The sequence below is a fragment of the Streptomyces sp. S07_1.15 genome (assembly GCF_020739505.1).
Lineage (GTDB): Bacteria > Actinomycetota > Actinomycetes > Streptomycetales > Streptomycetaceae > Streptomyces > Streptomyces xinghaiensis.
Window position 1 is genome coordinate 450263 of record NZ_JAJBZK010000001.1, and the last position, 56064, is coordinate 506326.

Annotated in this window: 53 protein-coding genes (2 of these 53 only partly in view); 25 read left to right on the forward strand and 28 right to left on the reverse strand. The window is 74.6% G+C overall.

Annotation, left to right across the window (positions count from 1 at the left end; genetic code table 11):
- Nucleotides 1-359 carry the 3' portion of an O-antigen ligase gene (locus LIX60_RS02015; RefSeq protein ID WP_227956918.1) on the forward strand. Its footprint begins 757 nt before the window's first position, so only the last 359 of its 1116 coding nucleotides appear in the window; its start codon lies off the left edge, out of view; its stop codon occupies nucleotides 357-359.
- Nucleotides 360-361: 2 nt separating this feature from the next.
- On the opposite strand, the gene LIX60_RS02020 is transcribed toward LIX60_RS02015, so the two are convergent.
- Nucleotides 362-1150 (reverse strand): glutamate racemase, encoded by a 789-nt coding sequence (locus LIX60_RS02020; protein WP_227956919.1) that lies wholly within the window; start codon nucleotides 1148-1150, stop codon nucleotides 362-364.
- A gap of 133 nt (nucleotides 1151-1283) precedes the next feature.
- On the opposite strand from LIX60_RS02020, the gene LIX60_RS02025 reads away from it, so the two are divergent.
- Nucleotides 1284-2492 (forward strand): glycosyltransferase, encoded by a 1209-nt coding sequence (locus LIX60_RS02025; protein ID WP_227956920.1) that lies wholly within the window; start codon nucleotides 1284-1286, stop codon nucleotides 2490-2492.
- Between the two features lie 43 nt (nucleotides 2493-2535).
- On the opposite strand, the gene LIX60_RS02030 is transcribed toward LIX60_RS02025, so the two are convergent.
- The gene (locus LIX60_RS02030; RefSeq protein WP_227962576.1) at nucleotides 2536-3840 is read right to left on the reverse strand and encodes a TerD family protein; all 1305 of its coding nucleotides are present in this window, start codon (nucleotides 3838-3840) and stop codon (nucleotides 2536-2538) included.
- Nucleotides 3841-4149: 309 nt separating this feature from the next.
- Here LIX60_RS02030 and LIX60_RS02035 point away from each other — a divergent pair, with 309 nt between their 5' ends.
- From LIX60_RS02035 to LIX60_RS02045, 3 genes are all read left to right on the forward strand, one after another.
- Nucleotides 4150-4632 (forward strand): DUF6643 family protein, encoded by a 483-nt coding sequence (locus LIX60_RS02035; protein ID WP_125623486.1) that lies wholly within the window; start codon nucleotides 4150-4152, stop codon nucleotides 4630-4632.
- Between the two features lie 67 nt (nucleotides 4633-4699).
- Nucleotides 4700-5536, forward strand: a complete 837-nt coding sequence (locus tag LIX60_RS02040) for an MOSC domain-containing protein (protein WP_227956921.1) — start codon at nucleotides 4700-4702, stop codon at nucleotides 5534-5536.
- 157 nt (nucleotides 5537-5693) lie between these two features.
- The gene (locus LIX60_RS02045) at nucleotides 5694-8141 is read left to right on the forward strand and encodes a right-handed parallel beta-helix repeat-containing protein (RefSeq protein ID WP_227956922.1); all 2448 of its coding nucleotides are present in this window, start codon (nucleotides 5694-5696) and stop codon (nucleotides 8139-8141) included.
- Between the two features lie 48 nt (nucleotides 8142-8189).
- On the opposite strand, the gene LIX60_RS02050 is transcribed toward LIX60_RS02045, so the two are convergent.
- Nucleotides 8190-10577, reverse strand: a complete 2388-nt coding sequence (locus LIX60_RS02050; RefSeq protein WP_227956923.1) for a hypothetical protein — start codon at nucleotides 10575-10577, stop codon at nucleotides 8190-8192.
- Between the two features lie 227 nt (nucleotides 10578-10804).
- On the opposite strand from LIX60_RS02050, the gene LIX60_RS02055 reads away from it, so the two are divergent.
- On the forward strand, nucleotides 10805-11659 hold the full coding sequence (locus LIX60_RS02055; protein ID WP_227956924.1) for a DeoR/GlpR family DNA-binding transcription regulator: 855 nt from the start codon (nucleotides 10805-10807) through the stop codon (nucleotides 11657-11659).
- A 79-nt stretch (nucleotides 11660-11738) separates the two neighbouring features.
- On the opposite strand, the gene LIX60_RS02060 is transcribed toward LIX60_RS02055, so the two are convergent.
- A complete protein-coding gene (locus tag LIX60_RS02060) occupies nucleotides 11739-12875 on the reverse strand; it encodes a PLP-dependent cysteine synthase family protein (protein ID WP_308101063.1) in 1137 nt (378 codons plus the stop codon).
- Between the two features lie 170 nt (nucleotides 12876-13045).
- On the opposite strand from LIX60_RS02060, the gene LIX60_RS02065 reads away from it, so the two are divergent.
- Nucleotides 13046-13375 carry a hypothetical protein gene (locus tag LIX60_RS02065; RefSeq protein ID WP_043466084.1) on the forward strand — a complete coding sequence of 110 codons (330 nt, stop codon included), beginning with the start codon at nucleotides 13046-13048 and terminating at the stop codon, nucleotides 13373-13375.
- Between the two features lie 183 nt (nucleotides 13376-13558).
- Complete coding sequence (locus LIX60_RS02070) at nucleotides 13559-14164, forward strand: ATP-binding protein (RefSeq protein WP_227956925.1); 606 nt, start codon at nucleotides 13559-13561, stop codon at nucleotides 14162-14164.
- A gap of 56 nt (nucleotides 14165-14220) precedes the next feature.
- Here the strand turns inward: LIX60_RS02070 and LIX60_RS02075 are convergent, their stop codons facing one another.
- Nucleotides 14221-15465 (reverse strand): ROK family protein, encoded by a 1245-nt coding sequence (locus LIX60_RS02075; RefSeq protein WP_227956926.1) that lies wholly within the window; start codon nucleotides 15463-15465, stop codon nucleotides 14221-14223.
- 17 nt (nucleotides 15466-15482) lie between these two features.
- Here LIX60_RS02075 and LIX60_RS02080 point away from each other — a divergent pair, with 17 nt between their 5' ends.
- Nucleotides 15483-16784 (forward strand): MFS transporter, encoded by a 1302-nt coding sequence (locus tag LIX60_RS02080; RefSeq protein WP_227956927.1) that lies wholly within the window; start codon nucleotides 15483-15485, stop codon nucleotides 16782-16784.
- Between the two features lie 35 nt (nucleotides 16785-16819).
- On the opposite strand, the gene LIX60_RS02085 is transcribed toward LIX60_RS02080, so the two are convergent.
- The 7 genes from LIX60_RS02085 to LIX60_RS02115 form a co-directional block, all read right to left on the reverse strand.
- On the reverse strand, nucleotides 16820-17440 hold the full coding sequence (locus tag LIX60_RS02085; protein WP_227956928.1) for a Pycsar system effector family protein: 621 nt from the start codon (nucleotides 17438-17440) through the stop codon (nucleotides 16820-16822).
- 3 nt (nucleotides 17441-17443) lie between these two features.
- Nucleotides 17444-18577, reverse strand: coding sequence for a hypothetical protein (locus LIX60_RS02090; protein WP_227956929.1), 1134 nt, complete (start codon nucleotides 18575-18577; stop codon nucleotides 17444-17446).
- On the reverse strand, nucleotides 18574-20901 hold the full coding sequence (locus tag LIX60_RS02095) for a hypothetical protein (RefSeq protein ID WP_227956930.1): 2328 nt from the start codon (nucleotides 20899-20901) through the stop codon (nucleotides 18574-18576). Before LIX60_RS02095 ends, LIX60_RS02090 begins: the two co-directional genes overlap by 4 nt.
- Nucleotides 20898-21749: a hypothetical protein gene (locus LIX60_RS02100; protein ID WP_227956931.1), complete on the reverse strand. Its 852-nt coding sequence runs from the start codon at nucleotides 21747-21749 to the stop codon at nucleotides 20898-20900. Before LIX60_RS02100 ends, LIX60_RS02095 begins: the two co-directional genes overlap by 4 nt.
- A 153-nt stretch (nucleotides 21750-21902) precedes the next feature.
- Complete coding sequence (locus LIX60_RS02105; RefSeq protein WP_227956932.1) at nucleotides 21903-22622, reverse strand: Crp/Fnr family transcriptional regulator; 720 nt, start codon at nucleotides 22620-22622, stop codon at nucleotides 21903-21905.
- 219 nt (nucleotides 22623-22841) lie between these two features.
- The gene (locus LIX60_RS02110; protein WP_227956933.1) at nucleotides 22842-24380 is read right to left on the reverse strand and encodes an MFS transporter; all 1539 of its coding nucleotides are present in this window, start codon (nucleotides 24378-24380) and stop codon (nucleotides 22842-22844) included.
- Nucleotides 24381-24688: 308 nt separating this feature from the next.
- Nucleotides 24689-24916, reverse strand: a complete 228-nt coding sequence (locus tag LIX60_RS02115) for a hypothetical protein (protein ID WP_227956934.1) — start codon at nucleotides 24914-24916, stop codon at nucleotides 24689-24691.
- A 289-nt stretch (nucleotides 24917-25205) separates the two neighbouring features.
- Here LIX60_RS02115 and LIX60_RS02120 point away from each other — a divergent pair, with 289 nt between their 5' ends.
- Complete coding sequence (locus tag LIX60_RS02120; protein WP_227956935.1) at nucleotides 25206-25706, forward strand: DinB family protein; 501 nt, start codon at nucleotides 25206-25208, stop codon at nucleotides 25704-25706.
- 113 nt (nucleotides 25707-25819) lie between these two features.
- On the opposite strand, the gene LIX60_RS02125 is transcribed toward LIX60_RS02120, so the two are convergent.
- A complete protein-coding gene (locus tag LIX60_RS02125) occupies nucleotides 25820-26977 on the reverse strand; it encodes a geranylgeranyl reductase family protein (protein ID WP_050364566.1) in 1158 nt (385 codons plus the stop codon).
- 317 nt (nucleotides 26978-27294) lie between these two features.
- On the opposite strand from LIX60_RS02125, the gene LIX60_RS02130 reads away from it, so the two are divergent.
- Nucleotides 27295-28674, forward strand: coding sequence for a dipeptidase (locus LIX60_RS02130; protein WP_227956936.1), 1380 nt, complete (start codon nucleotides 27295-27297; stop codon nucleotides 28672-28674).
- An 80-nt stretch (nucleotides 28675-28754) separates the two neighbouring features.
- Here the strand turns inward: LIX60_RS02130 and LIX60_RS02135 are convergent, their stop codons facing one another.
- On the reverse strand, nucleotides 28755-29039 hold the full coding sequence (locus LIX60_RS02135; RefSeq protein WP_227956937.1) for a hypothetical protein: 285 nt from the start codon (nucleotides 29037-29039) through the stop codon (nucleotides 28755-28757).
- 153 nt (nucleotides 29040-29192) lie between these two features.
- On the opposite strand from LIX60_RS02135, the gene LIX60_RS02140 reads away from it, so the two are divergent.
- Nucleotides 29193-29924, forward strand: a complete 732-nt coding sequence (locus tag LIX60_RS02140) for an MBL fold metallo-hydrolase (RefSeq protein WP_227956938.1) — start codon at nucleotides 29193-29195, stop codon at nucleotides 29922-29924.
- On the opposite strand, the gene LIX60_RS02145 is transcribed toward LIX60_RS02140, so the two are convergent.
- Both LIX60_RS02145 and LIX60_RS02150 read right to left on the reverse strand, forming a co-directional pair.
- Nucleotides 29865-30899: an NUDIX hydrolase gene (locus LIX60_RS02145; protein WP_227956939.1), complete on the reverse strand. Its 1035-nt coding sequence runs from the start codon at nucleotides 30897-30899 to the stop codon at nucleotides 29865-29867. The genes LIX60_RS02140 and LIX60_RS02145 overlap by 60 nt on opposite strands.
- Nucleotides 30900-31244: 345 nt before the next feature.
- The gene (locus LIX60_RS02150) at nucleotides 31245-32216 is read right to left on the reverse strand and encodes an ROK family protein (RefSeq protein ID WP_227962578.1); all 972 of its coding nucleotides are present in this window, start codon (nucleotides 32214-32216) and stop codon (nucleotides 31245-31247) included.
- Nucleotides 32217-32416: 200 nt separating this feature from the next.
- Here LIX60_RS02150 and LIX60_RS02155 point away from each other — a divergent pair, with 200 nt between their 5' ends.
- Together LIX60_RS02155 and LIX60_RS02160 are read left to right on the forward strand one after the other, a co-directional pair.
- Nucleotides 32417-33400, forward strand: coding sequence for a LacI family DNA-binding transcriptional regulator (locus tag LIX60_RS02155; RefSeq protein ID WP_265585041.1), 984 nt, complete (start codon nucleotides 32417-32419; stop codon nucleotides 33398-33400).
- 326 nt (nucleotides 33401-33726) lie between these two features.
- A complete protein-coding gene (locus tag LIX60_RS02160) occupies nucleotides 33727-35466 on the forward strand; it encodes a glycoside hydrolase family 9 protein (RefSeq protein WP_227956941.1) in 1740 nt (579 codons plus the stop codon).
- A gap of 79 nt (nucleotides 35467-35545) precedes the next feature.
- On the opposite strand, the gene LIX60_RS02165 is transcribed toward LIX60_RS02160, so the two are convergent.
- The 5 genes from LIX60_RS02165 to LIX60_RS02185 all read right to left on the reverse strand — a co-directional run bounded on the left by LIX60_RS02165 (nucleotide 35546) and on the right by LIX60_RS02185 (nucleotide 39799).
- Nucleotides 35546-36577 (reverse strand): LacI family DNA-binding transcriptional regulator, encoded by a 1032-nt coding sequence (locus LIX60_RS02165; protein ID WP_227956942.1) that lies wholly within the window; start codon nucleotides 36575-36577, stop codon nucleotides 35546-35548.
- 175 nt (nucleotides 36578-36752) lie between these two features.
- Nucleotides 36753-37715, reverse strand: coding sequence for an electron transfer flavoprotein subunit alpha/FixB family protein (locus LIX60_RS02170; protein ID WP_227956943.1), 963 nt, complete (start codon nucleotides 37713-37715; stop codon nucleotides 36753-36755).
- Nucleotides 37716-37770: 55 nt separating this feature from the next.
- Nucleotides 37771-38556 (reverse strand): electron transfer flavoprotein subunit beta/FixA family protein, encoded by a 786-nt coding sequence (locus LIX60_RS02175; RefSeq protein WP_039820823.1) that lies wholly within the window; start codon nucleotides 38554-38556, stop codon nucleotides 37771-37773.
- A 235-nt stretch (nucleotides 38557-38791) separates the two neighbouring features.
- Nucleotides 38792-39298, reverse strand: coding sequence for a flavin reductase family protein (locus tag LIX60_RS02180; RefSeq protein ID WP_019708127.1), 507 nt, complete (start codon nucleotides 39296-39298; stop codon nucleotides 38792-38794).
- 201 nt (nucleotides 39299-39499) lie between these two features.
- Entirely contained in the window at nucleotides 39500-39799 is a 300-nt protein-coding gene (locus LIX60_RS02185; protein ID WP_227962579.1) for a thioredoxin family protein, read from the reverse strand.
- Between the two features lie 415 nt (nucleotides 39800-40214).
- Here LIX60_RS02185 and LIX60_RS02190 point away from each other — a divergent pair, with 415 nt between their 5' ends.
- Complete coding sequence (locus LIX60_RS02190) at nucleotides 40215-40943, forward strand: 1-acyl-sn-glycerol-3-phosphate acyltransferase (RefSeq protein ID WP_227956944.1); 729 nt, start codon at nucleotides 40215-40217, stop codon at nucleotides 40941-40943.
- A gap of 45 nt (nucleotides 40944-40988) precedes the next feature.
- Here LIX60_RS02190 and LIX60_RS02195 read toward each other — a convergent pair whose 3' ends face one another.
- The 4 genes from LIX60_RS02195 to LIX60_RS02210 all read right to left on the reverse strand — a co-directional run bounded on the left by LIX60_RS02195 (nucleotide 40989) and on the right by LIX60_RS02210 (nucleotide 44993).
- Nucleotides 40989-41612 (reverse strand): transglutaminase family protein, encoded by a 624-nt coding sequence (locus LIX60_RS02195; protein ID WP_227956945.1) that lies wholly within the window; start codon nucleotides 41610-41612, stop codon nucleotides 40989-40991.
- Between the two features lie 86 nt (nucleotides 41613-41698).
- On the reverse strand, nucleotides 41699-42817 hold the full coding sequence (locus LIX60_RS02200) for a low specificity L-threonine aldolase (protein WP_374117780.1): 1119 nt from the start codon (nucleotides 42815-42817) through the stop codon (nucleotides 41699-41701).
- Nucleotides 42796-43566 (reverse strand): SDR family NAD(P)-dependent oxidoreductase, encoded by a 771-nt coding sequence (locus LIX60_RS02205; protein ID WP_227962581.1) that lies wholly within the window; start codon nucleotides 43564-43566, stop codon nucleotides 42796-42798. Before LIX60_RS02205 ends, LIX60_RS02200 begins: the two co-directional genes overlap by 22 nt.
- Nucleotides 43567-43592: 26 nt before the next feature.
- Nucleotides 43593-44993: a DUF6421 family protein gene (locus LIX60_RS02210; protein WP_227956946.1), complete on the reverse strand. Its 1401-nt coding sequence runs from the start codon at nucleotides 44991-44993 to the stop codon at nucleotides 43593-43595.
- A gap of 359 nt (nucleotides 44994-45352) precedes the next feature.
- Here LIX60_RS02210 and LIX60_RS02215 point away from each other — a divergent pair, with 359 nt between their 5' ends.
- A complete protein-coding gene (locus LIX60_RS02215) occupies nucleotides 45353-46036 on the forward strand; it encodes a glycerophosphodiester phosphodiesterase family protein (protein ID WP_227956947.1) in 684 nt (227 codons plus the stop codon).
- A gap of 41 nt (nucleotides 46037-46077) precedes the next feature.
- Here the strand turns inward: LIX60_RS02215 and LIX60_RS02220 are convergent, their stop codons facing one another.
- Nucleotides 46078-46641, reverse strand: coding sequence for a GNAT family N-acetyltransferase (locus LIX60_RS02220; protein WP_227956948.1), 564 nt, complete (start codon nucleotides 46639-46641; stop codon nucleotides 46078-46080).
- 110 nt (nucleotides 46642-46751) lie between these two features.
- Between LIX60_RS02220 and LIX60_RS02225 the strand changes: the two genes are divergently transcribed.
- From LIX60_RS02225 to LIX60_RS02250, 6 genes are all read left to right on the forward strand, one after another.
- On the forward strand, nucleotides 46752-47144 hold the full coding sequence (locus LIX60_RS02225) for a VOC family protein (protein ID WP_227956949.1): 393 nt from the start codon (nucleotides 46752-46754) through the stop codon (nucleotides 47142-47144).
- A 189-nt stretch (nucleotides 47145-47333) separates the two neighbouring features.
- The gene (locus tag LIX60_RS02230) at nucleotides 47334-48008 is read left to right on the forward strand and encodes a DUF5134 domain-containing protein (protein ID WP_227956950.1); all 675 of its coding nucleotides are present in this window, start codon (nucleotides 47334-47336) and stop codon (nucleotides 48006-48008) included.
- Nucleotides 48009-48127: 119 nt separating this feature from the next.
- A complete protein-coding gene (locus LIX60_RS02235) occupies nucleotides 48128-49093 on the forward strand; it encodes a M56 family metallopeptidase (protein WP_227956951.1) in 966 nt (321 codons plus the stop codon).
- Nucleotides 49094-49127: 34 nt separating this feature from the next.
- Nucleotides 49128-49859 carry a phosphatase PAP2 family protein gene (locus tag LIX60_RS02240; protein ID WP_227956952.1) on the forward strand — a complete coding sequence of 244 codons (732 nt, stop codon included), beginning with the start codon at nucleotides 49128-49130 and terminating at the stop codon, nucleotides 49857-49859.
- A gap of 7 nt (nucleotides 49860-49866) precedes the next feature.
- Complete coding sequence (locus tag LIX60_RS02245; RefSeq protein WP_227956953.1) at nucleotides 49867-50562, forward strand: HAD family hydrolase; 696 nt, start codon at nucleotides 49867-49869, stop codon at nucleotides 50560-50562.
- Nucleotides 50563-50715: 153 nt separating this feature from the next.
- Nucleotides 50716-51354, forward strand: coding sequence for a TetR/AcrR family transcriptional regulator (locus tag LIX60_RS02250; protein ID WP_125625784.1), 639 nt, complete (start codon nucleotides 50716-50718; stop codon nucleotides 51352-51354).
- On the opposite strand, the gene LIX60_RS02255 is transcribed toward LIX60_RS02250, so the two are convergent.
- The gene (locus LIX60_RS02255; RefSeq protein ID WP_227956954.1) at nucleotides 51345-52820 is read right to left on the reverse strand and encodes an LVIVD repeat-containing protein; all 1476 of its coding nucleotides are present in this window, start codon (nucleotides 52818-52820) and stop codon (nucleotides 51345-51347) included. The genes LIX60_RS02250 and LIX60_RS02255 overlap by 10 nt on opposite strands.
- A 154-nt stretch (nucleotides 52821-52974) precedes the next feature.
- Between LIX60_RS02255 and LIX60_RS02260 the strand changes: the two genes are divergently transcribed.
- Complete coding sequence (locus LIX60_RS02260; protein WP_227962582.1) at nucleotides 52975-53643, forward strand: DUF305 domain-containing protein; 669 nt, start codon at nucleotides 52975-52977, stop codon at nucleotides 53641-53643.
- A 105-nt stretch (nucleotides 53644-53748) separates the two neighbouring features.
- Here LIX60_RS02260 and LIX60_RS02265 read toward each other — a convergent pair whose 3' ends face one another.
- Nucleotides 53749-54114 (reverse strand): helix-turn-helix transcriptional regulator, encoded by a 366-nt coding sequence (locus tag LIX60_RS02265; protein WP_227956955.1) that lies wholly within the window; start codon nucleotides 54112-54114, stop codon nucleotides 53749-53751.
- Between the two features lie 120 nt (nucleotides 54115-54234).
- On the opposite strand from LIX60_RS02265, the gene LIX60_RS02270 reads away from it, so the two are divergent.
- Together LIX60_RS02270 and LIX60_RS02275 are read left to right on the forward strand one after the other, a co-directional pair.
- On the forward strand, nucleotides 54235-55332 hold the full coding sequence (locus tag LIX60_RS02270; protein WP_227956956.1) for an NADH:flavin oxidoreductase/NADH oxidase: 1098 nt from the start codon (nucleotides 54235-54237) through the stop codon (nucleotides 55330-55332).
- A 90-nt stretch (nucleotides 55333-55422) separates the two neighbouring features.
- Nucleotides 55423-56064: the 5' portion of a sialidase family protein gene (locus LIX60_RS02275; RefSeq protein ID WP_227956957.1), read on the forward strand. It continues 465 nt past the right edge of the window; the window shows 642 of its 1107 coding nt (coding positions 1-642); the start codon lies at nucleotides 55423-55425; the stop codon falls past the right edge of the window.

Sequence of the window (56064 nt, forward strand, 5' to 3'; positions counted from 1 at the left end):
AACCGCACTCGGCACCGCTGCAACTGGCCTCGGAACAGGGCCTCCCGGGGGTGGCGCTGCTGGGGGCCGCATTCTGCTGGACGCTGGTGGCCCTGGGACGCTCGCCGCGCTCCACCCCGGTCGTCCTGACCGCCGGCGCCTCGCTGACGGTCCTGGCCGCACTGGCGGGTGTCGGCAACGCGCTGAGCTTCCCGCAGGTGACGGTCGCGGCCGGGCTCCTCGCGGGCGTGGCCACCTCCCGCCCGCTGACGTACGGGACGGTCCCGGGGCCCGCCGCGGCGGCGGCCCCCGACGGTGCCCTGCCGGCGGTCCACCGGGAGGGCGACGGGAGGCCCGCGGAGGGTGCTCCCGGGAGCTGAGGTCAGCCGCGGGCGGGGCTCACCGCGCCCAGGAGCCGGCCCTCGGCGTAGGCCGGCGCGGCCACCGGCAGGCCGGTCTCCCGGCCGTTCTGCAGCACCACGAGCCCGTCCCCCGGAGTGGCTTCGAGCCGGGGCCCGGCGCCGATGCGGCGCAGCGCCTGCGCGGCCACGGCACCGGCCGAGCCGTACAGGGTGACCGGCGGCCCGCCCGGTCGCCGGACGGCGGCCAGGATGCGCTCGGCGACCAGTTCGTAATGGGTGCAGCCCAGTACGACGGCCCGGACATCGGGCGGGGTGAGCGCCGCGGCGGCGGCGAGGGCCGCGTCGATCTCCGTCTCGTCGGCGCGCTCCACGGCGTCCGCGAGCCCGGGGCAGGGCACCTCCGTGACGGGCACGCCGTCCGCGAAGTCCCGGATCAGGCGCCGCTGGTACGGGCTGCCGGTGGTGGCGGGGGTGGCCCAGATGGCCACCGGGCCGCCGGCCGCCGCGGCGGGCTTGATCGCCGGTACGGTGCCGACCACCGGCAGGGCGGGCTCCAGTTCGGCGCGGAGGGCGGGCAGCGCGTGCACGGAGGCGGTGTTGCAGGCGACGATCAGCGCGTCCGGCCGGTGCGCGGCCGCCGCTCTCGCGCAGGCCAGGGCGCGGTCGGTGACGTCCTCGGGGGTGCGCGGGCCCCACGGCATGCCGGCGGGGTCGGAGGAGAGCACCAGGGCCGCGTCGGGCCGCAGTGCGCGCACCGCGGCCGCGGCCGCCAGCAGGCCCAGGCCGGAGTCCAAGAGCGCGATCTTCACCGGGCAACCTTATGCGATGGGCGCCGCGCCCCCGCAAGGGAGGCCGGTGACCGCTCCGGGCACTCGGATGACCGGCACCGAAACGCGGAGCGGGTCACCGCCGCGACTCTCCGCGTCCGGCAGACTTCCCGGAGTGACCATCCTTACCTCGATCGCCGTTCTGTCCCTGGCCGCCTGGGGGTGGCTCCTGCTGGGCCGCGGGTTCTTCTGGCGGACCGACGTCCGGCTGCCGGAGCGCAGGGAGCCCGCCCGGTGGCCGCCGGTGGCCGTGGTCGTACCGGCCCGGAACGAGGCCGCCGTGCTGCGGGACAGCCTCACCTCCCTGCTCGCCCAGGACTACCCCGGGCACGCCGAGATCGTCCTGGTGGACGACGGCAGCACCGACGGCACCGGGGACGTCGCCCGGGCGCTGGCCGCCCGTCCGCCGCTCTCCGTGCGCCGGGGCGGGCTGCCGCTGACCGTCGTCTCCCCCGGTGAGCCGGAGCCGGGCTGGACGGGGAAGATGTGGGCGGTGCGGCACGGGGTGGCCACGGCCCGGTCCCTGATGCCGGACCTGGAGTACCTGCTGCTGACCGACGCGGACATCACCCACCACCGCGACAGCCTGCGCGACCTGGTGAGTGCCGCGAGCCACTCGGGGCTCGACCTGCTCTCCCTCATGGCGCGGCTGCGGACGGTGACCCCCTGGGAGCGGCTGACCGTCCCGGCCTTCGTCCTCTTCTTCGCGCAGCTCTACCCCTTCCGCCGGGTCAACCGGCCGGACTCCCGCACGGCCGCGGCCGCCGGCGGCTGCATGCTGCTCCGCGACGAGGCCGCCCAGCGGGCCGGCTATCCGGAGTCGGTGCACGACGCGGTCATCGACGACGTCGCCGTGGCGCGGGCCGTGCGGGACGGCGGCGGGCGCATCTGGCTGGGGCTGGCCGACCGGGTGCGCAGCGTGCGGGCGTACCCGCGGCTGCGGGACATCCGGGAGATGGTGGCCCGCTGCGCGTACACGCAGCTCCGGCACAGTCCGGTGCTGCTGATGCTGGCGGTGCTCGGTCTGCTGCTCGTCTACGCGGTGCCGCCGGCCGCTCTGCTGGCGGGCCTGGCGGCCGGGGCCCCGGGGGCGGCGGTGGCGGGCGGACTGGCGTGGGCGGTGATGGCGGGGACGTATCTGCCCGTGCTGCGCTACTACGGGCTGCCGCCGAAGATGTCGCTGCTGCTGCCGTTCACGGCGGTGCTCTATCTGGCGATGACGGTGGAGTCGGCGGTACGGCACGCGCGGGGCCGGGGGGCGGCGTGGAAGGGGCGGGTGTACACGGCGCGGCCCGGCACCGCCGAGGAGGGTGCCGGGCCGTGAGGAGCGGGGTGGCGGCCGGAGCCGGGCAGGGGCTGCCGGTCCGTCACTTCCGGCCGGGGGTCCAGTTCATGCCCCAGCCGTACGCGTAGTCGACGGTGCGCTGGGGGCTGACGCCGCGCTCCGGCACCAGATAGCGGGCCTCCCGCCGCACCGTCAGGTCGCCGCCCTCGTTGGTGAGCAGGGCGAGGGCGGCGACGGTGGAGGGCACGGTGCACTCGTCGAGGGAGAAGTCGACGGGGGCGCCGTGCTGCGGCTGGAGGGTGACGGTGGCGTGGAGATCGGCGAAGCTGCGGGCGCCCTCGTAGATGGTGACGAAGATCAGGATGCGGCGGAAGTCGTGCTTGTGGTCGAGGTTGATGGTGAGGTTCTCGCCGGTGGCGACCGCGCCGGTGCGGTCGTCGCCGTCCAGGTGGATGAACGGCGGCCGGTGCAGTGAGCCGTAGGCGTTGCCGAGGGCCTGGACGACGCCCTTGCTGCCGTCCCGGAGTTCGAAGAGCGCGCACAGGTCGAGGTCGAGGTCGGCGTGCATGGCCATCGCCCGGCCCAGCTTGCTGCCCCAGCCCTTGAACTGCTTGCGCGTCTCCCAGTTGAGGTTGACGCGCAGGGCGCCCGAGGTGCCGCCCTGCTTGCTGAGCGAGACGGTGGGCGACGCCTTGGTCAGCGTCACCTTGGAGAGGCTGACGGGCGCGGCCGGAGGAGCCGGGGGCGCGGGAGCCGGCGCGGGCGCCGGGGTGTGCACCGGCGCGCTCGGCGGGGCGGCGGGGGCGGGCGCGGGCGGCGCCGGGGGCGGCACGGGCGGCGCGGCGGGAGCCGCGGCGGCGGGCCCGGGCTCGTCGACGGTGATCCCGTAGTCGGTGGCCAGCCCCTCCAGTCCGGAGTCGTATCCCTGCCCGACGGCGCGGAACTTCCAGGCGCCCTGGCGGCGGTAGAGCTCTCCGAGCACGAAGGCGGTCTCGACGGTGGCGTCCTCGCTGTCGAAGCGGGCGATCTCCGCACCGCTCGCCGCGTCCAGGACCCGGATGTGGAGCCCCGGCACCTGCCCGAAGGCGCCGCCGTCCGCGGAGGCGGCGAGGACGATGGTCTCGACGGCCGGCTCGGTCCGGGCGAGATCGACCTCCAGGGTGTCGGTCACCAGGTCGCCGGAGGGGCGCTTGCCGGTGTGCCGGACGGCTCCGGAGGCGTGCGCCGGCTGGTTGTAGAAGACGAAGTCCGCGTCGGAGCGGACCTTCCCGGACCCCTGGAGCAGCAGGGCGGAGGCGTCCGCGTCCGGCACGCCGGGGCCCGTGCGCCAGCCCAGTTCCACCCGCACCGCCGGTGCCGGAACCGGGACATTCGTGCCCTTGCGCATCGCCATACCGCTCCCCCTCGATCTCTCGGATCTCTTCGTTCTCTTCCGCCGGACCGCGTCCGCGGCACGACTTCGTCCGGGAACAACCTATGACCGGCCGCGGTGATGCGGTACCGCGACTCCCCCGGGGAGTCTTCCCGTCGTTCCCCCGTCACCGGTGCGGAACCAGGTCTTCATCCCTCACGGGGCGCCCGGTGGAGGTTTTCGTCCGGTTCCGTCCCCTTGCTGCTCGGCAGCCGCTCCGAACTCGCGAAACAACCCCCTTACTGCTCTCCCCAATAGGCACATCATGGGCTTAACTTATGCAGCATGACCTCCCCCCGCTCCACCTATGGCGGCGGTTACTACTCCGCGTCCGCCTTCCCCGACACCCCGATCTACGACAGCCTCGTCGCCGAGCGGGGTACCCCGCAGATCGCGCCGATCCGTGTGCCCGCGGCATACGACACCGGCAGCAATCTGCCCGCGCTGCCGTCGGCGCTCCCCGCGCTGCCGGCCGCCCCCTCCCAGCCCTCGCAGGGATACGGCTACGGCTACCCGGGACCGCAGCAGCAGGCGCCGCTCCAGCAGGCGCCCGCGCCGTACATCCCGCAGCAGGCCGGCGCTCCCCGCGGCTATCCCGGACCGCAGCAGTACCAGGGCGGTCAGGGCGGCGGCACGGGCTACGACGCGATGCGCCCGGCGACGCCCCGTCCGGCCGCCCCGCGCCCGGCGGCCCCGCGTCCGGCGCCCGGCCCGTACGAGGATCCGTACGGCCAGCAGCGCCCGTACTACCAGGGCCGCGGCTACTGACGGCACCGGCCGGGGCGCCCGGTTGACGGTCCGGACGCGGCACGGACCGGGTGGCACACTGCTCCCCATGGCGACCCTCTCCCTCCGCGCGCTGCACGTCCATCCCGTCAAGTCGCTCGCGGGTCACGCCCCCGACGAGGCGGTGGTCGAGCCGTGGGGGCTTGCCGGGGACCGCAGATGGCTGCTGACCGACGCGGACGGCACCGTGCTCACCCAGCGGAGCGTTCCGGGGCTGGCACGCCTCCGGGCGGTGCCCCTGCGGGACGGCGGTATCGAGGTCACCGCGCCCGGCCGGGAGCCGCTCCGCGTCGCGGTGCCGGGCCCCGGCCCGACCGTGCCCGTGAAGATCTTCCGGGACAAGGTCGAGGCGGTACCCGCCGGCCCGGCGGCCGACGCCTGGTTCGGTGCCCGCCTGGGGGCCGGGACCCGGCTGCTGTACCTGGACGATCCGGCGCACCGCCGCCCGGTCGACCCGGCGTACGGACGGCCCGGGGAAACGGTCAGCTTCGCCGACGGCTTTCCGCTGCTGCTCACCACCACCGCGTCCCTGCGGGCCCTGAACGGCTGGATCGCGGAGGGCGACCACGCGCACGAGGGACCGCTGCCGATGAACCGTTTCCGGCCGAATGCCGTCATCGGCGGCACCGAGCCGTGGGAGGAGGACGACTGGGCCGCGGTGCGGATCGGCGAGGTCGTGTTCCGGGTCGTCAAGAACTGCGCCCGTTGCGTGATCACGACCACCGACCAGCGGACCGCCGAGCGCGGCAGGGAGCCCTTGCGTACCCTCGCGCGGAAGCGGAACGCCGGCGGCCGGCTGCTGTTCGGCCAGAATCTGATCCCGGAGGGCACCGGTACGCTCCGGCTGGGCGATCCGGTGCGGGTGGTCGCCCGGCGCTCCGGGTGACCGCGGAGGCCGCCGCGCGGCCGGGGGCCGGATCCGGTTCCGCGCGCACTCCGGACCGGTCAACTCCCGTTCCCCGCGCACGCTACGGTGGGTCGCCGGAACACACAGCCGGTTCCGGCGAACAGACGCACGCACGAGGTGGGGGCACGGCAGCAGCATGGCACCACAGGGCACGGTCCAGGTGACGTACACCGGCACGTCGCGGTGGCGGCGCCGGACGGGCGAGTACGCCTCCCTCGCCGCGGCCCTGGAGGCCGCCGGGGACGGCGACGTGCTCTCCATAGCCCCCGGCACCTACCGGGAGAACCTCGTCGTCGAGCACGCGGTCACGCTCCGCGGCGTGGACGGCGGCCGCGGCTCGGTGCGGATCGCCCCGATCGACGGAGTGGCGCTGACCGTACGCGCCTCCGCCGCCGTGCACGACCTGCACCTGGAGGGGCAGGACTCGTCCGCCCCGGCGCTGCTCGTGGAGGACGGCACCGCCGAGATCACCGGCATCCGGGTCGCCACCCGCTCCGCCGCCGGCATCGAGGTCCGCGGCGGCGCCCGGCCCACCGTGCGACGCTGCACCGTCGACAACCCCGGCGGCACCGGCTTCAGCGTCCTCGGCGGCGCGGGCGGCATCTTCGAGGACTGCGAGGTGCTCGCGGCCGGGCAGTCCGGCGTCTCCGTGCACGACGGGGCGCACCCCCGGCTGGAGCGCTGCCGCGTCCACCACGCCTCCGGCTCGGGCATCTCCCTCACCGGCGAGGGCAGTTCCCTGGAGGCGTTCGGCTGCGAGGTGTACGAGATCAAGGGCGCGGGCCTGCGCATCGCCTCCCGGGCCACCGGCCACCTCACCGACTGCACGGTCCACCGCACCTCCGGCGACGGGGTCACCCTCGACACCGACGCCTCCCTCACCCTCTCCGACTGCGACATCCACGACATCCCGGAGAACGCGGTCGACCTGCGCTCGCGCTCCGTCCTCACCCTCACCCGCACCAAGGTGCGCCGCTTCGGCCGCAACGGGCTGTCCGTCTGGGACCCCGGCACCCGGGTCGACGCCCACCAGTGCGAGATCCACGACAGCACCGGCGACTACCCGGCGGTGTGGGTCAGCGACGGCGCCGCCGTGGTCCTGGAGTCCTGCCGGCTGCACGACGTGCCCGACGCCCTCTTCGTCCTCGACCGCGGCTCCCGGGCCGACGTGGTGGACAGCGACCTCTCCCAGGTGCGCAACACGGCCGTCTCGGTGAGCGACGGGGCCACCGTGCAGCTCGACGACTGCCGCATCCGGGAGGCCGCCACCGGCGCCTGGTTCCGCGACCACGGCACCGGCGGGGTCCTCTCCGGCTGCACCGTCGACTCCACCGCCACCGGCGTCATCGTCACCAAGGGCGCCGACCCCACCGTCGAGCGCACCACGGTCAACTCCCCCACGGAGGCGGGCTTCTACGTCTCCGCGGAGGGCCGCGGCACCTTCACCTCCTGCCGGGTCACCGGCAGCGGCGGCTACGGCTTCCACATCATCGACGGCTGCCGGACGGCGCTCACCCGCTGCCGCACCGAGCGGTGCGCCCGGGGCGGCTACGAGTTCGCCGAGGCGGGCCCGGTCAGCGAGGACTGCACCAGCGACGAGAGCGCGGCCCCGCCCGCCGCACCGACGACGGCGGCGACCGGCAGCGCACCGGTGGCCGGAACGGCGGACGTGTCCGCGGGCCTGCTGGGCCCGGTGCCCGAGCGGCGCACGGCCACCGTCCCGGCGGTCCCGGCCGCCGAGCCGGCGGCAACGGCGGCGGCCGCCCCGGACGCCCGGCCGGCGGACGAGGTGCTCGGCGAACTCGACACCCTGGTCGGCCTGGAGAGCGTCAAGCGGGAGGTGCGCGCCCTCACGGACATGATCGAGGTCGGCCGGCGGCGGCAGGAGGCGGGGCTCAAGGCCGCTTCCGTCCGGCGCCATCTGGTCTTCACCGGCTCCCCCGGCACCGGCAAGACGACCGTCGCCCGCCTCTACGGAGAGATCCTGCACTCCCTCGGGGTGCTGGAGCGCGGTCACCTCGTCGAGGTGTCCCGGGTGGACCTGGTCGGCGAGCACATCGGCTCCACGGCCATCCGCACCCAGGAGGCCTTCGAACGGGCACGCGGCGGCGTGCTGTTCATCGACGAGGCGTACGCGCTGTCCCCGGAGGACTCGGGGCGCGACTTCGGCCGCGAGGCCATCGACACCCTGGTGAAGCTGATGGAGGACCACCGGGATTCCGTCGTGGTCATCGTCGCCGGGTACACCGCCGAGATGGAGCGCTTCCTCACCGTCAACCCGGGCGTCGCCTCCCGCTTCTCGCGGACGATCACCTTCGGCGACTACGCGCCCGAGGAGCTGCTGCGGATCGTGGAGCAGCAGGCGGAGGAGCACGAGTACCGGATCGGCGAGGGCGCGGCCGAGGCCCTGCTCAAGTACTTCACCGTGCTGCCCAAGGGCCCCGCGTTCGGCAACGGGCGCACGGCACGGCAGACGTTCGAGGCGATGGTGGAGCGGCACGCGGGCCGGGTCGCCCAGCTGTCCGAGCCGACCACCGACGAGCTGACGCTGCTGTACCCGGAGGACCTGCCGGACCCCGGCTGAGCGGCGCCGGGGCGCCGCCGCCGGGCCCCGCTCAGCCGCCCGGCCCGCTCAGCCGCCAGGTGCCGCTCCGGCGGCGCGGGGCCTCGGCACGTCCGGGAGCCGGTCCAGCAGCGCCGCCCGTTCCTCGGCGAAGACGGGGTCGGCCTGGTATTCGAAGTGCCCCAGGATCGGCGCGGGAAGCGGGTGTTCGGGCGTGCGGCCGTAGGCGAGCGGGTCCTTGAGCGGGCCGCGGTCCACGTCGGGCCCCGGGGGGTCGTCGGCACAGGCGGGGCCGGGGAGGTTGACGGGTCCGCCGATGGGGTCCGTCTCCCGCCACAGATTGCGCCAGCAGTCGATCTCGTGGTGCAGGGCGTGCAGGGGCCCGGGCCCGAAGTAGGCGGGGAACCAGCGCCCGTAGAGCCGCTCCAGCGGTGAACCGTAGGTGAGGAGCGCGACCCGGCGGCGGGTGTGCGGGCTGAGCTGCCAGACCGCGGCGGCCGCCAGAACGCTGCCCTGGGAGTGGCCGGAGAGGACGATCCGGCCGCCGGTGGAACGGGTCCAGGTCTCCATCCGCCAGGTCAGGTCGGGGACGGCGCGCTCGGCGTAGCAGGGGGGCGCGAAGGGGTGCGCGGCGCGCGGCCAGAAGGTGCCGACGTCCCAGAGGATGCCGATGGTGCGGCGGACCGCGGCGTCGCGGTAGGCGCGGCGGCCGCCGGCGAGGAAGAGGAGGAAGCCCAGGCCCATCAGCCAGGAGCCGAGCGCCTGCGAGGTCTCGGCGATCGCCTCGACCACGCCGGGCGCGCCGTCGGCGGCACGGCCGGGCACCTCGCCGGTGCTCCACGCCCCGGCGACCGCCACCCCGCCCAGCAGCAGGGTGACCACGGCGGTGGCGCCGAGGAACCAGGGGGCGCAGTCGGTGAGCCGCGCGGTGGCGGTGACGCCGGCGATCCTGCGGGTGCGCGCCGTGTCCTCCGGCTCCCCGGGGTGGCTCGCGCGGACCGCCTCGATCTGCTCGCGCCGCACCCGCCAGGTCTGGCCCGCGAAGTAGGCGGCGATCACGACGAGGACGGCCAGCAGCGGGGGGATCACCGCCGCGTGCCAGGACAGCACGGTCGGCGGCCCGCTGATGTAGCCGTCGTTCATGCCGGGGGTGCCGGGCCCGTCGAGCCAGTCGGCGACCCGCTGGGCGACACCCCCGGACATCACACCGCCCAGCGCGCAGGCGAACACGGCGACGGCGGCTCCGCGGACGCCGTGCAGCGCCGAACGGCTGTCCGGGTCGGTGCGATGGAGCCGGTGGCCCACCCAGGCCGCGGCGAGCACCAGCGCTCCCTGGCCGAGGGCGATGACGCCGAAGGTCTCGTCCCCCGGCAGCAGGCCGCCGGACCGCCAGCCGGGCCGCGACCAGGCCGCGTGCACCGCGGCCAGCACCAGCAGCCCCAGCGCGGTGCCGGGCAGGAAGCGCACGACGGCGCGGTCCAGCCGGTCGTCCGGTACGGACTCCGTGCGCCCCCGGGAGCTCACCACCCAGACGACGAAGAGACCGGCGAGCACCAGCGACACCTCCAGGCACCAGCCGAAGAGGTCGAGCCAGTAGCCGCCGCCGGGCTTGCGGTCGTACCGGGTGGCGGCCGCGGAGAGCGCGGCGGCCACGGTCAGGAAGCCCGCGGCGGTGTGCGCGGCGCGCAGCCGGGCCACCAGACGGCGGCCGTACCAGAAGCCGGGCAGCCGCAGGGCGGGCTGGTGGGCGGCGCCCGGGTCGCCCTCGCGCAGGGGCTCGTGCACCGGCGGGGGCGCCGACTCGTAGGCGCTCCAGGTGTGGTGGGAGAGCCACCACAGCAGCCCGGTCAGCGCGGCGGGGATGAGCGCGGCCAGCGCCAGGCGGCGGCCGGGCTGGCTCCACCAGCCGCCGTGTCCGGGCGAGAGGAAGCCCAGCCAGGTGCGGCTCCGCGCGCATTCCGTGGAGCCGGCGCACTGCCAGGCCACCAGGTCGAGGGCGACCTCGCAGGCCGCGGCCGTCAGCAGAACGGTCAGGCTGAGGGCGACCAGGCGGATCAGCAGTCCGTACAGCCGGATCAGCGTCCTGCTGCCCGTGGCGGAAGGGCGCATCCAGTGCGCCAGGTTGACGACCATGAAGGGCAGTAACAGCAGCCACAGCGCGCGGGCGCCGTTGCCCGAGGTGAGGCCGCCCCAGCAGTACGCCTCCGGGACCGGCTCGCCGCCGTGGCGCCCGGGCCGCCGCTCCGCCCCGGCGTCGTCGGCCCGGCGGTGTATGCCCGCGGTGTTGTCGCCCGTGACGCGTACGGTGCGCGGGTCGTCCAGCACCTCCTGCGGTGTGGCGCCGCCCACGCCGTGCACGAGGAGTTCCAGGGCGAGTCCCCCCGTCCCGCCCTCCGCGTCCGCCGGTGCGCCGTCCCGGTCGTCCGGTCCGGCCGTGTCCGGGTGTGTGACCGCCATGGTGATCTCATCTCCCGATCCGTCCGCTGCGCGCACCAGGATCCCGTCCGGCGGCGGGAGTTCGCGGGCGGCGCGGCGGAGGTGAGGCCGGATCGTGACCGGACGCACACGCTCCGGCCACAGGCCGCGGGCGGTGCTCGGCACGGCGCCGGGCCGCCTGCCGTGGGAGGATGGCCGGCGCGACGGGGCGGCCGGCATCCGCCCGCTGACGAGGGACGGGGGCTGAAGTGAGCGAGAGCCAGAACCTGCTGGCGGAGCAGCGGCGGGCACTGATCGTCGACGAGGTCAGGCGGCGGGGCGGTGTCCGGGTCAACGAGCTGACCCGGCGGCTCAACGTGTCGGACATGACGGTCCGCCGCGATCTGGACGCGCTCGCCCGGCAGGGCATGGTGGAGAAGGTGCACGGCGGGGCGGTGCCGGTCGCGGAGGCCAGTTCGCACGAACCTGGTTTCGAGGCGAAGTCCACGCTGGAGCCCACCGCCAAGGAGGAGATCGCCCGCGCCGCGGCGGGGCTGGTGGCCCCCGGCAGCGCCGTCGCGCTGTCCGGCGGGACGACGACGTACGCGGTGGCCCGCCGGCTGCTGGACATCCCGGACCTGACGGTGGTGACGAACTCCGTGCGGGTGGCCGACGTCTTCCACACCGCCCAGGGCACGGCCGCGTCCGCGCGCCCGGGCGCGCCCCGGCAGGCGCCGGCCACGGTGGTGCTGACGGGCGGGGTGCGCACCCCCTCGGACTCGCTGGTCGGCCCGGTGGCCGACCAGGCCATCCGGTCCCTCCACTTCGACCTGCTCTTCCTGGGGGTGCACGGCATCTCGGCGGAGGCCGGGCTGTCCACGCCCAACCTCGCCGAGGCGGAGACCAACCGGCGGCTGGTGCGTTCGGCGCGGAGGGTGGTGGTGGTCGCGGACCACACCAAGTGGGGCACGGTGGGGCTCAGTTCGTTCGCCTCGCTGGAGGAGGTGGACGTCCTGGTGACGGACCCGGGCCTGTCGCCGGCCGCCCGGGCGGAGATCGCCGAACGGCTGCCGGAACTGATCGTCGCGGGCGAGGACGACACGGGGCGCGCCGCGGACGGCTGACCGCCGGATACGGGGACGGGGCCGGGGACGGGCCGTGATGGGGCCGTACGGATGCCCCCGCCCCGCGGCGGGTGTTCCGTCAGCGGCCCCGCCACTCGCCGGTGGCGAGCAGTGTGGTGATCGCGTCGCTGTACGGGGCGATGTCCAGGCCCTGCTCCTCCAGCCAGGCGTCGGAGTAGTACTTGTCGAGATAGCGGTCGCCCGCGTCGCAGATGAGGGTCACGACGCTGCCCCGCTCCCCGGCGGCGGCCATCTCGGCCACGATCTTCAGGGCGCTCCACAGCCCGGTGCCGGTGGAGCCGCCCGCCTTGCGGCCGATGGCGCCCTCCAGGGCCCGGACGGCGGCGACGCTGGCGGCGTCCGGGACCTTCATCATCCGGTCGATCGCGCCGGGGACGAAGCTGGGCTCCATCCGGGGGCGGCCGATGCCCTCGATGCGGGAGGCGGCCTCGCAGCGGGCGTCCGTGTCGCCGGTCGTCCAGCCCTGGTAGAAGCAGGAGTTCTCCGGGTCGGGGACGCAGACGCGGGTGTCGTACTGCATGTAGTGGATGTACCGGGCGATGGTCGCGGAGGTGCCGCCGGTACCGGCGGTGGCGACGATCCAGGCGGGCTCCGGGTAGCGCTCCATGCGGAGCTGGTCGTAGATCGATTCGGCGATGTTGTTGTTGCCGCGCCAGTCGGTGGCCCGCTCCGCGTAGGTGAACTGGTCCATGTAGTGGCCCCCGGACTCGGCGGCGAGCGTGGCCGATACCTCGTAAACCGTCCGCGGGTCGTCCACCAGATGGCACCGGCCGCCCTGGAACTCGATCAGCCGCATCTTCTCCCGGCTGGTGGTGCGCGGCATCACCGCGATGAAGGGCACGCCGATCAGCTGGGCGAAGTACGCCTCGGAGACGGCGGTGGAGCCGCTGGACGCCTCGATCACGGGTTTGCCCGGCCGGATCCACCCGTTGCACAGCCCGTACAGGAAGAGCGAACGGGCCAGCCGGTGTTTGAGACTGCCGGTCGGATGGGTGGACTCGTCCTTGAGGTACAGGTCGATGCCCCAGCCGGCGGGCAGCGGGAAGCGCAGCAGATGGGTGTCGGCCGAGCGGTTGGCGTCGGCCTGGACCTTCCGCACGGCGTCGTTGAGCCAGGCCCGGTACCCGGGGTCGCTGCGGTCCGTGTCGAGGGTGACGGCCGGACAGCCGGCCCGTTCCTGCTCCGTGGTGCCCACCAGCGCCGCTCCTCGCGTTCACGTCCCGGGCCCGGACGCGCCGGCGCCGGGTCGGCTCGATCATAGGCCGGGGCTGGTGTCCGGGGCCGGTCGCGGGCACACTGACCGGCAGGGCGCAATCGAGCGGGGCGGACGGAGCGGTCCGGTCGGGACCTGAGGGGGCGGTACGGATGGCGGAGCCGCAGTTCAAGGCCACACGGGTGGGGATCGGGCACCGGCTGCGCTCCCTGACCCGGGCCGGGCAGGTGCAGATCCGGGACGGCAAGCTGACGCTGATGAACAGCCAGGGCACCGAGATCGACAGCGCGCCGGTGCATCTGGTGCGGGCCGACAAGCCCTGGTTCGCGAACGGCGACGAGGCGCTGGCCACGGTCAACGGCAACCGCTACCGGCTCAAACTGGGCGCGCGCGACCCGGAGCCCGGCGAGGACGGCCCGCCCTCGGCGAGCAGCTTCTTCGACGCGGTGCGCACGGCCGGAGGGGACGCCGCCCGCGAGTGACGTGCGGCGGCGCGAGTTGCGGCCGAGCGGGTCCGGGTCCAGGCTGGTGGGACGTAACCGAGGGTTAACCGGCGGTGACGCTTCTCTCCGGGCCCCGCCGGGCACATACAGCAGTCACACCCAGGCTTGGGTGCGTTCCGTTGGATGCGTTTCGGTCCCCGAACCTCTCAGGGAGTCGCAGCCGTGATCAGCAAGCCACGCGGGCACTGCACGGTGGAGCTCCAGGCCCTGCCGTCGCGTATCGGCCAGGTACGCAGAATCGTCTCGGCGCATCTTCGGTACTGGCGTCTCGACCCCTTGATCGACGCGGCGGCGCTCGGAGTCACCGAGCTGCTCAGCAATGTCCACCGCCATGCCCAGCCGGACAAGAACTGCACGGTCGAGATCCTTCTGCTGCCGGACCATTTGACGGTCTCGGTGCAGGACAGCGATCCCCGGGTGCCCCGTGTCCACGCCGCCGGCGCCTCCGCCACCTACGGCCGGGGGCTCTCCATGATCGCTTCCGTCAGTGAGAGCTGGGGGGTGCGGGAAGGGGACGGGGGCCGCGGCAAGGCCGTGTGGTTCTCTCTGCACGCCCCGGTCACCGCCGGCCCCGGCTCACCCCCGCCCGCCGCCGGGCCGGCCCGCGCAGCGCGGCGGTCCGCCGGGGCGGGGCCGGCCGCCGCTCCGCTGTCCGGTGCCGGTGCCGGTGCCGGTGCCGGTGCCGGTGCCGGTGCCGGTGCGCCGCTCCGGCACACCCCGGTGGCGCCGCGCGAACCGGCCGCGGCCGGCGCCCGCGCCCCGGGCTGACCGGCCGTCGGCCGCCGCGCCCGGCCGGCCCCCGCGCCGGGCGCCCGTCCCGTTCCTCAGCCGGCGAGGGTTCCCAGCGGGTCGTCCAGGACCGGCTGCCAGGCCAGCTCGGCCGCGCCGACCAGGCTGTTGTGGTCCAGCGCGCACTCCAGCACCGGCACACTGCCGCTCCGGCCCCACAGGCTGCGCTCGGCGACCACCGCCCGCAGCCGCTCCGGGTCGGCCTTGAGCAGATCCTGGTAGAGGCCGCCGAGCACGATCCGGTCCGGGTTGAGGATGTTGACGAGCCCGGCCAGTCCGAGTCCGAGACGGGCGACGAGCAGATGGGCGGCGCTCCGTACGGCCGGGTCGCCGTACTCCGTGCGGAGCAGGTCGCGGGAGCGCTGGAGCAGGGAGACCTCCGGGCCGGGGTCGCGCCCGGCGGCCGTCACGAAGGCCAGCGGGTCGGCCTCGACGTCGAGACAGCCGCGGTTGCCGCAGTGGCACGGGCGGCCGTCCGGGTTGACGGTCAGATGCCCGACCTCCAGGGCGAGGCCGGAACTCCCGGTGTGCAGACGCCCGTCGAGGACGAGCGCACCGCCGACACCGCGGTGGCCGGTGGCCACGACGAGCAGATCGCGGGCGCCGCGGCCGGCGCCGTGCCGGTGCTCGGCGAGCGCCGCGAGGTTGACGTCGTTGCCGGCGAAGACGGCCGGGCCGCCGGGAGAGCCGGGGCCGCCGGACGTGCCGGGGAGGATGCCCGCGTCCCGTACCGCCTCGCGGAAGAGCTCCCGGACCGGTGCGCCGACGGGCCAGGCCAGATGGAGCGGGTTGAGGGCGGTACCCTCCGGCTCGGCCACCGCCGAGGGGACGGCCAGCCCGGCGCCCACGCAGCGGCGGCCGCTCTCCGCGAGCAGCCCGGCCCCCGCCTCGACGACGGCCGCGAGGACGTGCCCGGGGTCGGCCGGTACGTCCTGGCAGCCGGGCGCGGTGGCGACGATGCGGCCGCCGAGCCCGACCAGCGCGGCGCGGAAGCCGTCGGCGTGCACCTGCGCCGCCAGCACCACCGGTCCCCCGGCGTCGACGGCCAGCCGGTGCGAGGGCCTGCCCTGCGCCCCGGCGGCACCGCCCGGCCGGGAGTCCACCGTGATCAGGCCCAGCGCCTCCAGCTCGGCGGCGACGGCTCCGGCGGTCGCCCGCGTCACCCCGAGCTCCGCCGTGAGGACGGCACGGGTGGGTGCCCGTCCAGTGTGTACGAGCTCCAGCGCCGGGCCGAGGGCGTTGCGGCCTCTCTCCAGCCGTGTTGTCCGAGATGGGGTCACCCCCCTATTCTCACTTTGTGCCGACCCTGAACAAAATACGGACGCTCGGTTCGGGCGGAAAGGGCGGCGACACCGCCGGTCCCGTACCGAACCGGCTGCGTACCGCGCTCACCCTCTTCTTCGCCCTGGACGGCTTCGTGTTCGCCGGCTGGGTCGTCCGCATCCCCTCGGTCAAGGAGCAGACCGGCGCCACCGCGGGCGACCTCGGTCTGGCCCTGCTCGGCGTCTCCGCGGGCGCGGTGGCCACCATGACGGTCACCGGCCGCCTCTGCGACCGCTTCGGCACCGCACGGGTGACGGTCGCCAGTGCCGCCCTGCTCTCGCTGAGCGTCGCGCTGCCGGCCCTCACCCACTCCGTGCTCGCCCTGGGGCTGGTGCTGCTGCTGTTCGGCACCGGGTACGGGGCCGTCAACGTGGCGATGAACAGCGCGGCCGTGGACCTGGTGGCCGCGCTGCGCCGCCCGGTGATGCCGTCGTTCCACGCCGCGTTCAGCCTCGGCGGCATGGTCGGGGCGGGCCTGGGCGGCCTGGTCGCCGGGCAGCTCTCCGCCGCCCGGCATCTGGCCGCGCTGAGCCTCGTCGCCCTGCTCGTCACCGCGGCCGCGGGGCGCGTCCTCCTGGCGCACCCGATTCCCGTTCCGGAGCGCGCCCTCTCCCGTACGCCCCGCGCGGACTCCGGCGTCCGCACGGCCGCACGCGCTCCCCGGCACACCACCCGCACCCGCCGGGCGGTGCTCCTCTTCGGCTTCATCGCCTTCTGCACCGCGTACGGCGAGGGCGCGCTCGCGGACTGGGGCGCGCTCCACCTCCAGCAGGACCTGGCGGCCCATCCCGGTGTCGCCGCCGCGGGCTACGCCCTCTTCGCCCTGGCCATGACGGTGGGCCGGCTGACCGGCACCGCGCAGCTGCTGCGGCTCGGCCGGACCCGCGCCCTCGTGGCCGGAGGCGCGACGGCCGCCGCGGGGATGCTGCTCGGCGCGCTGGCGCCCACCGTCTGGCTCGCCCTGCTCGGTTTCGCGGTGACGGGCCTGGGGCTGGCCAACGTCTTCCCCGTCGCCGTCGAACGGGCCGGGGCGCTGGCGGGCCCGAGGGGCGTGGCCACCGCCTCCACGCTCGGCTACGGCGGCATGCTGCTCGGCCCGCCCGCCATCGGCTTCCTGGCCGACTGGTACTCCCTGCCCGCCGCGCTCACCACCGTCGCGGTCCTGGCCGGGCTGTCCGCGCTGGCCGCCCCGCTCCTCGGACGGACGGTGAGCCCGGACGCCGGGCCGCGAGCGGCCGGAGAGGCTGACGCCCCGGCTTCCCCCGGCGGGCCGTGAACCCGGCGCGCCGGGACGGGCCCGCCGGGACGGACTCACTGCAGCAGCCGGACCGCCAGCAGCAGGATCCCGCCGGCCGCCAGGCACAGCACGCCCCGCCGGAGCCACCGGTACTTGACCGCCAGGATCAGCCCGAGGGTGCACGACTGCTCCACCATCCACCGCTGCGGCTCCCGGCCCGCCCGCGCCACCCGGGGCAGCAGCGCCTCCGCCGACGCACCGCCCGGGAACCGTGTCAGGTCCGCGAAGAAGGTTCCGTCGGCGGCGGCCGCCGCGGCCACCGGGCGGCCGGGCGGGCGCCTGCGCGGCACCACCACGGCCGCCAGCATGACCACCCCCGCGGTCCACAGCAGCACCCCGGCCGCGGCGGCGGCCGACGGCAGGGCCGGCAGCCCGTCCCCGTACCAGGTCAGCACCATGACGAGGACCGCCATCGCCCCGGAGAGCAGGATCGACGCCTTGGTGTCGGCCCGGCCCATTTCCTCCCGCACCGTGTTGAGCAGGCGCTCGGCGACGAGGTGCGCGCCGGGCCCGGCCGGCCGGCGCTCGCCGCGGGCGTCCGGGGAACCGGTACCCGCGAGCCCGGCCGGCGGGCCCCCGGGCGCCGGAGTGCCGGCCGGGCTCCCGCCCGCACCCGCCGGTGGCGTCGTCGTCATCCGTCACCCCCCGCCGGGCCGTGCCGGGCCGGCGCTCGGGGCGCTGCCGCCGCCCGGACCGTCCTCCCGCTCCGCCTCCCAGAAGGGCCGGGGCCGCGCCGGCTCGTGCCCGCCGGCCGCGCCGCCGCCGGCGTCCAGGACGCGGTGTGAGGCGTCCCCGGCCGTCTCGACGACCCGCCGGGTGCCGGTGCGCAGGAACTCCACCACGGCCTGCGCCTGGTCGCCGAGCTGCCAGGTCTCCAGGAGGTTGCCGTCGATCAGCCGCCCGATGAGCTCCATCGAGTCCTGGCGCGCCTCGCGCTGCTCGTTCCGCAGCATGGCGTGGATCTTCGGCAGGTCCTGCGGGTTCCGGGCCATCATCTCGGCCATGAGGGCGGTCTCGCCGCGCTCCAGGGCGCCCTGGAAGTGCGCGGTCCACTCCCGGATGCTGTTCCGCTCGCCCTCGTCCTTCAGCCGCCGCAGGTCCTGGTCGATCCGCTCCAGCACCGTCAGATGCCGGGCCTCGACCACCCGTTCGGTGTGCCGGACCGTCAGCTCGTCCGGGCCGATGTCCGCGAACACCTCGAGTTCCAGCCCGAACGCGCTGCCCGGGTCACTGCCGCCGAGCACTTCGCCGACCGCCTCGTTCGCGGCCTTCACCTCGTGGACGGCGTACCGCCGGGTGACCTCGCGGAGCCGCGACTCCAGTTCGGGGATCATCAGCTGGGCCACGTCCGACACCTGGCTGGTCGCCACCGTGTACGGGTCGCGCACGCGCCAGCGGACCTTGACCCGGGCCGGGAAGAACAGGGCGCTGTCGGCGGTCGGCAGCTTCACCTCGAACTGGGCGACGTGCCAGCCGAGCTGGACGTCGACCACCGTGTAGGGGCGGGAGAAGAAGCGGAGCCAGTGCCCGCGGTCGCCCTCGGGATTCACCACCCGCGTGGAGCGCATGCGGTAGTAGAGCACCGAGGCGACCTGGGCGCTCGGGTGCCGGTAGGGCCACTTCGGGGTGTACTCGCGGACGAACGGGCCGGCGAGGTCCTGCGACGGACCGGCCACGGCGGGCCGGGGTCTGTGGGCGGATACCGGCCCGCCGGGGACCTGCGCGGGCAGCCCGGGCATTCCCGTGCGGGACTGGTGCGGTTGAACGGTCATGGTGCGGTGTTCCCTTCCCCTGATGCCATTGCTTGCCGGACCCGCGCGGTCACCGCCGGGTCGACGGACTCGTCGGGGTCCCGCTCCAGCCGGGCCGCCAGATGGCGCAGGCGTTCCCGGCCGGGCTCGTCGGCGGCCACCAGCGGCAGGAACCGGCAGAGTTCCTCCAGCAGCGCCGTGTCCCGCTCCCCCCGGCGGATCCAGTCCGCGAGCGCGGTGAGTACGGCGTCGCGGGACCGGCCGTTGTCCAGCGCGAACCGCACCAGATCGGCCAGCCGGTGGCGCTCGCCCGGTTCGACCGCCAGCAAGGCGGCCACCAGCGGCCGGCTCAGATACGGCTCCAGCTCCGCCCGGTCCTCCAGCCCCCACAGCGCCCAGGCCCGCATCGACACGGAGCCCACCACGCAGAGCAGGCCGAGGTCCCGGCGGCTCGCCCGTCCGTCGCCGAGCCAGCGTCCGATGCGGGTGACGACGGTGCCGGGCGCGGGGCCGGCGAGCAGCCGGACGACGCTGTAGGCGGTGTCCTCCAGCAGGCCCCAGTCCGTCTCCGTCTCCGCCGCGCCGCCGTCACGGTCCGCGGCGGCACCGGCCAGCCGGCCCAGCTCGTCGAGGCCGGCGGTGAGCGACTCCTCCACGGAGCCGTAGCCGTGCACCAGCGCGGCGGTGCGGCGCAGCAGCGGGTCCGTGCCCCGGGCCCAGCCGCGGACCAGGGCGCGTGCCGCCCCCCGGACCGCCTCGTGGCGGGCGCCCTCGGCGGTCGCCGTGGCGGCGGCCATCCGCTGGGACGCGGAGTCGGCGGCGGCCATCGGCAGCACCAGTTCGGCCAGCGCGTACGGGTAGTCGCGCCAGGACAGCGCGCCGGTGGCCACCGCGGCCGGCACCCAGACGGCGGGCCGGGAGTCGTCGCACAGGGTGCGCAGCCAGCGGGAGAGCGGGCCGCGCGCGTTGTGGTGCTGGTCCCAGATGTGGCCGAGGACGGCCGAGGACAGCGCACGGCCCTGGAAACGGACCGTGCGCACCGGCACCTCGACGTCCCCGACCGGAGCCGCGCCGTCCTCCAGCACCGCACGGGCGGCGGTCAGCCTGGCCTGGAGGTTGTCGGTGAACAGGGGCCGGCCGGGCACCTCCTCGGGTGCCCAGGTCGCGGCGAACTCCCAGGCCAGTTGTTCGGCCGCCTCGGCCGCGACGCTGTACGGGGCGCCGTTGTACACGGCGAGCGCGCTCCGGAAGGCCGCGGGACGGAGGGTCGTCAGCGCGGTGCCCAGGCTGCCGCCGCGGCCGGCTCCGGCGAACCAGGCCCGGGCCTGGCGGGCGGCGAACCCGGCGCACTCGGCGCGCAGCCCGTCGTCCGTCAGTTCGCCCACGGCGTGGCGCGCCAGCAGGCCGGCGAGGGTGACGGCCTCGTGGGGGCGCAGTTGTTCCAGCCCGAGGGCCCCGGTCACGTCCTCGCCGCAGGAGGCGGCGACCGCGCGTTCGACGGCTTCGGTGCCGCCGGTGCCGAGGAGGGGGCGCAGATGGCGGCGGAGCACGCTCTCCGCGTCCGGCGGCCGGAAGAGGGTGCCGTAGCGGCCGCGCAGCAGTTCGTCGGCGAAGTCGCCCGCGTCCACGACGAGGACGGCGTAGGCGTCGCGTGCGGTGAGCAGGTCGCGCAGCCGGTCGAGGTGGATCTCGGCCGGACGGGCGCCCGCCCCGCTGCGTGCCGGGTGATCCCCGCCGGGGGTCCCGGCCGGGGTGTCGCCGGCTCCGGCCCGGGCGGGGAAGCCGTCCACGGCGATCTCGGTGAGGTAGCCGTGGCCGTCCTGGATGTCCGTGTCGGCGATCCGGTCCAGCTCGGTGCGCGGGTCCATGCGTTCGACGGTGCCGCGGGTGAGCTCGTCGAGGAGGGAGAGCGCCGCGTAGCCGCGGCCGGTGCCGGGGTCGCCGCAGAGCGCGATGATCCGCCGTTCCGTGAGCAGGGCGCGCAGTTCCCGGTATCCGGGGGGCTCGGCGAAGACGAGGCGCAGGGCGCGCAGTTCGTCCCGCGGTACGGCGCCGGAGACCAGGGAGGGGCGGCCGCCGAACTGGTAGACGTCGCCGACGTGGACGGCGCCCGCCGCGCTGTCCACGACCGTGTTCGCGCCGTGCACCGTGAAGTTGGCGCGGGCCTCGCGCACCGCCTGCGCGGCGTCCGCTCCGCCGCCGGCCGGGCCGCGCGGCCCCTGGAGGGCGCGCGGCCGCTCCGGGGAGGCGCCGGCCCTGTCCTCGCCCGGCTCGTCCCGGCCGGGGCCGGCCGCGGCGTCCCTGCCGCCGGCGGCCGGCGCCGCGCCCGCTTCCTCGTCGCTCACCGGGCCCCGCCCCCGCCCGTGCGCCGCTTCCGCCCCTGTTCGACCGCGGTGGAGCCGGCCTCGAAGGTGCTGCCGTCGATGACGGTGTTGTCCCCGTCGATCTGCTCGAAGAGGTACTTGGGCGCCTCCCGGCGCGGTTCCGGCGGTACCGGTTGCCGGTCCTTCTCCTGACCGGTCTCACCGGTACCGCCGGGCGCGCCCGTCCGGGACCCCTCCCCCGAAGGGTTCCCGGTGGCCGGGGCCGGTCCCGCCGCGGGCAGCGGGGGGACCGGCAGTCCGGGGACGTGGAACCAGGCGGTCAGCCCGGCCTGCTTGACCTCCACCGGCGCGGGCCGGTAGTGCTCGGGCTCGACGAACCGGCCGCCCTCGGCGACGACCGACTGGTACAGCCAGTCGGAGACGACGAACACGAGGTCCGAGCGGGGCGCCGCCGCCAGGACCCGGCGCGCGGCGGCGCTGTCGCACAGCCCGCACGCCTGGTCGACGGCCGAGCCGACCAGTCCGCGGCCGTCGTCGGCCACCGGCCCCGCGTGCATCCCGATCCGGAGCCGCAGCCGGGCGTCCGGGCGGCCGCCCCGGTTGTGCTCGCGCAGCCCCTGGTAGATCTCCTCCAGCCACAGGCCGACCATGGCCTCCGGCGGCGTCGCCGGGTCGGTCGCCAGCAGCACCCCGTCGCCGCGGTCCTCCAGGTGCACCCGGTCCGCGGGCAGGTCCACCGCGCACAGCGCCTCCTCGACCAGCCGGTACACCATGTCGCGCAGATGGAGCTTGCCCCGCAGGTCCCGCTGGGAGGAGCCCTCCGCGTCCACACTGACGATCAGCCGGTTGACGGCTTGTCTGGTCCCCACTGGTACTCCTCGGCTGCGTGGCGTGCTCGACGGGACCAGACTGGCCCGGGCACGGCTCCCTGTCCGTAGCCGTTTACACAGTTGGACACATCTCGCCGCCGCCGCCCCGCGTGCCACTCGCGCCGGGCCCGGCGGCCCGGCGGCCGGATCCGGCTACCCGGCCTGTCCCGCCCGGCCGGACTCGCCGGTGGACTCGCCGCGGGCGAGGAGCCGCAGCAGCGCGGGGTTCTCCACCACCAGACGGCGGTGCGCCGTGCTCACCACGCCCTGCTCGCGCAGCAGCCGCAGGGCCTTGGCGACGGCCTCCCGGGTGGTGCCGATCGCGGCGGCGAGATCGTGCTGGGGCATGGGGAGGGCGATGGCCACCCCGCCGCCCTCGGCCGAGGCGCCCGCCCGGTCGGACAGTTCGACGATCCGCGCGGCCAGCCGCCGCAGAACGGTCTCGGAGGCCAGGGCCCGGCGTTCGCCGTCGGAGCTGCGCAGCCGGGAGCTGAGCTGCCGCATGATCGGGCCGTTGGCGGCGGGGTGCGTGGCCAGGAAGCCGCGGAAGCGGTCGCCGGGGATGACGAGGGTGTCCAGCGGGCCGAGGGCGGTGATGGTGGCGCTGCGCGGGCCGCGGTCGACGGCCGCGAGGTCACCGACCACGGATCCGGCCCCCCGGACGGCGAGGATCAGCCGGCCGCCCCGCTCGGTGTCGACGGAGACGGTGGCCCAGCCCCTGAGGATGGCGACGACGAAGGACGTGCGGTCGCGCTCGCGCATCAGCACGTCCCCCGGGGCGTACCGGCGTGGGGTGCCGAGCCCGATCAGCGCGGTCCGGTCCTGCGCGGGAAGGGCGTCCAGAAAGGAGCGCCCCTGTTCGAAAAGGCCCACCGGGCCACCCCCATCCGGTGCTGCACGCGCGGGGCGCGCGGGTCCTCCCGCGGCCGCCGGGCCGTGTGCGCCGGAACGCTACCGAGTGCCCGACGGGTAGTCAAAAGTCCTTGACAGCACGGTTGTCCAAGTTGTGGATCTTCTTCGCTCGCGGGCCGGTGCGCCCTGTCGCCGGGCCGGCACTCCGGCCGGAGACGCACGCGCGGGCGTCCGGCCCGGTCATGTCTCCGGGCCCCGGGGCGGCCCGGGCCCCCCGTCCGGTGCCGGCGGGCGGCCGTCGTCCGTCCGGCCGGGTTCCAGGGGCGGGCTGGTGAGCCCGCAGTGCGCGGTGCACTGGGGCCGTTCCGGCTTCTCGCCGTCCCCGGCCAGCCGCCCCGTCGGCATGGTGAGCCGGGAGATCAGCGCGCCCAGCACCATCAGCCCGGCACAGAGCGGCAGGGCGGCGGCGAAGGCTCGGTCCATGGCCTCCGGGACGCGGTACTCGTCGCTGGAGAGGCCGACCGCCAGGGGCAGCGCGGCCACGGCGAGGAGCTGGGCGATCCGGGCCGCGGCGTTGTTCACCCCGCTGGCGGTCCCCGCCCGTCCGGTGTCGGCGGCGGCCAGCACGGTCGCCGTCAGCGGCGCCACGAAGAGGCTCATCCCCAGACCCTGCAGAACGGTCGCCGGGAACACGTCCGGCCAGTAGGAACTGCCCGGCCGGGCCCGGCCCAGCAGCAGCACGCCCACCGCCGCGACCAGCGGCCCCGCCGTCAGCGGCAGCCGGGGGCCGGTCCGCTGCGCCAGCTCTCCCGCCGGTCCGGACAGCGCGATCATCAGCAGGGTGACCGGCAGCGACGCGATCCCGGCCTCCATCGCGTCGTAGCCGACCACGTTCTGCAGCTGGGTCGGCAGCAGGAAGAACACCCCGCCGATCGCCGCGTACAGACACAGCGTCACGACGTTGACCCAGGTGAAGAGCCGGGACCGGAAGAGCGACAGCGGAAGCATCGGACGCGGTGTCCGGCGTTCGTGCCGGACGAAGAGCACACCGCACAGCACACCCCCGGCGGCGGTCGCGGCGGCGATGATTCCCTCCGGGCCGCCGGAGGCCTCGATGAGCGCGTGGGTGATGCCGGCGAGCGACAGGGCCGCCAGGACGCCGCCCGTGATGTCGAACCGCCCGGACGCCAGCGGGTCGCGGCTCTCCGGCACCCGGCGGGTGAGGAGGAGGACGACAGCGGCGAGCGGCACGTTGATGTAGAAGATCCAGCGCCAGCCGGGACCGTCCACCAGCCAGCCGCCGAGGAACGGGCCGACCGCGATGGCCACCCCGCCGAGCCCGGACCACAGCCCGACCGCCCGCGCCCGGTCCTCCGGGCGGAAGGACGCCTGGATCAGCGCCAGCGAGCCCGGGGTCAGCAGGGCTCCCCCGACGCCCTGCAGTGCCCGCGCGGCGATCAGCACGGTGTCCGTCCAGGCCAGTCCGCAGAGCACGGAGGCGACCGCGAACCAGACCACGCCCAGTGCGAACACCCGCCGCCGGCCGTACCGGTCGCCGAGCGCTCCCCCGAGCAGCATCAGTCCGGCGAGCGTCAGCATGTAGGCGTTGACCGTCCACTGCAGCACGGACAGCGGCACACCGAACTCGGCGCCGATCCTGGGCAGCGCCACCGTGACCACGGTGCCGTCCAGCATCGCCATGCCGGAGCCCAGCACGGCGGCGGCCAGCACCAGCCGCCCGGCCGGAGAACCCGGGCGCAGATCTCCGGGCTGGGTCATGCGGCACTCCCGGGGCAGGCGGTACGGATGCCGTGGCCGGCCGCTCCCGGCGGCCGGTGCGCGACGGCGCGCCCCCGCCCGGTGTGTCCGGACACCCGGGCGGGCCCTTGCCGGCGGCAGCCCCACCGTATCCGCGCGGGCGCGGCCGGTCCGTGACGGCACGGCGGTGGATGCGGCGGTCCGGCCGCGGGAGCGGCGCCCGGGCCAGGGCCGGGACGGTCCGGCCGTGGCCCGGGGAAAACGCTGCCCCGGCCTGCGCACGGCCGCCACCGGTCATCGGCCGCGCGGGCCGGGCGGCACCGGCCGCGCTACGGCATCCCGGTCCCGTACTCCGGCCGGGTCCACTCGCCGACCACCGCCGAGGCCACCAGGACCACGGCCACGATGGCGGCGAACACCCACAGGGGCCGCAGCCGGTGTATCCGCACCCGCAGGCCCCCGGCGGCGTACCGCTGCCGCGCCGGGGGCCTGCGCCGCCCGGCGGCCCGCCCGGCACGCCTCTTCCAGTACACGAGCCGGTAATAGAGCTTCAGCAAGACTCCCCCTCGTTCCGGTCCCCGGCCCCCGCCGGCACACGCGTCCGGCGCGGCACGCCCCCCTCCGCCCGGAGCCCCGCCGCCTCCGCGCGCACCACGTTTCTATCGTGCCCGTCGGACATCCGCGATCCCGGACGGCACCGGGCTCCGGGACCCGGTGCCGACGTGGCCGGCCCGCCCGCCCCGCACCTCCGCGGACCTTCGCGCACGGCCGGCGGGGTACCGGCACACCGGCCGCCTCGGCCTCCGGCCACCGGCGTTGTCGGCCCCGGCTGTTACGTTCCGCAGCATGATCCGACGCGTGCCGTTCACCGGCGACGAGAAGCAGAGTCTGCACACCAGTCTCGACCGGCACCGCGATGTGGTGCTGTGGAAGCTCGAAGGGCTGGACGACGAGCAGGTGCGCCGCCCCATGACGCCTTCCGGCACCAGCCTGCTGGGCCTGGTGAAGCATCTGGCCTGCGTCGAGTACGGCTGGTTCTGCGACACGTTCGGGCGGGAGGCGGAACCGCTCTGGTTCGATCCCTTCGAGAACGAGGACATGACCATCGCGCCGGACGAGACCACCGCCGCCATCGTGGACTTCTACCGCCGCGCCCGGGCCGCCGCCGACCGCACCGTCCGCGAGCTCCCGCTCGACGCCCTCGGCACTTCCTGGAACGGCAACGAGGTGTCCCTGCGCTGGGTCCTGATCCACATGCTGGAGGACACCGTGCGGCACGCCGGGCACATGGACATCCTCCGCGAGCTGATCGACGGCGCCACGGGCGACTTCCCGGGTCCCCCGTGAGGAGTACTGCGGACCGCGCCGGACGGCGGGCCGGGCGCGCCCGCGCGGGGACCGGGCCCCGCCCGGCACCGTCGCGCCCGCGCCCCGCGCCCGGCCGTCACCGGGCCTGCGGCTCAGCCCTTGTCCAGGGCCGCCAGCGTGCGCCGGGCGACCCCGTTGCTCCGGACGATCTCGCCGAGCGAGGTCGAGCCCCGGGTCACCTTGGCGAAGGCGTTCCACGCGGGCCGGAATCCGGTGAGTGCCGCGTGCAGCAGCCCGGGGCGGCGGGCGAAGACGGCGTGCATGCGCGCGCCGACGCCCATCTCCACGCCCAGACCGGCCTTGATGGCGAAGGCGTAGTTGAGCGCCTGGCGGCGGGCGTCCACCGCGTCGTGCGCCTCGGCGATCCGGACCGCCCACTCCCCCGCGAGCCGGCCGGAACGGAGTGCGAAGGAGATGCCCTCGCGGGTCCACGGCTCCAGCAGCCCGGCGGCGTCGCCGCAGACCAGGACGCGGCCCCGGGAGAGCGGGGAGTCGTCGGCCCGGCAGCGGGTCAGATGGCCGGAGGAGATGCTGGGTTCGAAGCCGGCCAGGCCCAGGCGGCCGACGAAGTCCTCCAGATAGCGCTTGGTTCCGGCTCCCTCGCCGCGCGCCGAGATGACACCGACCGTCAGGGTGTCCCCCTTGGGGAAGACCCAGCCGTAACTGCCGGGCATCGGCCCCCAGTCGATGAGGACCCGGCCCGCCCAGTCCTCGGCCACCGTCTCCGGAACCGGGATCTCCGCCTCCAGTCCGAGATCGACCTGATCCATCTTCACCCCGACGTGGGCGCCTATCCGGCTGGCGCTGCCGTCCGCCCCGACGACCGCGCGGGCGAGCACGGTCTCGCCGCCGCTCAGCACCACGGCCACCGTGCGCCGGTCCGGCACCGCCGTGCCGTGCTGCTCCACCCGGGAGACCTGAACACCCGTCCGGACCCGCGCGCCGGCCGCCTCGGCCGCGTCCACCAGCGCCTGGTCGAACTCGGGCCGGTTGATCAGGCCGAACAGCATCGTCTTGGAGCGGCGGGTCCGGGTCAGCCGGCCGTTGAGGGAGAACGTCACCGCGTGCACCCGGTCCCGCAGGGGCAGTTCGAAGCCGGGCGGCAGGGCGTCGCGCGAGGGGCCGATGATGCCGCCGCCGCACGTCTTGTAGCGGGGCAGTTCCGCCTTCTCCAGCAGCAGCGTCCGGCGTCCCGCGACGGCCGCCGCGTAGGCCGCCGACGCTCCCGCGGGCCCGGCGCCGACCACCACGACGTCCCAGACCTCCGTTCCGCCGCCCCGCTCCGGGGCCGCGCCGTCCGGAGCCGTGCCCTCCGCGGGCGTGCCTCCCGAGGCCGGACCGCCGGGGCCCGTGCCCTCCGGGGATGTGCTGCCGCCCGCGCTGTTGTCGCTGCTCACCTGTGCCTTCGCTCCCGCTCGAACTGTCGTCCCGGCTCTCCGGTCCGCATCCTACGGCGCATGGCCGGTGGCGGCCTCTGTGGGAGGATCGGCAGCGCCCGACGCCCACCGCGCGACCGCGCCCGCGGCGGACGGCCCGTCCAGCCCACCGCACCCACGAGGAGCGCCCCATGCCACCGCGGTCTCCGCAGCCGTCCCCCCTCGCCGACGCCGTCACGGACCTGATGCCCCGGGCCCGGACCGAGCTGGCCGAGCTGGTCGCCTTCCGGTCGGTCGCGGACGCCACGCAGTTCCCGAAGAGCGAGTGCGAGGCCGCGGCGGCCTGGATCGCGGCCGCCCTGAGCGCCGAGGGCTTCCGGGACGTCGCCGTCCTGGACACCCCCGACGGCACCCAGTCCGTGTACGGCCTGCTGCCCGGCCCGGAGGGCGCGCCGACCGTCCTCCTCTACGCGCACTACGACGTGCAGCCTCCGCTGGACGAATCCGCCTGGCTGTCACCGCCGTTCGAGCTGACCGAGCGCGACGGCCGCTGGTACGGGCGCGGCGCCGCCGACTGCAAGGGCGGCCTCGTCATGCACCTCACCGCCCTGCGCGCCCTCAAGGAGAACGGCGGTGTCCCCGTCACCGTCAAGATCATCGCCGAGGGCTCCGAGGAGCAGGGCACCGGCGGGCTGGAGCGCTACGCCGAGGCCCACCCGGAGCTGCTCGCCGCGGACACCGTCGTCATCGGCGACACCGGCAACTTCCGCGCCGGCCTGCCCACGGTCACCGCCATGCTGCGCGGCATGACGCTGGTGACCGTCCAGGTCGACACCCTGCGGGGCAACCTCCACTCGGGCCAGTTCGGCGGCGCCGCTCCGGACGCGCTGGCCGCGCTGATCCGGGCACTGGACTCGCTCCGCGCCGAGGACGGCTCCACGACCGTGGACGGACTCCGCGCCGACGGCAGCTGGGACGGGCTGGAGTACCCGGAGGACGCCTTCTGCGCCGACGCCCGCGTCCTGGACGGCGTGGAGCTGACGGGCTCCGGCTCGGTCGCCGACCGCATCTGGGCCCGCCCTGCGGTCACCGTGCTCGGCATCGACTGCCCGCCGGTCATCGGCGCCACCCCGTCCGTCCAGGCGAGCGCCCGCGCCATGGTCAGCCTGCGGGTGCCGCCGGGCACCGACGCCGGCGAGGCCACCAAGCTCCTCACCGCCCATCTGGAGGCGCACACCCCGTGGGGCGCGCGGGTGACGGTGGAGCAGTGCGGCCAGGGCCAGCCCTTCCGCGCGGACACCGGCAGCCCCGCCTACGCGGCGATGGCCGAGGCGATGAGCGCCGCCTATCCGGGCGAGGAGATGCAGATCGCCGGGCAGGGCGGCTCCATCCCGCTCTGCAACACCCTCGCCTCGCTGTACCCGGAGGCGGAGATCCTGCTGATCGGCCTGAGCGAGCCGGAGGCGCAGATCCACGCGGTGAACGAGAGCGTCTCGCCGGAGGAGCTGCGGCGGCTCTCCCTCGCCGAGGCGCTGTTCCTGAGCAACTACGCGGCGACGCGGGCGGCCTGAGCCCCGGCCGTCCTCCGCCGGGCGCGAGCGCGGCCGGCGGAGGACGGGGGGGCGGAGGGGCGGCGTCCCCGCGTGCCCCCTCAGGAGCGGTTCCCCAGCCGGTCCACCTCCTCGACGGCCTCCTTCAGCCCGGCGCCCGTGTGCCGGCGGTAGGCCTTGACCGCCTCGACCCGCTTCCCGTCCCGCATCAGCGCGCGGATCCGGTCCAGCCCGGGATCCGCCTCCTCGATGCCCAGCCGCTCCATCACCAGGTCGACCTTGCGTTCGATCCGGGCCAGCCTGCGCCCGGTCTGCTCGATCCTGCGCTCGATGCCCCAGCCCACCAGCATGAGCAGCGGGATGAGGAGATACACCGCGATGTCCATGAGCGGACCTTAGCCCGGACCGGGCGGAGGGGCCCGTTCCGTTCCGGCCGCGCAACATGCCCGCGCGGCAAAGGAATTGCGCTTCCGGTGGATCCCGTTCGCCCGCCGCGCAACTCCGCGCCAACGGCCGCCGCGCTCCGTACGGTGGCCCGCATGGATGTCGTCGAAGTACTTCCCGGACTGCACATGTTCCGCTTCCGGATCGGCCAGGCGTATCTCTGGCGGGACGGCGACGAGCTGACGCTGATCGACGCGGGCGGCGCGCACGACAGTCCCGCGATCATCGCGGCCGTCCGTGACCTCGGATTACGCCCGGAGCAGGTGCGGCGGATCGTGCTGACCCACGGGCACCCCGACCACACGGGCTCGGCCGCGGAACTGGCCGCCGGCTGCGGGGCCGAGGTCTCCGCGCACCGGCTGGACGCGCCCGTCGTCCGGGGCGAGGCCGAGGCCGCGCCGCCCATCCTGCTCGACTGGGAGCGCCCGCTGTTCGAGCACGCGCTGACGGTGCCGCCCGCGCCGCCGGCCCCCGTGGACCGTGAGCTCGCGGACGGCGACGTCCTCCCGTTCGGCGGCGGCGCCCGCGTGGTGGCGGCGCCGGGGCACACCGACGGCAGCATCGGCATCCATCTGCCGGAGCACGGTGTGCTGTTCACCGGTGACGCCGTCGCCGGCCACGAGGGGCGGGCGATCCTCGGGGTCTTCAACACGGACCGGGCCCGCGCCCTGGAGTCCTTCCACCGGCTGGCCGCGCTGGACTGCGAAACCGCGTGCTTCGGGCACGGCGACCCGCTGACCGCCGGCGCCGGGCGCCTGCTGCGGGCGTCAGCCGACCGGCACGCCGTCCTCGAGGTTGAGCACGGTGGCACGCTCCCGGGCGCGTAGGGCCCAGCGCAGCCGCCGGAAGCGCTCCGGCGGCAACAGCGCCCCGGCTTCCTCCTCGGTGACGAAGCGCCAGGCGCGCAGCTCGGCCGCCGGGAGCACCAGCCGGCGGACGTCGTCCTCGGCGACCCGTCCGCCGTCGAAGATCATGCGCAGACCGCCGTACGAGGGCGGCGCGGGCGGCTCCCAGTCCACGACGAGGAGCCGGGGCGTCCGGTCGAGCTCGATGCCGATCTCCTCGGCGACCTCCCGCACCCCTGCCCGCGCGGGCGCCTCGCCCGTCTCCACGACACCGCCGGGGAACTCCCAGCCGGGCTTGTAGGTGGGGTCGACCAGCAGGACCCGGTCGCGGTCGTCGAAGAGCAGCACACCCGCCGCCAGCGTCTCGGCGGCGGGCCGCGGCGTCTGGACGATCTCGCAGGCGCCCGCGCCGGCCCGCAGCGCCTCGGCGACGCGCTCCGCGGTGTCGCGCGGGGTGAGTCCGCCGGCGTCGATGAGGTGGGCGTCCTCGGTGAGCCAGGGCAGCGCCGCGCGGTACGGCGCGATCTGGGCCAGGCAGCGGGCGCGGACGGAGGCGGAGGCGCCGGGGTCGCCGGGGACGTCCTCGCGGGAGGCTATCCGCTGGCGAAGGATCGTTTCCTCTGTGTGCAGCAGCACATGGCGGACCGGAATCCGGCGGGAGGCGAAGCCGCCGAAGATCTCGTCCCGGTACTCCTGCCGCAGCAGCGTCATCGGCACGATCAGCACGCCGGGCGCCTCGGCGAGGACGGCGGCGCCGGTCTCCACGGTGAGCCGGCGCCAGGCCGGCAGGTCGCGGATGTCCGCGACCTCGTCGAGGCGCTTGCGGGGCAGGATCGTCCGCAGGCCGTCGCCGACCGGCTCCGGGTCGTAGAGCAGGCTGCCGGGGATCAGGTCCATCAGCTCGCGCGCCGCGGTGCTCTTGCCCGTGCCGAACGCGCCGTTCAGCCAGACGATCACGCTCTCCCCCTCGGATGTGGCCCACGGTGGGACTGCCCGCACCACCCTGCCATGGAAACACTTGTTCGTGTCGACGCAGGGAACGGCCGTCACGGCCCCGGTGGAGATGGGCCATGCCGTCGGCGTATGCGGGGACATTTCCCCCGGCTCCCGCCGTTCATCCCGGCCCCGGGTCAAGCGTCGGCCAACAAAACCCGGGCGGCTTCCCGCCGGAGCGCGGGATTCCGCCACGCCGCCGGCGGGCGGCCACCCGGCGCGGGCGCCCTCGCACGCCCCGTCCGGCATGGGACGGATCACGGCTCCTTCCCGAAGACGCCGGGTTGACGTCACACGGGCGGGCGGCTGTCAGACGGACGACGCCGGGGGCCGGGCCCCCACCGCACCGCCCGAGAACGCCTGCGCAGCCGCCGCCGCGCCGACCAGCCCGGCGTCGGCGCCCATCCGCGCCGGGACGACCTCCAGATCCCGGACGAAGGAGAGGGTGGCGTAGTCCGAGAGGGCGCGGCGCAGGGGCGCGAAGAGCACCTCGCCCGCCCCCGCCACTCCCCCGCCGATGACCGCCGTCTCGATCTCCACCAGAGCGGCGGTCGCGGCGATCCCGGCGGCCAGGGCCTGCGCCGCACGCTCGAAGGAGGCGGACGCCACCGGATCGCCGGCCCGCGCGGCGCGTGCCACGGCGGCGGCCGTGGCGTCGCCCCCCGGGCCGGGCCGCCAGCCGTTCTCCAGGGCACGGCGGGCGATGTTGGGGCCGCTGGCGATGCGTTCGACGCAGCCGCGGGAGCCGCAGGGGCAGGGGTCCCCGTCGAGCTCCACGCTGATGTGGCCGATGTGCCCGGCGTTGCCGGTCGGGCCCGGATGCAGCCGTCCGCCCAGCACCAGTCCGCCGCCGACGCCGGTCGAGACGACCATGCAGAGGGCGTTCGCCCGGCCGCGGGCCGCGCCGAGCCAGTGCTCGGCCGCCGTCATGGCGACACCGTCGCCGACGAGCACCACGGGCAGCGTGCCCACCGCGAGCCCGACCTCGTCCACCAGGGGGAAGTCGCGCCAGCCGGGCACGTTCACCGGACTGACCATGCCGGTGGAGGCGTCGACCGGCCCCGCGCTGCCGATGCCGAGGCGGGTCACCCGCTCCCAGAGCGGCGCGTCGGCGGCGAGGTCGTCGAGGACGGCCCGGACGGCGGCCATCACGGTGGCACCGTCCTCCCGCGCGGGGGTGGGGCGCCGGCACCGCCGCAGGATCTCGCCCCCTCCGCCGACGAGAGCTCCGGCGATCTTCGTTCCACCGATGTCGAGGGCGGCCACGAGGTCGTTGTGCATCGGCGGGGTCTCTCCGGTGGGCCGGGGCCGCGCACCGGTGGGCGGGCCTGGGACGTCGGGCATCACGCATCAGTCTCCTTGCATTTGACAACGTTGTCCAGGCCGTATGCTGCCAGCCACCACTCCGCAGCCGACCGAGGACCCGCCACGTGGCCGACAGCACCCGCACCCCCGAGCGCCGCTACGGCACCCGGCCCACCATGAAGGATGTCGCCGCACGCGCCGGAGTGGGGCTGAAAACGGTCTCCCGCGTGGTCAACGGCGAGCCGGGGGTCACCCCCGACACCGTCCAGCGGGTGCGGAACGCCATCGAGGCCCTGGGCTTCCGGCGGAACGACAGCGCCCGCATCCTGCGCAAGGGCCGCACCGCGAGCATCGGGCTGGTCCTGGAGGATCTCGCCGACCCGTTCTACGGCCCGCTCAGCCGGGCCGTGGAGGAGGCCGCCCGCGCCCACGGGGCGCTGCTGATCCACGGCTCCAGCGCCGAGGACCCGGAGCGGGAGCGCGAACTGGTCCTGGCCTTCTGTGCCCGCCGCGTCGACGGGCTCATCGTCGTCCCGGCCGGCGACGACCACCGCTATCTGGAGCCGGAGATCGCGGCCGGGATCGCCACCGTGTTCGTCGACCGGCCGCCGGGTCTCATCGAGGCGGACGTCGTGCTGACCGACAGCTACGCCGGTGCCCGGGAGGGCGTGGCCCATCTGATCGCCCACGGCCACCGCCGGATCGGCTTCATCGGCGACCTGCCGCGCATCCACACCGCCAGGGAGCGGCTGCGCGGCTACCGCGCGGCGATGGCGGGAGCCGGGCTGCCGGTGGACGAGACATGGGTCTCGCTCGGCCCGACCGACCCGGCACGGGTCCGCGCCGCCGCCCGCGCGATGCTGGACGGGGCGCGGCCGGTCACGGCGCTCTTCTCGGCCAACAACCGGGTGACGGTCACGGCCGTGCGCGAACTCAGCGGCCGGACCCGGCCGGTGGCCCTGGTCGGCTTCGACGACTTCGAGCTGGCCGATCTGCTCGATCCCGGGGTGACCGTGATCGCGCAGGACGCCGCGCAGCTGGGCCGTACGGCCGCGGACCGGCTCTTCCGCCGGCTGGACGGGGCGGAGGACCCGCCCGAGGTGACGACGCTCCCGACCCGGCTGATCCCCCGCGGCTCCGGCGAGTTGCCGCCCGCGTAGCGGGCCGCCGGCCCGGCCCGCACGCACCGACGGCATGTGACGGTACGTCGCGCGGCACGGCACGCCCACGCGGCCGAGAAAATTTCTTCGCCTGTTACGAACGTTGACCGCCCCGCCTCGGCTCCGCCAGGATAAGCGCCAATTCGGCACGCCTCCCGCACTCCGCGCCCGCTTGGGAGCGCTCCCACACCCTTGGCCGTTGTTCTGGACCGGGAAAATTTCTCCCCGGTGCGGCGCGACGGCGTGATCCCCAGGAGGATCTTGTGCGCCCTCGACACCGAGCTGGAATCCGGCGTCTCGGCACCACGGCCGTGGCGGTTCTCTGCTTGGCCGCCCTCACACCCGCCGCCGGGCACGCGGCCCCGGACCCGGGGTCCGCCGTCAAGGTCAACCAAGTGGCCTACGTGCCCGGGTTACCCCATCGGGCGACGGTGGTGACCGGCTCCGGCTCCCCGCTGGCCTGGACTCTGCGCGATTCCTCCGGAACCACGGTGGCGTCCGGGCAGACGAGCGTGCGCGGCCCGGACTCGCTGTCCGGCGACTCCGTGCACATCATCGACTTCTCGTCGTTCGACACCGCTGGTACCGGATATGTGCTGTCGGCGGCCGGCGCGGACAGCAGTCCGTTCGACATATCGGCGGCTCCGCTTCGGAAGCTGAGGTACGACGCGCTCGCGTTCTTCTACCACCAGCGCAGCGGCACACCGATCCAGTCGCAGTACGTCGGCAGCCGGTATGCCCGGCCGGCCGGGCACGTGAACGTGCCGCCGAACCAGGGGGACGACAACGTGCCGTGCCGGGTGTCCTGCGGCTACACCTCCGACGTCCGGGGCGGCTGGTACGACGCGGGCGACCACGGCAAGTACGGCGTCAACACCGGCATCGCGACATGGCAGCTCGTCAACGAGTACGAGCGCACCCTGCACATCGACGGCGCCGACCGGGCGGCTCTGGGGGACGGCACCCTGGCGATCCCCGAGCGCGGCAACGGCGTGCCCGACATCCTCGACGAGGCCCGCTGGGGCGTCGAGTTCCTGATGAAGATGCAGGTGCCCGAGGGGCGGACCGACGCGGGCATGGTGCGGCACAAGGTGAGTGACGAGAACTGGACGGGGCTGCCGATGCGTCCGGAGCAGGACCCGCAGCGGCGGGTGCTGTCCGCGGTGACGACGGCCGCGACCCTGAACCTGGCGGCCACGGCCGCGCAGGCGGCACGCGTGTGGCGGACGATCGACGCCGGCTTCTCCGCGCGGGCGCTGCGCGCGGCCGAGCGCGCCTACGCGGCGGCCAAGGCCGACCCGGCCCGCTACGCCGACTCCGGTGACGACAGCGGCGGCGGCAGTTACGTCGACAACAACGTGACCGACGAGTTCTACTGGGCCGCCGCCGAGTTGTTCACCACGACGGGCTCGGCCGCCTACCGGGCGGACGTGACCGGTTCGCCCCTGTTCCGCGGCAAGGGGTTCGGCGAGGGCGGCTTCGACTGGTGGTGGACCGCGGGTCTCGGGGACACGACACTCGCGATGGTCCCCAACGGGTTGCCCGCCTCGGACGTCGCGGCAACGCGCGCGGCGTTCGCCTCCCACGGTGACCGGTTGCTGTCCCAGGCGGCCGGCCAGGGCTACCCGGCTCCCACGGACGGCTACTGGTGGGGCTCCAACGGCGTCGTCGCCAACGCGGCGAACGTGCTCGCGCTGGCCCACGACTTCACCGGGCAGGCCAAGTACCGTGCGGGCGTGTACCAGACACTGGACTACCTGTTCGGCCGCAATCCGTTCAGCCACTCCTACGTGACCGGCTACGGCGAGCGGGCCACGCGCAACGTGCACCACCGCTTCTGGGCCAGCCAGCTCGACTCGTCGCTTCCCACCGCGCCCCCCGGCGTCCTGGCGGGCGGCCCGAACACCGATCTGCAGGACCCCGTGGCGCGGGAGCAACTGGAGGGCTGCAAGCCCCAGAAGTGCTACCTGGACGACATCAACGCCTGGTCGGTGAACGAGGTGGCGCTGAACTGGAACTCGGCATTGTCCTGGCTGTCGTTCTGGGCGGCGGAGAAGGCCGGATAAGGCCCCGGCGGGTGGGGGCCCGAGACCGCCGTCGCACCGCGGCCCGCCGTGTCCTGCCCCCGCCCCGTCCGGCGGCCCGTCAGAAAGGGCCGCCGGGCGGCGGCGCGGTGCTGGCCCGCACCACCAGTTCGGTGGGCACCTCGATCCGGTCGTGCCGCAGTTCCCGTCCGGCGGCCAGGTCGAGCAGGAACTCCGCGGCGGTGGCGCCCATCCGCATCAGCGGCTGGCGGACGGTGGTCAGCGGCGGGCCGGACCACTGGCTGAACGCCAGGTCGTCGAAGCCGACGACACTCAGGTCGTGCGGGACCCGCAGCCCCGCCGCATGCGCGGCCTCGTACACGCCCAGCGCCTGGAGGTCGTTGGCTGCGAAGACCGCCGTGGGCCGGTCGGGCAGCCGCAGCAGCCCGGCCGCCGCGTCCCGGCCGCCTTCGTAGTACAGCGGGGCGGTGCGGAGCAGTTCCGGGCCGTGCGGCAGACCGGCCGCGTCGAGCGCCGCCCGGAAGCCGTCCAGCCGGGCCCGGCAGCACAGCAGCCCGTCGGGACCGTTCACCATCGCGATACGGCGGTGCCCGAGCTCCAGCAGGTGGCGTGCGGCGACCAGGCCGCCGTTCCAGTTGGTCGCGCCGACCGAGGGGACCGGGCGGCTGGGCTCACCGGTGGGGTCCAGGGCGACGAGCGGGATGCCACGGCTCGCCAACTGCGCCGGCCGGACATCGTCGAATTCGGCGGACACCGCGATGACGCCGAACGGACGGCGGGCCAGCATCTGCCGCGCCCAGACGCTCCCCGGCTCCCGGCCGACCGGCTTCTCGGTCAGCGCCACCGCGAGCCCGTGCGGCCGCACCACCTGTTCGACGCCTCGGATGATCTCCAGTGCCCACAAGCTGTCCAGCGCCTGGAACACGATCTCGACGATCGGGGCCGTCCGGGTCTTCTCGTTCTTCCGGAATCCGTGCTCGCGGATCAGTTCCTCGATCCGCTGCCGTGTGCCCGCCGACACTCCGGTGCGGCCGTGGATCACCTTCGACACGGTCGACGCCGACACCCCCGCGAGTTCGGCGATGCGGGAAACGCTGATCTCTCCCCGCGGCCGTTCTGCTCCCTCTCCCACGGGGGAAGCCTACGGGACGGGGGCGGGGCCCTTGGCCCTGCCCGCAGGGTCCTCCGCGCCGCCGGGCAGAGGGTGCGCCCGGGGGCGGACGTCCTGCCCGGCGGCGGTGCGGGGACGACGAGAAGAGCCCCGGCGCACATCCAGTGCGCCGGGGCTCCGCGAGCCGCTGGAGGGCTCAGCCCTTGCGGGCCTTGACCTCCTCGGTCAGCTGCGGGAGGACCTGGAAGAGGTCGCCGACGACGCCGTAGTCCACCAGGTCGAAGATCGGGGCCTCGGAGTCCTTGTTGACGGCCACGATGGTCTTCGAGGTCTGCATACCGGCGCGGTGCTGGATCGCCCCGGAGATGCCCGCCGCGATGTAGAGCTGCGGGGAGACCTGCTTGCCGGTCTGGCCGACCTGGTTGGTGTGCGGGTACCAGCCGGCGTCCACGGCGGCGCGGGAGGCACCGACAGCCGCGCCGAGGGAGTCGGCCAGCGCCTCGATGACCGGGAAGTTCTCGGCGCCGTTGACGCCGCGGCCGCCGGAGACCACGATCGCGGCCTCGGTCAGCTCCGGGCGGCCGGTCGACTCGCGCGGGGTGCGCGAGGTGACCTTGGTGCCGGTGGCCTTGTCACCGAAGGTGACGGCGAGCTGCTCGACGGTGCCCGCGGCCTGGGCGGCCTCCGGGGCGGCCGAGTTGGGCTTGACGGTGATGACCGGGGTGCCCTTGCTGACGCGGGACTTGGTGGTGAAGGCGGCGGCGAACACCGACTGGCTGGCCACCGGGCCCTCGTCGCCGGCCTCGACGTCGACGGCGTCGGTGATGATGCCGGAGCCGATGCGGACCGCGAGGCGGGCCGCGATCTCCTTGCCGTCGGCGGAGGACGGCACCAGGACGGCGGCCGGGGAGACGGCGGCGACCGCGGCCTCCAGCGCGTCGACCTTCGGCACGACGAGGTAGTCGGCGAACTCGGGCGCGTCGGCGGTCAGGACCTTCACGGCGCCGTACTCGGCGAGCACCGGGGCGGCGGTGTCGGCTCCGGCGCCGAGGTGCACGGCGACCGGCTCGCCGATGCGGCGGGCGATGGTCAGCAGTTCGAGGGTCGGCTTGCGGACGGAGCCGTCCACGTGATCGACGTAGACGAGAACTTCAGCCATGGGAATGCTCTCCTGCGGATACGAGTCTGGATCGGGGTGGGTGCTGAAGCTCGGCTCAGATGAACTTCTGGCCGGCGAGGAACTCGGCGAGCTGCTTGCCGCCCTCGCCCTCGTCCTTGACGATCGTGCCCGCGGTGCGCGGCGGGCGCGGCGTGGCGTCCTCGACCTTGGTCCAGGCCCCTTCGAGGCCGACCTCGTCCGCCTCGATGCCCAGGTCGGACAGGTCCAGGGACTCCACCGGCTTCTTCTTGGCCGCCATGATGCCCTTGAAGGACGGGTAGCGGGCCTCGCCGGACAGGTCGGTCACCGAGACCACGGCCGGCAGGGCGGCCTCCAGCTGCTCGGTGGCGGCGTCGCCGTCGCGGCGGCCGGTGACCTTGCCGTCCTCCACGGAGACCTCGGACAGCAGGGTGGCCTGCGGGACGCCGAGACGCTCGGCGAGCAGTGCCGGGAGCACGCCCATGGTGCCGTCGGTGGAGGCCATGCCGCAGACCACGAGGTCGTAGCCGACGTGCTCGACGGCCTTGGCCAGCACCAGGGAGGTGCCGACGACGTCGGTGCCGTGGAGGTCGTCGTCCTCGACGTGGACGGCCTTGTCGGCACCCATCGACAGCGCCTTGCGGAGCGCGTCCTTGGCGTCCTCGGGGCCGACGGTGAGCACGGTGATCTCCGCGTCGTCCGCGTCCTCGGCGATCTGGAGGGCCTGCTCGACGGCGTACTCGTCGAGCTCGGACAGCAGACCGTCGACCGCGTCGCGGTCGGTGGTCAGGTCCTCCGCGAAGTGCCGGTCGCCGGTGGCGTCGGGCACGTACTTCACACAGACAACGATCCTCAGGCTCACGCCGGCTCTCCTACCGCATCGTCTCTCATGAACTGCCTTGTGGGAGGCAGCATAGGCGCCTCCTCGGGCCGGACCCCGTCCGGGACATCCCGCGCTCCCGGCAATATATTACTCGCCAGTACACCCAGCCGGGCGCCCGCGTGCAAGGGCGGTGAGCTGTGACCTCCGCTACGGTGTGCAACCGCACCGCACGGGTACGCGGGGCCGGTGCGCGGGCACAGCCGGGGCCCGCCGCTCAGCCCCGCAGACCGTTGAACCGCCCGTCGTGGTAGACCAGCGGCCGCCCGGCGCCGCCGGCGTCTCCCCCGACCACCTCCGCGACGACCAGGTGGTGGTCGCCCGCGGGCGCGCGGGTGACGATCCGGCCCACCAGCCAGGCCGGCACGCCCTCCAGCACGGGGACTCCGTGCGGCCCGTACGACCAGCGGGTGGGCGGGGCGAAGCGGTCGGCGCCGCGGCGCGCGAAGGTCTCCGCCAGCTCCTGCTGGTGCTCCCCCAGGATGTGCACCCCGATGTGCCCGGCCTCGGCTATGACGGGCCAGCTCGACGAGGCCGTGCCCACCCCGAAGGACAGCAGCGGCGGTTCGGCCGCCACGGAGGTCAGCGAGGTGGCGGTGAACCCGGCGGGCCGGCGGGCGTACGCGGTGATGACCGCCACACCGGCGGCGTGCCGGCGGAAGGCGGAGCGCAGGAGGCCGGTGGCCTCGACCGGGGACGTGTCGAGGTCGGACGAGGCCGTCATCAGGGGTCCTTGGGTTGTACGGACAGGGCCGGGAGAAGGGGGCGGGTCAACCGTCGGAACGGAGCGCGCGGACGCGCCGGGCGGGGTCCGCCGGCCTCCGGGGGTGGGGGGTTCTCGGCCGCATCCCGCCACCTTGTCGAGGCGCGGCGGGCAGCGTCAAGGCCGCACCGGCCGATGGGACCAGAGTCACGATCTTGGTCGTCACACGGCCTCCCCGAGCGCGGCGATGACGTCCGCGCGCCGCGGGACACCGGTCGCGCGGCGGAGGATCCGCCCGGCGGAGTCGAGGACGAGCACGGTGGGGGTGCTCTCGATACCGAGGGCCCGGACGAGCTCCAGCCGCGCTTCGGCGTCCACCTCGATGTGCGCGACGCCGCCGACCATGTCCGCCACCGCGGCGAGGGTCCGCCGGGTGGCCCGGCACGGCTGGCAGAAGGCCGTGGAGAACTGGACGAGGGTGGCCCGCTCCCCCAGCCCGGCACCGAGGTCCTCCGGCCCCAGGCGCCGTGCGCCGCCCTGCTCCTGCGCTCTTCCGGTCCGCTCTCGCGCTGTTCCGGTCCGCTCCCGCGCTGTTCCGGTCCGCTCCCGCACTGTTCCGTCCTCCCTGCCGCGGCCGCCGCCGTGCGCGGCCCGCCGCCCGGGCCGCCCGTGCGTGTGCAGCGTACGGACCGCCGCGGCGATTCCCGCCCGGCCGCCGTGCGCCCGCCTTCGAGCGCCTTCCCGCGCGTGCGGACCGCATGACCGGGGAAGGTGCCCGGACGGAGAGCGGCGGACCGGACGTGACGAGGATCTCCCGGAGAGACGCCCTGCGGGGTGGCCGCCGGGCGGCGGTATCGGGCACGATCGGCCGCAGCCGGAAACCTACGGCTCCGTAACTTCTCCGGGAGAACCTCCCGGGTACAGAAGGGCCCCCCGCATGGCAGAACTCGTCTATCCGCCGGTGATCGGTCTCGCGCGCACCATGTTCAAGGCGCTGGACCTCCGCATCGACATGCGGGGCACCGAGCACATACCGCGGCAGGGGGGCGCGGTGCTCGTCAGCAACCACATCGGCTATCTCGACTTCGTCTTCTGCGGGCTGACGGCCCGGCCGGCGAAGCGCCTGGTGCGGTTCATGGCGAAGGAGTCGGTCTTCCGGCACAAGGTGTCGGGACCGCTGATGCGCGCGATGAAGCACATTCCGGTGGACCGCGCGCAGGGCGAACAGGCGTACGCGAACGCGCTGAAGGCGCTCCGCTCCGGTGAGATCATCGGGGTCTTCCCCGAGGCGACCATCTCGCCGTCGTTCACGCTGAAGAACTTCAAGTCGGGCGCGGCCCGGATGGCGCAGGAGGCGGGGGTCCCGCTGCTGCCGATGGCCCTGTGGGGCACTCAGCGGATCTGGACCAAGGGCCGGCCGCGCGACATGGGCCGGAACCACATTCCGATCACCATACGGGTGGGCGAGCCGCTGGCGGCCGACCCGGACGATCAGGCCGCCAACGTCACCCAGCGGGTCAAGGTCCGGGTGCAGGAGCTGCTGGAGGCGGCGCAGCGGGCCTATCCGGTCCGGCCCAGGGGTCCGGAGGACACCTGGTGGGTGCCGGCGCATCTCGGCGGTACGGCGCCGACCCCGGCGCAGGTCCGCTCCCGCGACGACGGCTGAACCGCCACCACCGCGCCGCACCACCGGCCCGGGTCCCCGCGAACATCAGCGGGGACCCGGGCCGGTGCCGTCGGGGAGTTCCGCCGGCAGCAGGCGGAACAGCTCCTCCCGGTCGGCGGCCTTCCGCAGGGCGTCCAGGACCGGGGGAGGCGGGGTCGCGTAGAGGGTGCGGTAGTCGGTGTCGCCGCTTCCGGGCCGCACGGTCCACGCCGGTCGTTCCGTCTCCGGGTCCGGGGAGAACCGGGCGTCCACGCCCGGTTTATTGCCGCGCGGGTCCTGGCGGGCCCAGTGCGGCCGCCCGGGGAGCCGGAGCGCGACGAGGCCGTGGACGGTGCCGTCCAACCGCTGGTAGCAGAGCCCGGCCGGGATGCCCTCGGCCCGCAGCAGGGCCGCCAGGGCGTGGCACTTGGCGTAGCAGATGCCGGTGCGCTGCTCCAGCACGTCGGACGCGCGCCAGGTGACGCGGTCGTCCCCGGTGTCGGCGGAGTGCGGGACGGTGTCGCGGACGAACGCGAAGGCGGCGCGGGCGTATGCCTCGGGGGTGCCGGCGCCGGCGCGCAGCCGGGCGGCGGTCTCCCGCACCAGGGGGTGCGTGTGGTCGATGACGTCGTCGGCGGCCAGATACGCGGAGGGGTCCGGGGAGTCGGGCCGCAGGTCGGGTGGGGGCATGGCCCGCAGCGTAGGGACGCGCCCGGCCGCGCGTCAATGGATTTGCAGCCGGGCGCATACCTATGCGATGCGATGGCGGTCGGCGGTCAGCTCCGGTGCATCTCCTCCGCCAGCGCGGCCGTGAAGGTGTCCACATCCGCCGCGGTGGTGTCGAAGGCGCACATCCAGCGGACGATCCCGGCCTCCTCGTCCCAGAAGTAGAAGCGGTGCCGCTTCTGCAGCCGCTCGGCGGCGTCGCGGGGCAGCCGGGCGAAGACGGCGTTGGCCTCCACCGGGTGGACGATCTCCACGCCGGGGACCTCCCGGACGCCCGCCGCCAGCCGCCGCGCCATCGCGTTGGCGTGCGCGGCGCTCCGCTGCCAGAGGTCGCCGGAGAGCAGCGCCTCGAACTGCACCGAGACGAAGCGCATCTTGGAGGCGAGCTGCATCGACAGCTTGCGCAGATGCTTCATCGCGCGCACCGCGTCCGGGTTCAGCACGACCACGCACTCGCCGAAGAGCAGACCGTTCTTGGTGCCTCCGAAGGACAGCGTGTCCACGCCCGCGTCCGTGGTGAACGCGCGCAGCGGCTCGCCCAGCGACGCGGCGGCGTTGGCGATCCGCGAGCCGTCGAGGTGAACCGTCATCCCGCGCTCGTGGGCGTGGTCGCAGACGGCCCGGATCTCCTCCGGGGTGTAGCAGGAGCCGAGTTCGGTCGTCTGGGTGATCGAGACGACCTGCGGCTGCGCCCGGTGCTCGTCGTCCCAGCCGTACGCCTCGCGGTCGATCAGCGCGGGGGTGAGCTTGCCGTGTTCGGTGGGCACGCCCAGCAGCTTGAGCCCGCCGACCCGCTCGGGGGCGCCGCCCTCGTCCACGTTGATGTGCGCGCTCTCCGCGCAGATCACCGCGCCCCAGCGCTCCGTCATCGCCTGGAGGGCGACGACGTTGGCGCCGGTGCCGTTGAAGACGGGGAACACCTCGGCCCGGGGCCCCAGATGGGAGCGGAACACCTCCTGGAGGTGGCGCGTGTAGGCGTCCTCGCCGTAGGCGGTCTGGTGACCGCCGTTGGCGAGGGCCAGCGCCGCCAGGATCTCGGGGTGCGCGCCGGCGTAGTTGTCGCTGGCGAAGCCGCGCGCCGCGGGGTCGTGGCGGCGTACGGCGTCGGGGCGGGCGGTTCCGGACGCGCCGGGGTCACCGGCCTCGGTCAGGGTTGCGGGGTCAGCCACAGGCGCTTTCCGTTCACTTCCTCGGCGGGCTCGTCCCAGACACCGGTGATGGCCTCGGCCAGGTCCCCGACGTCGGTGAAGCCCGCGAACTTCGCGTGGGGGCGCTCGGCACGCATCGCGTCGTGCACCAGCGCCTTCACCACCAGGATGACAGCGGCCGCGGGCAGCCCGTCGCCGTCCCCCTCCTTGCGGAGGGCGTCGGCGAGGGCGAGGGTCCACGCCTCCGCGGCGGCCTTGGCCGCGGCGTAGGCGGCGTTGCCGGCCGTCGGCTTGCTGGCGCCGGCCGCGCTGACGAGCACGTAGCGGCCCTTGTGGCTGCGGCGCAGTGCGTCGTGGAAGGCGAGCGAGGTGTGCTGGACCGTGCGGATCAGCAGGTTGTGCAGGGTGTCCCAGTCCGCGAGCGGGGTGGCGGCGAAGGTCTTGCTGCCGCGCCAGCCGCCGACGAGGTGGACGAGGCCGTCGATCCGGCCGAACTCCTTCTCGGTGCGGTCGGCCCAGGCGCGGGTCGCGTCCAGGTCGAGCAGGTCCACGGTCTCGCCGGTGACCGCGGCCCCGCCGTGCGCGTAGCGGGCGGCGTCCACCGCCTCGGCGAGCCGCTCCACGTCGGCGTCGGCGGCGACGACGGTGGCCCCCGCCTCGGCCAGCCGCAGCAGGGTCGCCCGGCCCGCGGGGCCGGCCGCGCCGGCCACCGCCACCACGGCGCCCTCCAGCGGGCCGTTGCCCGCGGTCTCCTCCACGCTGCCGTTCATCGTCGTCGCCTCCTCGTCGATACCGCTCACGCGGCCGCCGTTCCCGGGGTTCCCGCTGCGGTGATGCCCTTCGTGGACGCGATCACACCACGCAGCTTCTTCGCGAGCGCCTCGTAGAACATGCTGAGCGGGAACTCGTCCGGAAGCACCTCGTCCACCAGCTTGCGCGGCGGCAGCGACAGGTCGAGCGCGTCGGGGCCCTTGTTCCAGACGGACCCGGGATGCGGGGCCAGATAGGCCGAGACGAGCTCGTAGGCCGCGAACCAGTGCACGAGCTTGGGCCGGTCGATGCCGTCCCGGTAGAGCTTCTCGATCTCGCCGAGGAGCTGCTGGGTGACCTGCGGGGCCCGGTCCCAGTCGATGTGCAGGGTGTTGTCCGTCCAGCGTACGACGTCGTGCCGGTGGAGGTAGGCGAAGAGCAGCTGGCCGCCGAGCCCGTCGTAGTTCTTGGCGCGGTCGCCGGTGACCGGGAAGCGGAACATCCGGTCGAAGATCACGGCGTACTGCACGTCGCGGCCCTGCGGCAGTCCCTCCTCGGCGAGGCGCACGGCCTCCCGGAAGGCGGTGAGGTCGCAGCGCAGCTCCTCCAGGCCGTACATCCAGAACGGCTGCCGCTGCTTGATCATGAACGGGTCGAACGGCAGGTCGCCGTGGCTGTGCGCCCGGTCGTGGATCATGTCCCAGAGGACGAAGGCCTGCTGGCAGCGGTCCTGGTCGGTCAGCATGGCGCGGATGTCCTCGGGGACGTCCAGGCCCAGGATGCCGACCGCGGCCTCGGTGACGGCGCGGAAGCGGGCGGCCTCGCGGTCGCAGAAGATCGCGCCCCAGGAGAAGCGGTCGGGGACCTCGCGGACCGCGACGGTCTCGGGGAAGAGCACGGCGGAGTTGGTGTCGTAGCCCGAGGTGAAGCCCTCGAAGGTGATGCCCAGGAAGAGCGGGTTGTCGAAGCGCTCGCGCTCCAGGGCGGCCAGCCAGTCCGGCCAGACCACGCGGAAGACGACGGCTTCAAGGTTGCGGTCCGGGTTGCCGTTCTGCGTGTACATGGGGAAGACGACCAGGTGCTGCCGGCCGTCCGCGCGGTCCTCCGCGGGGCGGAAGGCGAGCAGCGAGTCCAGGAAGTCCGGCACGCCGAAGCCGCCGTCCGCCCAGCGGCGCAGGTCGGTCACGAGCGCCCGGTGGTACTCGGCGTCGTGCGGCAGCAGCGGGGACAGCTCCTCCACGGCTGCGGCCACCCGGCCGACGGCCGCCTCGACGGCGGAGCGGCCGGGGGTGTTCCCGTCCGTGAAGTCGATCGAGCCGTCCTTCGACTGCCGGGAACGGATCTCCTCCACGGCGGCCCGGAGCACGGGCCACGCCGGATGGTCGATCACCCGCTCAACCGTGGAAGCTGAGGCTTCCCGCTCTCCACGCACAAGAATTTCCGTCATCAGTACCCCTCAACCAGATAAATTTCGCTCCGCTACGGTACCCACAGAAGAATCCGCCACTCAACCGGGGTCACCGGAAGACATTCGGCGAATCTGGAGCTCGGCCGCAAGTTTTCCCGTGTTGGACAGTACCCACGGTCACATCACTCACTCCTGCCGCGGGAGAGGCGTGGGTCACCCGCCCGGACGTCAGCCCGGCGCACCGCCCTGACACGCATGGGTGAGGAGCACGGAGACCTCCGACGCACAGCGGTGCGAACCGGCCCGCTGCCATTAGGCTGCGTGCTGGTTCACGGGGGCAGCCGTGGGTGGCTGTCCCTCTCCGGGGACGACCCCCGTCCCCGCGGATTGGAGGACTCGTGACCTTCCTCGCCATCGGACACCGCGGAGTCATGGGCGTCGAACCGGAGAACACCCTGCGCTCCTTCGTCCGGGCCGACCGCGCGGGCATGGACGTCATCGAGCTGGACCTGCATCTCAGCAAGGACGGCGCCCTGGTGGTGATGCACGACGCCGAGGTCGACCGCACGACCGACGGCAAGGGACCCATCGGCGACTTCACCCTCGCCGAACTGCGCGAGCTGGACGCGGGCCAGGGCGAGCGCATCCCCGTCTTCGAGGAGGTCCTGGACGCCGTCCGGGCACCCCTGCAGGCGGAGATCAAGGATGTGGCGGCGGCCCGCGCCCTCGCCGAGGTGATGAACCGCCGCGACCTCACCGGCCGGGTGGAGGTGCTCTCCTTCCACGACGAGGCGCTGCTGGAGATCACCCGGCTGGTGCCCGGCGTCCGCACCGCCCTCGTCGCCAGCCGCTACGGCACCGAGGTCGTCGGCCGGGCGGTGGCCGCCGGCGCGACGACGCTGGTGCTCAACATCCGCCGGCTGACCCTGGAGATCGTCGAGCAGGCCCGGGAGGCCGACCTGCGGCTCATCGGCTGGACCGTCAACACCCAGGACCATCTGCGGCTCGCACGGGCGTTCGGCCTCGACGGCGGCACCACCGACTTCCCGGAGATCAAGCGCACCTGCCGCTTCACCGCCTGAGCGGGGCGCCGCGCCCGGGCGCAGGCGCGGGCGCGGCGCCCTCAGCCGAGGGGCTTCACCAGCAGTTCGAAGCGGAGATCGCCGCGCTGCGGAATGCCGAAGCGCTCGTCCCCGTACGGGAAGGGGCTGGTGCGGCCGGTACGGCGGTATCCGCGCCGCACGTACCAGGCGATGAGGTCCTCCCGGGCGGTGAGCACCGTCATCTGCATCTCCCGCGCGCCCCACTCCTCCCGCGCGGTCCGCTCGGCCTCGGCGAGCACCACCCGGCCCAGCCCCTCCCCCTGGAGGGCGGGGCGGACGGCGAACATGCCGAAGTAGGCCAGATCGCCGCGGCGCTCCAGCTGGCAGCAGGCGACGAGGGCGCCGTCCCGCTCGGCGACGAGCATCCGGCTGTCCGCGCCCGTCACGACCTCGGCGACCCCTTCGGGGTCGGTGCGCTGCCCCTCCAGCAGATCGGCCTCGGTGGTCCAGCCGGCGCGGCTCGACTCGCCGCGGTAGGCGGACTCGACCAGCCCGACCAGCGCGGGCACGTCGGTCTCGGCCGCCGTGCGGAACGCGAGGCCGGCGGCGGGCTGGGAGGCGGTGGTTCCGGTGAGCTGGTCCATGGCGTGCGCTCTCTCTCGTGCGGGCCCGCAGGCTGCGACGAGGCTAGCAAGAGCGCCGGAACCTCCGGCAGCGGTCCGGGCGGTCGGTGGTGGTGCGTAGGGTCACCGGCATGGTGCATGTACTGAGCAGCCGGATTCTGCTGCGTCCCACCGATCCCGACCGGTCGAGGGCCTTCTATGGGGAGGCCCTCGGGCTCGCCGTCCACCGGGAGTTCGGGACCGGGCCCGAGCGCGGCACGGTCTACTTCCTCGGCGGCGGCTTCCTGGAGGTCTCCGGGCGCTCCGAGACCGCTCCCGCGCCCGGACCGCGGCTGTGGCTGCAGGTCGAGGACGCGGCCGCGGCCCACGAGGAGCTGTCCGCCCGGGGCGTGGAGATCCTGCGGCCACCGCTGAAGGAACCCTGGGGGCTGATCGAGATGTGGATCGCCGATCCCGACGGGATGCGGATCTGCGTGGTCGAGATCCCCGCCGACCACCCGATGCGGTACCGGCCGGGGATCTGACGCGGGGACGGCGCGCGGGGCCGGGCCGCGTCCCGCCGTGCGCGCCCCCTCCCCCGGCGCGCTTTCCGCTCCCCTCCGCTCCCGGACGCCGTATGCCCCCGGTGCGCCCGTCGCTGCCTTCGTGCGCTCCCGTGCGGGGCGGCTCCACCGGGCAGTCTTACCGGCGTACCGGCACCGGGGAGGTGAGCCGTGCACGGACCGCCGCTGATCGGCTGGCTGCTGACCGCTCTCTGCGGGGCGAGCGCCGTCTACTGCCTGCTGCGGATGCGCGCGGGCCCGTCCGCGCGGCGCGGGGAGGCGGGGGGCGAGGCCCTGATGGGGCTCGGTATGGCGGCGATGGCCGTGCCCGTCGCGGCGGTGAGCGGCCAGGGCTGGCTGCCGGCGGCGTTCGCCGGGGTGTTCGGGCTCTCCTGCGCGGTGTCGCTCGCCCTGGCCGCGGCCTCCCCGTGGACGGGGAGCGCGGGCCTGCACCACGGCCACCACGCGGTGGGCTCCGCCGCGATGGTCCACATGGGGCTCGCCATGTCCGCCGCCCCGCACGCGGCGGGGCACGCCGGGCACGGGGCCGCCGGCCAGCAGACCGGCGGACTGCCGCTGCTCACCGGGGCACTCCTGGGGTACTTCGCGCTGTACGCGCTGTGGACCGGGCTGCGCCTGGCGCCGCTGCCGGCCGCGGTCCGGGGCACGGCGGCGGCCGGCGCCCCCGGGGCGGCCGCCGCCGCGGGCGCGGGGGGCCCGTTGTCCGTCGTCCGGGGAGCGGCCGGCCGCTCGCCGGGGAGCGGCGGGTCCGGGCACGGGGACCTGCTGACCGTCTGCCGGCTGGTGATGGCGATGGCCATGGCCGCCATGCTGATGACGCTCTGAGCGGAGCGTCCCCCCGCGCCCCTTTCACCCGGCTCGCCACCGGACCGAGCCGGTGGCGTGCGTCACTCCGCGGCCGGCGCCGTACCGGCCGGGCACTCCGCGCTCGTAGGCTGGCGGCCATGATGCTCCCGCTCGCGCTGATCGTCCTCGGCGGGCTCACCGCGGCCCTGGCCCCCCGTCTGCTGCGGCGTGCCGAGTGGCCGGACCGGGAACCGGTGGTCGCCCTGTGGGTGTGGCAGTGCGTCGTGGCCGCCGTGTTGCTGTGCGCCGTGCTCGCGATGGCGCTGACCGGCTCCGCCGCCTGGGAGCTCGTGCGCGGTCACGTCTTCGCGCCCGCGCCGCACGGCGTAGTCGAGGCCTACGCCTTCGGCGCGTACGGTCCCTGGTCCGGTGCGGTGGCCGTCGCGCTGGCCGGCGGGGGGCTGTGGAGCGCCGCGATGCTCGCCCGCGAGGTGCGCAGGGCCCGCGCCGAGCGCAGGCGCCGGCGTGCGGAGCTGCTCGCGCGCTCCCCCCGGCTGCCCGGTGAACCCTCCCTGGACGAGGTGTCATCAGGAGCGCCGGAGCCGGAGGACCGTCTCGTCGTCCTCGAAGGCGAACGCCCGGAGGCGTGGTGGCTGCCGGGCACCACACCGCGGCTCGTCATCACCACGGCCGCGCTGCGCCGGCTGGGCCGCCGCCGGCTGGACGCCGTCCTGGCCCATGAGCAGGGCCACGCGAGGGCGCACCACGACTGGCTGCTGTACTGCTCCGGCGCGCTGGCGACGGGCTTTCCGCGGGTTCCGGTCTTCGCCTCCTTCCGGGACGAGGTGCACCGCCTGGTCGAACTGGCGGCCGATGACGTCGCCTCACGCCGCCACGGGCGGCTGACGACCGCCCTGGCCCTGGTCGAACTCAACGAGGAGCGGGGCGTGTTCGGCCCCGTCCCCACACCGCTGGCGCAGGTACCCGACCGGGTGAACCGGCTGCTCTCGGCCCGTCCGCGGCTGAGCCCCGCCCGCCGGCTGCGGCTGACGGCCGCCGCCGCGCTGGTCCCCGTGGTGCCGCTGTTGCTCGCTTTTGTACCGGGACTCAGCGCGCTGAAGTAGTTTCCGGGGGCCGATCGCGGCCAGGATGCAGTGCATGCGGACGTCCTCCCCCACCGTCCCCGCCCCCGCCGGCCGCCGCCCCCACCGCGCGACCGGCCATCTGTGGGCCGCGGGCCTGTGCGCCCTCCCGGCCGCCGTCCTGCTGGCGCTGGTCGCCGTGGAGTGGGGCCCGCTGCTCGCGCTCGACCGGACCGTCGCCACCGGGCTGCACGAGTCCGCCCGGGAGAACCCCGGCTTCACCCAGGCCAACCGGGTGCTCACCGACTGGGTGTGGGATCCCTGGACGATGCGGCTCGCGCTGCTGCCGGCCGTCCTGGCTCTGCTGCTGTCCCGCCGGGGCGGCGGACGGACGACCGCGCTGTGGCTGGTCGTGACCCTGCTGATCGGCTCGGTCCTCCAGCAGGGCCTGAAGTTCCTCGTCGACCGTCCGCGGCCGCGGTGGAGGGAGCCGGTGGACTCGGCGCACTACGCGGCGTTCCCGTCGGGACACGCGATGACGGCCGCGTTCGTCTGCGTGCTGCTGCTGTGGCTCGCCCACCGCGCGGGCGTGCGGGGAGCGCTGATGCGGGCCGCGGCGGCCGCGGCCGCCGTGTCCGTCGCCGGGGTCGGATTCACCCGCGTCTACCTGGGGGTCCACTGGCCCTCCGACGTGGTGGGCGGCTGGCTGCTGGGAGCGGCCGCGGCCTCCGCCGCCGTCGCCGCCCACCACCGGTACGGGGCGCAACGTACGGAAACCCTTGAACCGCCGGGGACGGCCGGGGAATGATCACCGCATGGCGATCACCGGCGTGCTCTTCGACTTCTCCGGCACCCTCTTCCGCATCGAGACCGTGGAGCACTGGCTGCGCGTCACCCTGGACCGGCTCGGGATCGCGGTGCCGGAGGCCGAGCTGGCGCACTGGGCGGAACAACTGGCCAGAGCGGGCGCGCTGCCCGGGGGATCGTCCCCGCACGGCGTGCCCGAGCGTCTGGCCCCGCTCTGGGAGGTACGCGACTGCGCCGCCGAGCACCACCGGGAACTCTTCACCGGACTGGCGCGGGAGGCGGCGCTGCCCTGGCCGGAGGCGTACGAGGCCCTCTACGACCGGCACATGGAACCGGGTGCCTGGACCCCCTATCCGGACGCCTCCGAGGTGCTCGGAGCGCTGCGCGAGCGGGGCACCCGGATCGCCGTCGTGTCGAACATCGGCTGGGATCTGCGCCCGGTCTTCCGGGAGCACGGTCTGGACGGCTTCGTGGACGCCTACGTGCTGTCGTACGAGCACGGCGTGGCCAAACCCGACGAGCGGCTCTTCCGGACCGCCTGCGAGGCGCTGGGCGTGACGCCCCGGGAGACGCTGATGGTGGGCGACGACGTACGGGCGGACGGCGGCGCGACGGCGGCGGGCTGCGCCCTGGAGCTGGTGGAGCGGCTGCCGGTGACCGAACGCCCCGACGGGCTGCGCCCGGTGCTCGGCCGGCTCGGCTGAGGCCGGTCCGGAATCCTTCCGAAACCACCGTTTTCGGGCGATCCCCCGCGTCGCCCGAAAACGGCGGCGGTCTCGGAAACGCCTCTGAACAGGTCAGAGGCGGCACCTCACTGAGTATATTGGCCCGGAGCCAGTCAACGCAGGAGTTACAGCATGTCCCCGCGAAGCGCATCGGTCAATGAAGAGTTGCGCCGTCGCTCCCGCGAACGGCTGCTCCAGGCGACGGTCGAGCTGGTCGGCGAGCGCGGTTACGAGGCGACGACCTTGGCCGACATCGCCGACCGGGCGGGCTCGGCCCGCGGACTCGTCTCGTATTACTTCCCGGGCAAGCGGCAGTTGCTCCAGTCCGCCGTGCACCGGCTGATGCACCTGACACTGGAGGCCGCGCTGCGGCGGGAGCCGCGCACCGAGGACGGCGAGGAACTGCTCGCCCGGGCCATCGACGCCATCCTCGGCATCGCCCGCGACCATCCCACGCTGATGCGCACCCACATGGCGGGCATCCTCACCGCCGAGGGTTTCGTGCAGTGCCCGGAGCAGCAGCGGCTGGCCGTGCTGCTCCGCGACACCGTCGTCCGCTACGGCTCCAGGCACCCGGACTCGGACTATCCGCTGCTGCGCGCCCTTCTCATGGGCGCGGTGGTGGCGGTCCTGCTGCCGGGGGCGCCGCTGCCCCCGGCGCTGCTGCGCTCGGAGCTGTTCCAGCGCTTCGGGCTGGAGTGGGAACTCGGTGTCCCGCCGGGCGAGGAGCCGCCCGGCGGGACGCTTCCGCGTGCCGCGGTTCAGCGGTAGTCGGGCTGCGTCTGCACGTTGAGCTCGTGCATCCGCACCCGCGCGGCGCCGGCCGTGCGGCGGTCGTCGACGCGCAGGACGTCGAAGCCCTTGGCGATGTCGTTCGAGTAGATGTGGCCGTTGTAGTAGTAGGCGGACCAGGAGCCGCCCAGGGTCAGGGTGTCGGCGGAGAGCGGGCCGCGCTCGAAGTAGCCGATCTCCTTCGGCCGGGACGAGTCGGTGAACTCCCAGACCGAGACGCCGCCCTGGTACCAGGCCTGGACCATGATGTCGCGGCCCTTGACCGGGATCAGCGAACCGTTGTGGGCCACGCAGTTCTCGGTGTCCGCCTGGTGGCGCGGGATCTTGAAGTAGCTGCGGAACACCAGTTCCCGGTGGTGGCCCCGGCGCTTCAGGTCGTAGATGCCGTTGGCGCCGCGGTCGGGTCCGACCTCGGCGTTGCAGGTCGCGGCACCGCCGCCGCCCAGTTCGTCGGTGAAGACGACCTTGTCACCGTCCTCACTGAAGGTCGCCGAGTGCCAGAACGCGAAGTTGGTGTTGTCCCGCACCCGGTCGACCACCCTGGGGCGCGCCGGGTCGGAGATGTCCATCAGGATGCCGTCGCCCATGCAGGCCCCGGCGGCCAGCCGCTTCTTCGGGAAGGCCGTGATGTCGTGGCAGCCGGTGGTCTCGTAACTGCTGCCCTCGGAGCCGGAGTTGCCGCCGTCGGGGAAGAGGACGGGGAAGTCGGTGACCGCCGAGCGCTCCGGTGCCTTCCGCGGAACTTTGATCACCGAGATGCCGTCGTGCGGCGGCCGGCAGTCGGGGAAGTCCTCACTCGGGAAGTAAGAGGAGACGTAGACGTACACGTTGCGCTTCTCGGGCACCAGCGTGTGGGTGTGCGAGCCGCAGGCGGTCTCGACGGCGGCGACGTAGCGGGGGTTCCGCTTGTCGCTGATGTCGAAGATCTTCATGCCCTCCCAGGAGGACTTCTCGCTGGCGGGCTGGGAGCTGCTGTTGCAGGAGTTGTCACTGCGCGAGGAGTCGGTGGAGAGGAAGAGCAGGTTCCCGGAGACGGAGATGTCGTTCTGGCCGCCGGGGCAGAGCACCTGGCTCACGGTCTTCGGGGACCGCGGGTTGCCGATGTCGTAGATGGTGAAGCCGTCGTAGTTGCCGGCGAAGGCATAGCGGCCCTGGAACGCCAGATCGGTGTTCAGGCTGCCGAGGGCGCCCTTGCCGACACTGGCGAGGTGTTTGATGTTCTTGCTGTGGACGATCTCGTCCACACCCGGGATGTCGCCGTTCTCCATGGCCGCGCGGGTGTCGCCCGCGAGCTCCTTCGACATCCGCTTCCCGTCGGGCGCGTCACCGGGGTCGGGTGTCGCGGCCGCGGGACCTGCGGCCAGGAATGAGGCGATCAGCCCGAAGGCCGCCACCGCCACGCCCAGGCGTCTGCGCCGCACGCGGGGTATGTGCAACGACGTCACTGAGACCTCCCTCGTCTACCGTTCTACGGCGAACGGTGTGTCAACTCCGCAGTATCGCCGCCTACATGTACATCTCAACAGTGATTAACGAAGATGTGTTCGTAGCCGGTGTCCGCTCCGACCCGCCCCTGGAGGTCCCGTGTTCCACCGCCGGATGACGGCCCGCGCCCGTTCGCTGCTCCTCGCGTCCACCGCGGCGGCCGCGGTGCTGGCCCTTCCGGCCTGCGAGGTGGACGGTTCCGCCCCGGCGAAGGCGGACGGCGGGCCCTCCGTGGTGGCGCCGGGCAAACCGGGCGAGGCGGCCGAGACCCTCTCGGCGGAGGAGGCGCGGAAGGCCGGCCGCGAGGACACCGTCCCCAACGCGGCCGATGTGCGCTTCGTGCGGATGATGATCGTCCACCACCGGCAGGCCCTGACCATGGCCGCGCTCGCGGAGAAGCACGCGGAGTCGAAGGGCGTCAAGGGGATCGCGCGGCGGATCGCGGCGGCGCAGGGACCCGAGATCGGGGCGCTGGAGGGCTGGCTCGACCAGCGGGGCGAGCCGCGCGAGGAGAAAGAGGAGAAAGGGGAGAAAGAGGCGCACGGACACGACCACGGTGCGATGCCCGGTATGGCCACGCAGGCGGAGCTCGACCGGCTCTCGGCCGCCCGCGGGGACGCCTTCGACGAGCTCTTCGTCAAGCTGATGATCACTCATCACCAGGGCGCGGTGACCATGGCCACCGAGGTGCTCAAGGAGGGGAACGACGTGCTGGTGGAGGAGATGGCCACCGAGATGAGCGTCCAGCAGACCGCGGAGATCGGGCGGATGCGGGAGCTCTGACGCCCCCGGCGGACCGGCTTTCCCGGGAGGCGGTGGCGGGGAGCGGAGCCGCCACTCCCGTAAGTCCCCGCCGCGTCCGTCCGCGCCGCGCCGGCCCGCGCGGCGTCAGCCCTCGCCGCGTCCGTCCTCGTGGAGCCGGCCCGCCTGGAGGGCGGCGGCCCGGAGCAGGCTGTCGAGCAGGCCCGGGAAGAGTGCGTCGAGATCGTCGCGGCGGAGGCCGTTCATCTTGGCCGTCCCCCGGTAGCACTGGCTGATCACGCCGCTCTCACGCAACACCCTGAAGTGGTGCGTGGTCGTGGACTTGCTGACCGGGAGGTCGAAGAGCGAGCAGGACAGCTCCTCCTCGGCGGCGGCGAGACTCCGGACGATGCGCAGCCGCATGGGGTCGGAGAGCGCGTGCAGCACGCCTTCGAGCCGGATCGCGTCCCGTGGCGGATGGTCCAGAGTGCGGCTCGGGGCGGGGGTGGTCACGGCGGCTCCTCGGAACGACGGGCTCCTCATTGTACGAAGACTCTCGTAGTTTGACATCCACCGTACTACGATGCCTATCGTACGAGCCGTCCCGACCGCCGACTCCGCCCGGAGGCTGCCGTGAGCCGTTTGTTCACCCCGTTCACCCTGCGTTCGCTGACCGTCCCCAACCGTGTGTGGATGGCCCCGATGTGCCAGTACTCCGCGGCGCACACCGGACCCGGCGCGGGAGTGCCGGGCGACTGGCACGCCACGCACTACGCCTCGCGCGCCGTGGGCGGCACCGGCCTCATCCTCGTCGAGGCCACGGCCGTCAGCCCGGAGGGCCGGATCAGCCCCGGGGACCTGGGCCTGTGGAACGACCGCCAGGCCGAGGCGTTCCGCCGCATCACGGGTCTCCTCGAGGACCAGGGCACCGTCCCCGGCATCCAGCTCGCCCACGCCGGGCGCAAGGCGTCCACCGCCCTGCCGTGGCAGGGCGGCGCCCCGCTGTCCGCCGCGGAGGGCGGCTGGCGGCCGCTCGGGCCGAGCCCGCTGCCGTTCGACGAGGGACATCCCGTGCCCGCCGAGCTGTCGGTCCGGCAGATCGACGAGGTGGTGCGGCAGTTCGCCGAGGCCGCCCGGCGGGCGCTGGCCGCCGGCTTCCGGGTGGCCGAGGTGCACGGGGCGCACGGCTACCTCATCGGGGAGTTCCTGTCCCCGCACAGCAACCGGCGCACCGACGCCTACGGCGGCTCCTACGAGAACCGCACCCGGCTCGCCCTGCGGGTGGTGGACGCGGTGCGCGAGGTGTGGCCCGACGGCCTGCCCGTCCTCTTCCGGGTCTCGGCGACGGACTGGCTCGCGGAGAACGGGGCGGACGAGCGCGCCGGCTGGACGGTGGACGACACCGTGCGGCTGGCCGCGGACCTCCGGGCACACGGGGTGGACCTCCTGGACGTCTCCAGCGGAGGCAACGCCCCGCGGGTGCGCATCCCCACCGGGCCCGGCTACCAGGTGCCCTTCGCCGAGCGGGTGCGGAACCGGACCGGGATGCCGGTGGCGGCGGTCGGCGAGATCACCGGGGCGCGCCAGGCGGAGGAGATCCTCGCCGCCGGCCGGGCCGACGCGGTGCTGCTGGGCCGGGAACTGCTCCGCGACCCCTATTTCGCCCGGCGCGCGGCACGGGAACTGGGTGCCGACGCGCCCGTCCCCGTTCCGTATCTGCGGGCGGGCTGACCTGGTACGGCGCCGTGGCGGAACGCCGTTGTCAGTGGGCCGGTGCAGACTGTGACCCACGCAACACGACCGCGTTCCGGAGGTGCCGAGATGACCGACGTCCTGCTCGCCGTGGGGACCCGCAAAGGACTCTTCCTCGCCCGGCGGCGGAGCTCCGCCGGCGGGAAGGCCGGGGAGTGGGAGTTCGACGGCCCGCACTTCAACGCCCAGGCGGTCTACTCCATCGGCATCGACCAGCGGCCCGGCGGCACCCCCCGGCTGCTGGTCGGCGGCGACAGTTCGCACTGGGGCCCGTCCGTCTTCCGCTCCGACGACCTCGGCGCCACCTGGCAGGAGCCGAAGCGCCCGGCCGTCCGCTTCCCGGAGGACACCGGCGCCTCCCTTGAGCGGGTCTGGCAGCTGCAGCCGGCCGGCCCGGCCGAGCCCGGCGTGGTCTACGCCGGCACCGAGCCGGCCGCGCTCTTCCGCTCGGAGGACGGCGGCGAGACCTTCGAGCTGGTCCGCCCCCTGTGGGAGCACCCCACCCGCGACCGGTGGGCGCCGGGCGGCGGCGGGGAGGCCGTGCACACGGTCCTCACCGACCCGCGCGACCCTCGCGCGGTGACGGTCGCGGTGTCCGCCGCGGGCGTGTTCCGCTCGCTGGACGGCGGCGCGAGCTGGGATCCGTCCAACACCGGGATCTCGGCGGTCTTCATGCCCGACCCCCACCCCGAGTTCGGGCAGTGCGTCCAC

Excerpts from the sequence above, each read along its gene's own strand:
- LIX60_RS02030 (WP_227962576.1), bottom strand. The coding sequence starts at position 3,840 with ATGCGCAAGGGCACGAATGTCCCGGTTCCGGCACCGGCGGTGCGGGTG.
- LIX60_RS02035 (WP_125623486.1), top strand. The coding sequence starts at position 4,150 with ATGACCTCCCCCCGCTCCACCTATGGCGGCGGTTACTACTCCGCGTCC.
- LIX60_RS02040 (WP_227956921.1), top strand. The coding sequence starts at position 4,700 with ATGGCGACCCTCTCCCTCCGCGCGCTGCACGTCCATCCCGTCAAGTCG.
- LIX60_RS02045 (WP_227956922.1), top strand. The coding sequence starts at position 5,694 with ATGGCACCACAGGGCACGGTCCAGGTGACGTACACCGGCACGTCGCGG.
- LIX60_RS02050 (WP_227956923.1), bottom strand. The coding sequence starts at position 10,577 with ATGGCGGTCACACACCCGGACACGGCCGGACCGGACGACCGGGACGGC.
- LIX60_RS02065 (WP_043466084.1), top strand. The coding sequence starts at position 13,046 with ATGGCGGAGCCGCAGTTCAAGGCCACACGGGTGGGGATCGGGCACCGG.
- LIX60_RS02085 (WP_227956928.1), bottom strand. The coding sequence starts at position 17,440 with ATGACGACGACGCCACCGGCGGGTGCGGGCGGGAGCCCGGCCGGCACT.
- LIX60_RS02090 (WP_227956929.1), bottom strand. The coding sequence starts at position 18,577 with ATGACCGTTCAACCGCACCAGTCCCGCACGGGAATGCCCGGGCTGCCC.
- LIX60_RS02110 (WP_227956933.1), bottom strand. The coding sequence starts at position 24,380 with ATGACCCAGCCCGGAGATCTGCGCCCGGGTTCTCCGGCCGGGCGGCTG.
- LIX60_RS02120 (WP_227956935.1), top strand. The coding sequence starts at position 25,206 with ATGATCCGACGCGTGCCGTTCACCGGCGACGAGAAGCAGAGTCTGCAC.
- LIX60_RS02130 (WP_227956936.1), top strand. The coding sequence starts at position 27,295 with ATGCCACCGCGGTCTCCGCAGCCGTCCCCCCTCGCCGACGCCGTCACG.
- LIX60_RS02135 (WP_227956937.1), bottom strand. The coding sequence starts at position 29,039 with ATGGACATCGCGGTGTATCTCCTCATCCCGCTGCTCATGCTGGTGGGC.
- LIX60_RS02140 (WP_227956938.1), top strand. The coding sequence starts at position 29,193 with ATGGATGTCGTCGAAGTACTTCCCGGACTGCACATGTTCCGCTTCCGG.
- LIX60_RS02150 (WP_227962578.1), bottom strand. The coding sequence starts at position 32,216 with ATGCACAACGACCTCGTGGCCGCCCTCGACATCGGTGGAACGAAGATC.
- LIX60_RS02155 (WP_265585041.1), top strand. The coding sequence starts at position 32,417 with ATGAAGGATGTCGCCGCACGCGCCGGAGTGGGGCTGAAAACGGTCTCC.
- LIX60_RS02170 (WP_227956943.1), bottom strand. The coding sequence starts at position 37,715 with ATGGCTGAAGTTCTCGTCTACGTCGATCACGTGGACGGCTCCGTCCGC.
- LIX60_RS02180 (WP_019708127.1), bottom strand. The coding sequence starts at position 39,298 with ATGACGGCCTCGTCCGACCTCGACACGTCCCCGGTCGAGGCCACCGGC.
- LIX60_RS02190 (WP_227956944.1), top strand. The coding sequence starts at position 40,215 with ATGGCAGAACTCGTCTATCCGCCGGTGATCGGTCTCGCGCGCACCATG.
- LIX60_RS02195 (WP_227956945.1), bottom strand. The coding sequence starts at position 41,612 with ATGCCCCCACCCGACCTGCGGCCCGACTCCCCGGACCCCTCCGCGTAT.
- LIX60_RS02205 (WP_227962581.1), bottom strand. The coding sequence starts at position 43,566 with ATGAACGGCAGCGTGGAGGAGACCGCGGGCAACGGCCCGCTGGAGGGC.
- LIX60_RS02210 (WP_227956946.1), bottom strand. The coding sequence starts at position 44,993 with ATGACGGAAATTCTTGTGCGTGGAGAGCGGGAAGCCTCAGCTTCCACG.
- LIX60_RS02220 (WP_227956948.1), bottom strand. The coding sequence starts at position 46,641 with ATGGACCAGCTCACCGGAACCACCGCCTCCCAGCCCGCCGCCGGCCTC.
- LIX60_RS02225 (WP_227956949.1), top strand. The coding sequence starts at position 46,752 with ATGGTGCATGTACTGAGCAGCCGGATTCTGCTGCGTCCCACCGATCCC.
- LIX60_RS02235 (WP_227956951.1), top strand. The coding sequence starts at position 48,128 with ATGATGCTCCCGCTCGCGCTGATCGTCCTCGGCGGGCTCACCGCGGCC.
- LIX60_RS02240 (WP_227956952.1), top strand. The coding sequence starts at position 49,128 with ATGCGGACGTCCTCCCCCACCGTCCCCGCCCCCGCCGGCCGCCGCCCC.
- LIX60_RS02245 (WP_227956953.1), top strand. The coding sequence starts at position 49,867 with ATGGCGATCACCGGCGTGCTCTTCGACTTCTCCGGCACCCTCTTCCGC.
- LIX60_RS02250 (WP_125625784.1), top strand. The coding sequence starts at position 50,716 with ATGTCCCCGCGAAGCGCATCGGTCAATGAAGAGTTGCGCCGTCGCTCC.
- LIX60_RS02260 (WP_227962582.1), top strand. The coding sequence starts at position 52,975 with ATGACGGCCCGCGCCCGTTCGCTGCTCCTCGCGTCCACCGCGGCGGCC.